This is a genomic window from Longimicrobium sp., from assembly GCF_036399255.1.
Classification (GTDB): Bacteria; Gemmatimonadota; Gemmatimonadetes; order Longimicrobiales; family Longimicrobiaceae; genus Longimicrobium.
On sequence record NZ_DASWNM010000093.1, the window covers coordinates 1 to 57,671 of the forward strand.

At 67.8% G+C, this 57,671-nt stretch carries 46 protein-coding genes, 2 pseudogenes and 1 riboswitch (1 of these 49 running past the window's edge); of the genes and pseudogenes, 27 read left to right on the top strand and 21 right to left on the bottom strand.

Annotated features, from left to right (window positions below; translation table 11 throughout):
- The 3 genes from VGC13_RS33465 to VGC13_RS16695 all read right to left on the bottom strand — a co-directional run.
- Positions 1 to 250, bottom strand: a 250-nt coding sequence (locus VGC13_RS33465) for a helix-turn-helix domain-containing protein (protein ID WP_349264230.1), incomplete at its 3' end; no start/stop codon positions are given.
- A 555-nt stretch (positions 251 to 805) separates the two neighbouring features.
- Complete coding sequence (locus tag VGC13_RS16690) at positions 806 to 1,465, bottom strand: response regulator transcription factor (RefSeq protein WP_331126412.1); 660 nt, start codon at positions 1,463 to 1,465, stop codon at positions 806 to 808.
- 93 nt (positions 1,466 to 1,558) lie between these two features.
- A complete protein-coding gene (locus tag VGC13_RS16695) occupies positions 1,559 to 2,299 on the bottom strand; it encodes a cytochrome c biogenesis CcdA family protein (protein WP_331126413.1) in 741 nt (246 codons plus the stop codon).
- A gap of 339 nt (positions 2,300 to 2,638) precedes the next feature.
- Here VGC13_RS16695 and VGC13_RS16700 point away from each other — a divergent pair, with 339 nt between their 5' ends.
- The 3 genes from VGC13_RS16700 to lpdA all read left to right on the top strand — a co-directional run bounded on the left by VGC13_RS16700 (position 2,639) and on the right by lpdA (position 6,196).
- Positions 2,639 to 3,568, top strand: coding sequence for a helix-turn-helix domain-containing GNAT family N-acetyltransferase (locus VGC13_RS16700; protein ID WP_331126414.1), 930 nt, complete (start codon positions 2,639 to 2,641; stop codon positions 3,566 to 3,568).
- Between the two features lie 527 nt (positions 3,569 to 4,095).
- Positions 4,096 to 4,689 (top strand): TetR/AcrR family transcriptional regulator, encoded by a 594-nt coding sequence (locus VGC13_RS16705; RefSeq protein ID WP_331126415.1) that lies wholly within the window; start codon positions 4,096 to 4,098, stop codon positions 4,687 to 4,689.
- A gap of 70 nt (positions 4,690 to 4,759) precedes the next feature.
- Complete coding sequence (gene lpdA, locus VGC13_RS16710; RefSeq protein WP_331126416.1) at positions 4,760 to 6,196, top strand: dihydrolipoyl dehydrogenase; 1,437 nt, start codon at positions 4,760 to 4,762, stop codon at positions 6,194 to 6,196.
- 528 nt (positions 6,197 to 6,724) lie between these two features.
- On the opposite strand, the gene VGC13_RS16715 is transcribed toward lpdA, so the two are convergent.
- Positions 6,725 to 8,233 (bottom strand): nitronate monooxygenase, encoded by a 1,509-nt coding sequence (locus VGC13_RS16715; RefSeq protein ID WP_331126417.1) that lies wholly within the window; start codon positions 8,231 to 8,233, stop codon positions 6,725 to 6,727.
- 825 nt (positions 8,234 to 9,058) lie between these two features.
- On the opposite strand from VGC13_RS16715, the gene hemQ reads away from it, so the two are divergent.
- From hemQ to VGC13_RS16750, 7 genes are all read left to right on the top strand, one after another.
- Positions 9,059 to 9,886 (top strand): hydrogen peroxide-dependent heme synthase, encoded by an 828-nt coding sequence (gene hemQ, locus VGC13_RS16720; protein WP_331126418.1) that lies wholly within the window; start codon positions 9,059 to 9,061, stop codon positions 9,884 to 9,886.
- Positions 9,887 to 10,034: 148 nt separating this feature from the next.
- On the top strand, positions 10,035 to 10,817 hold the full coding sequence (locus VGC13_RS16725; RefSeq protein WP_331126419.1) for an ABC transporter permease: 783 nt from the start codon (positions 10,035 to 10,037) through the stop codon (positions 10,815 to 10,817).
- Positions 10,814 to 11,680 (top strand): ABC transporter ATP-binding protein, encoded by an 867-nt coding sequence (locus VGC13_RS16730; RefSeq protein WP_331126420.1) that lies wholly within the window; start codon positions 10,814 to 10,816, stop codon positions 11,678 to 11,680. Before VGC13_RS16725 ends, VGC13_RS16730 begins: the two co-directional genes overlap by 4 nt.
- Positions 11,677 to 12,774, top strand: a complete 1,098-nt coding sequence (locus tag VGC13_RS16735; RefSeq protein ID WP_331126421.1) for an MlaD family protein — start codon at positions 11,677 to 11,679, stop codon at positions 12,772 to 12,774. The genes VGC13_RS16730 and VGC13_RS16735 overlap by 4 nt, the downstream gene beginning before the upstream one ends.
- A gap of 729 nt (positions 12,775 to 13,503) precedes the next feature.
- Positions 13,504 to 14,796 (top strand): aspartate kinase, encoded by a 1,293-nt coding sequence (locus VGC13_RS16740; RefSeq protein ID WP_331126422.1) that lies wholly within the window; start codon positions 13,504 to 13,506, stop codon positions 14,794 to 14,796.
- A gap of 14 nt (positions 14,797 to 14,810) precedes the next feature.
- Complete coding sequence (locus VGC13_RS16745; protein ID WP_331126423.1) at positions 14,811 to 15,791, top strand: aspartate-semialdehyde dehydrogenase; 981 nt, start codon at positions 14,811 to 14,813, stop codon at positions 15,789 to 15,791.
- Positions 15,784 to 16,302 (top strand): NUDIX hydrolase, encoded by a 519-nt coding sequence (locus VGC13_RS16750; protein ID WP_331126424.1) that lies wholly within the window; start codon positions 15,784 to 15,786, stop codon positions 16,300 to 16,302. Before VGC13_RS16745 ends, VGC13_RS16750 begins: the two co-directional genes overlap by 8 nt.
- Positions 16,303 to 16,747: 445 nt before the next feature.
- On the opposite strand, the gene VGC13_RS16755 is transcribed toward VGC13_RS16750, so the two are convergent.
- The 5 genes from VGC13_RS16755 to VGC13_RS16775 form a co-directional block, all read right to left on the bottom strand.
- Positions 16,748 to 18,901, bottom strand: a complete 2,154-nt coding sequence (locus tag VGC13_RS16755; RefSeq protein ID WP_331126425.1) for a S9 family peptidase — start codon at positions 18,899 to 18,901, stop codon at positions 16,748 to 16,750.
- Between the two features lie 195 nt (positions 18,902 to 19,096).
- Positions 19,097 to 19,582, bottom strand: a complete 486-nt coding sequence (locus VGC13_RS16760; RefSeq protein ID WP_331126426.1) for a hypothetical protein — start codon at positions 19,580 to 19,582, stop codon at positions 19,097 to 19,099.
- An 807-nt stretch (positions 19,583 to 20,389) separates the two neighbouring features.
- Positions 20,390 to 21,061 (bottom strand): thymidine kinase, encoded by a 672-nt coding sequence (locus tag VGC13_RS16765; RefSeq protein ID WP_414683000.1) that lies wholly within the window; start codon positions 21,059 to 21,061, stop codon positions 20,390 to 20,392.
- A gap of 844 nt (positions 21,062 to 21,905) precedes the next feature.
- Entirely contained in the window at positions 21,906 to 22,430 is a 525-nt protein-coding gene (locus VGC13_RS16770) for a GNAT family N-acetyltransferase (protein ID WP_331126428.1), read from the bottom strand.
- A gap of 37 nt (positions 22,431 to 22,467) precedes the next feature.
- The gene (locus VGC13_RS16775) at positions 22,468 to 22,974 is read right to left on the bottom strand and encodes an NYN domain-containing protein (protein ID WP_331126429.1); all 507 of its coding nucleotides are present in this window, start codon (positions 22,972 to 22,974) and stop codon (positions 22,468 to 22,470) included.
- A gap of 327 nt (positions 22,975 to 23,301) precedes the next feature.
- Here VGC13_RS16775 and VGC13_RS16780 point away from each other — a divergent pair, with 327 nt between their 5' ends.
- The 4 genes from VGC13_RS16780 (at position 23,302) to polA (ending at position 29,509) form a co-directional block, all read left to right on the top strand.
- Positions 23,302 to 24,180 carry a serine hydrolase gene (locus tag VGC13_RS16780; protein ID WP_331126430.1) on the top strand — a complete coding sequence of 293 codons (879 nt, stop codon included), beginning with the start codon at positions 23,302 to 23,304 and terminating at the stop codon, positions 24,178 to 24,180.
- Positions 24,180 to 24,848 (top strand): hypothetical protein, encoded by a 669-nt coding sequence (locus VGC13_RS16785; protein ID WP_331126431.1) that lies wholly within the window; start codon positions 24,180 to 24,182, stop codon positions 24,846 to 24,848. Before VGC13_RS16780 ends, VGC13_RS16785 begins: the two co-directional genes overlap by 1 nt.
- Positions 24,848 to 26,080 carry a hypothetical protein gene (locus VGC13_RS16790; protein WP_331126432.1) on the top strand — a complete coding sequence of 411 codons (1,233 nt, stop codon included), beginning with the start codon at positions 24,848 to 24,850 and terminating at the stop codon, positions 26,078 to 26,080. The genes VGC13_RS16785 and VGC13_RS16790 overlap by 1 nt, the downstream gene beginning before the upstream one ends.
- Positions 26,081 to 26,680: 600 nt before the next feature.
- The gene (polA, locus tag VGC13_RS16795) at positions 26,681 to 29,509 is read left to right on the top strand and encodes a DNA polymerase I (RefSeq protein ID WP_331126433.1); all 2,829 of its coding nucleotides are present in this window, start codon (positions 26,681 to 26,683) and stop codon (positions 29,507 to 29,509) included.
- A gap of 168 nt (positions 29,510 to 29,677) precedes the next feature.
- On the opposite strand, the gene VGC13_RS16800 is transcribed toward polA, so the two are convergent.
- Positions 29,678 to 30,259 (bottom strand): hypothetical protein, encoded by a 582-nt coding sequence (locus VGC13_RS16800; RefSeq protein ID WP_331126434.1) that lies wholly within the window; start codon positions 30,257 to 30,259, stop codon positions 29,678 to 29,680.
- Between the two features lie 95 nt (positions 30,260 to 30,354).
- Entirely contained in the window at positions 30,355 to 30,975 is a 621-nt protein-coding gene (locus VGC13_RS16805) for a hypothetical protein (RefSeq protein WP_331126435.1), read from the bottom strand.
- Between the two features lie 703 nt (positions 30,976 to 31,678).
- Here VGC13_RS16805 and VGC13_RS16810 point away from each other — a divergent pair.
- The 3 genes from VGC13_RS16810 to VGC13_RS16820 all read left to right on the top strand — a co-directional run bounded on the left by VGC13_RS16810 (position 31,679) and on the right by VGC13_RS16820 (position 33,053).
- Positions 31,679 to 32,128, top strand: a complete 450-nt coding sequence (locus tag VGC13_RS16810; protein WP_331126436.1) for a hypothetical protein — start codon at positions 31,679 to 31,681, stop codon at positions 32,126 to 32,128.
- Positions 32,129 to 32,310: 182 nt separating this feature from the next.
- Entirely contained in the window at positions 32,311 to 32,490 is a 180-nt protein-coding gene (locus VGC13_RS16815) for a hypothetical protein (protein WP_331126437.1), read from the top strand.
- A gap of 227 nt (positions 32,491 to 32,717) precedes the next feature.
- Positions 32,718 to 33,053 (top strand): hypothetical protein, encoded by a 336-nt coding sequence (locus VGC13_RS16820; RefSeq protein ID WP_331126438.1) that lies wholly within the window; start codon positions 32,718 to 32,720, stop codon positions 33,051 to 33,053.
- Positions 33,054 to 33,248: 195 nt separating this feature from the next.
- On the opposite strand, the gene VGC13_RS16825 is transcribed toward VGC13_RS16820, so the two are convergent.
- The 6 genes from VGC13_RS16825 to VGC13_RS16850 all read right to left on the bottom strand — a co-directional run bounded on the left by VGC13_RS16825 (position 33,249) and on the right by VGC13_RS16850 (position 39,457).
- A complete protein-coding gene (locus VGC13_RS16825; RefSeq protein ID WP_331126439.1) occupies positions 33,249 to 34,124 on the bottom strand; it encodes an HNH endonuclease in 876 nt (291 codons plus the stop codon).
- 322 nt (positions 34,125 to 34,446) lie between these two features.
- Entirely contained in the window at positions 34,447 to 34,938 is a 492-nt protein-coding gene (locus VGC13_RS16830; protein ID WP_331126440.1) for a DUF2335 domain-containing protein, read from the bottom strand.
- Positions 34,919 to 35,119: a hypothetical protein gene (locus VGC13_RS16835; RefSeq protein WP_331126441.1), complete on the bottom strand. Its 201-nt coding sequence runs from the start codon at positions 35,117 to 35,119 to the stop codon at positions 34,919 to 34,921. The genes VGC13_RS16830 and VGC13_RS16835 overlap by 20 nt, the downstream gene beginning before the upstream one ends.
- Before the next feature lie 225 nt (positions 35,120 to 35,344).
- Positions 35,345 to 36,958: a SpoIID/LytB domain-containing protein gene (locus VGC13_RS16840; protein ID WP_331126442.1), complete on the bottom strand. Its 1,614-nt coding sequence runs from the start codon at positions 36,956 to 36,958 to the stop codon at positions 35,345 to 35,347.
- 628 nt (positions 36,959 to 37,586) lie between these two features.
- On the bottom strand, positions 37,587 to 38,369 hold the full coding sequence (locus tag VGC13_RS16845; RefSeq protein ID WP_331126443.1) for a LytTR family DNA-binding domain-containing protein: 783 nt from the start codon (positions 38,367 to 38,369) through the stop codon (positions 37,587 to 37,589).
- Positions 38,366 to 39,457 (bottom strand): sensor histidine kinase, encoded by a 1,092-nt coding sequence (locus VGC13_RS16850; RefSeq protein ID WP_331126444.1) that lies wholly within the window; start codon positions 39,455 to 39,457, stop codon positions 38,366 to 38,368. The genes VGC13_RS16845 and VGC13_RS16850 overlap by 4 nt, the downstream gene beginning before the upstream one ends.
- A 339-nt stretch (positions 39,458 to 39,796) precedes the next feature.
- Here VGC13_RS16850 and VGC13_RS16855 point away from each other — a divergent pair, with 339 nt between their 5' ends.
- The 5 genes from VGC13_RS16855 to VGC13_RS16875 all read left to right on the top strand — a co-directional run bounded on the left by VGC13_RS16855 (position 39,797) and on the right by VGC13_RS16875 (position 47,512).
- Positions 39,797 to 41,125, top strand: a complete 1,329-nt coding sequence (locus tag VGC13_RS16855) for a hypothetical protein (protein ID WP_331126445.1) — start codon at positions 39,797 to 39,799, stop codon at positions 41,123 to 41,125.
- Between the two features lie 74 nt (positions 41,126 to 41,199).
- A riboswitch (TPP riboswitch) is annotated at positions 41,200 to 41,300 on the top strand.
- Positions 41,301 to 41,479: 179 nt separating this feature from the next.
- Positions 41,480 to 43,231 carry a phosphomethylpyrimidine synthase ThiC gene (thiC, locus tag VGC13_RS16860; RefSeq protein WP_331126446.1) on the top strand — a complete coding sequence of 584 codons (1,752 nt, stop codon included), beginning with the start codon at positions 41,480 to 41,482 and terminating at the stop codon, positions 43,229 to 43,231.
- Positions 43,232 to 43,984: 753 nt separating this feature from the next.
- A complete protein-coding gene (locus tag VGC13_RS16865) occupies positions 43,985 to 44,977 on the top strand; it encodes an ABC-three component system protein (protein ID WP_331126447.1) in 993 nt (330 codons plus the stop codon).
- Entirely contained in the window at positions 44,974 to 45,492 is a 519-nt protein-coding gene (locus tag VGC13_RS16870; protein WP_331126448.1) for an ABC-three component system middle component 2, read from the top strand. The genes VGC13_RS16865 and VGC13_RS16870 overlap by 4 nt, the downstream gene beginning before the upstream one ends.
- A gap of 10 nt (positions 45,493 to 45,502) precedes the next feature.
- A complete protein-coding gene (locus VGC13_RS16875; protein WP_331126449.1) occupies positions 45,503 to 47,512 on the top strand; it encodes a hypothetical protein in 2,010 nt (669 codons plus the stop codon).
- 43 nt (positions 47,513 to 47,555) lie between these two features.
- On the opposite strand, the gene VGC13_RS16880 is transcribed toward VGC13_RS16875, so the two are convergent.
- A complete protein-coding gene (locus tag VGC13_RS16880; protein WP_331126450.1) occupies positions 47,556 to 47,777 on the bottom strand; it encodes a hypothetical protein in 222 nt (73 codons plus the stop codon).
- 200 nt (positions 47,778 to 47,977) lie between these two features.
- Here VGC13_RS16880 and VGC13_RS16885 point away from each other — a divergent pair, with 200 nt between their 5' ends.
- Both VGC13_RS16885 and VGC13_RS16890 read left to right on the top strand, forming a co-directional pair.
- Positions 47,978 to 48,148: a hypothetical protein gene (locus tag VGC13_RS16885; RefSeq protein WP_331126451.1), complete on the top strand. Its 171-nt coding sequence runs from the start codon at positions 47,978 to 47,980 to the stop codon at positions 48,146 to 48,148.
- A 572-nt stretch (positions 48,149 to 48,720) separates the two neighbouring features.
- Positions 48,721 to 49,272 (top strand): annotated as a pseudogene (locus tag VGC13_RS16890) (phosphomethylpyrimidine synthase ThiC); the annotation flags it as partial.
- 345 nt (positions 49,273 to 49,617) lie between these two features.
- Here VGC13_RS16890 and VGC13_RS16895 read toward each other — a convergent pair.
- Positions 49,618 to 51,126 carry a tetratricopeptide repeat protein gene (locus tag VGC13_RS16895; protein WP_331126452.1) on the bottom strand — a complete coding sequence of 503 codons (1,509 nt, stop codon included), beginning with the start codon at positions 51,124 to 51,126 and terminating at the stop codon, positions 49,618 to 49,620.
- A 515-nt stretch (positions 51,127 to 51,641) separates the two neighbouring features.
- Between VGC13_RS16895 and VGC13_RS16900 the strand changes: the two are divergent.
- Positions 51,642 to 52,122: pseudogene (locus VGC13_RS16900) on the top strand (phosphomethylpyrimidine synthase ThiC); the annotation flags it as partial.
- Positions 52,123 to 52,238: 116 nt separating this feature from the next.
- Here VGC13_RS16900 and VGC13_RS16905 read toward each other — a convergent pair.
- On the bottom strand, positions 52,239 to 52,511 hold the full coding sequence (locus VGC13_RS16905; RefSeq protein WP_331126453.1) for a type II toxin-antitoxin system HicA family toxin: 273 nt from the start codon (positions 52,509 to 52,511) through the stop codon (positions 52,239 to 52,241).
- Complete coding sequence (locus tag VGC13_RS16910; protein WP_331126454.1) at positions 52,501 to 53,580, bottom strand: hypothetical protein; 1,080 nt, start codon at positions 53,578 to 53,580, stop codon at positions 52,501 to 52,503. Before VGC13_RS16910 ends, VGC13_RS16905 begins: the two co-directional genes overlap by 11 nt.
- Positions 53,581 to 53,977: 397 nt before the next feature.
- On the opposite strand from VGC13_RS16910, the gene hsdR reads away from it, so the two are divergent.
- Both hsdR and VGC13_RS16920 read left to right on the top strand, forming a co-directional pair.
- Positions 53,978 to 56,344: an EcoAI/FtnUII family type I restriction enzme subunit R gene (gene hsdR / locus VGC13_RS16915; protein ID WP_331126455.1), complete on the top strand. Its 2,367-nt coding sequence runs from the start codon at positions 53,978 to 53,980 to the stop codon at positions 56,342 to 56,344.
- A 35-nt stretch (positions 56,345 to 56,379) separates the two neighbouring features.
- Positions 56,380 to 57,671, top strand: the 5' portion of a protein-coding gene (locus VGC13_RS16920) for a class I SAM-dependent DNA methyltransferase (protein ID WP_331126456.1). 172 nt of this gene lie beyond the right edge of the window; only the first 1,292 of its 1,464 coding nucleotides appear in the window; its start codon is at positions 56,380 to 56,382; the stop codon falls past the right edge of the window.

Below are 57,671 nucleotides of genomic sequence, written 5' to 3' on the forward strand. Positions count from 1 at the left end.
GCGAAGACTCCCGGACCAGGCTCTCCAGACCACGCGTGTTGAAGGCGTGGATCACGTTGCGCACCATCTGCGGCGAGTAGCCCAGCGACCGCGCGATGCGCGACACGCGTTCCTTCCGCGCGCTCGCCAGCAGTATTTGGGAGCGGCGAACGGGGAACGCGTTAGTCGAGCGGAGTGCCGCTTCCAGATGGTCGCGCTCCTCGGAGGATAGCTCTCGCGCGTGCAACAGTACTCGTTTCTTGGGTTCCATCCACCCAAGTTAACACACTTTGTTTACTTTGAACACTTCCTCCTGTGGAGATGCACTAGGCTCGCCACCTCCCCCAAAACTGCTGGGGGAGGTTGGGGTTGCCGCAGGGGTGGAGGTCCGACGGCAGGCATCGAACTGGCGCCCGCGTGGTGCCCCTCCCCCGGCCCCTCCCCGTTCGTTCCTCACGGAGAGGGGAGAATTCGATCCCGCATCGGGTGGTTCGAACTGCGTCCGCTGCGCCCCCTCCGGCTCGCTTAGGCTCGCCACCTCCCCCAAAACTGCTGGGGGAGGTTGGGGTTGCCGCAGGGGTGGAGATTCGACGAACGGGATCGAACTGACGCCCGCGTGGTGCCCCTCCCCCGGCCCTTCCCCGTTCGTTCCTCACAAAGAGGGGAGAAATCGATCCCGCTCCGAACGGTGCCGGGTAGCGAACTCATGCTACGTGGCAGGCACTTGCCCTTACCCACAGACGCCTGTCCGCGAAGGCGGCCTTCGTGTGGTTGTTGCAGCGAATTCATTCGCCCCTGCCTGCCCCTGCTGCCCTTGCCGTGAAGCTCAGCCCTCCGCCTTCAGCAGCCCGCGCAGCAGGGCGAAGCGCACCAGCTCGCTGCGGTGGTGCAGGTTCAGCTTTTCCATGATGCGGGCGCGGTAGGTGTCCACCGTCTTGGGGCTGATGAACAGCTTCTTGCCGATCTCGCTGCTGCTGAACCCCTGCACCGTGAACCCCAGCACCTCGCGCTCGCGCTCCGTCAGCTTTTCCAGCGGGTCGTCCTCGCCCGGCTCGGCCTTCTGCTTCAGGCCGCGCAGCAGCAGCTTGGCGCCGCTGGGGTACAGGAACACGTCGCCGGACGCTACGGTGCGGATGGCCTCGATCAGCTCCTCGTCGGCGCTGGTCTTGTTGACGTAGCCGCTGCCGCCCGCCTCGAGCACCGGCAGCAGGTGCTCCTCCTCGCCGTGCATCGTCAGCACCAGCACGCGTGCGGTGGTGCCCAGCGCGGCGATCTGGCGGACGGCCTCGAGCCCGCCCATCCCCGGCATCGACAGGTCCATCACCACCACGTCGGGGCGCAGCTGCGGCGTCTTCATCACCGCCTCCTCGCCCGTCCCCGCCTCGCCCACCACCAGGAACCCGGGCTCCGCCTCCAGCAGGGCCCGCAGGCCTGCGCGCAGCACGGCGTGGTCGTCCACCAGCAGGATGCGGATCTGTTGGGGCATGGTCCCAGGTGTGGCCGGTGATGGACAAAAAGGTGCCGCCGCGGGACCGAATCTGCCCCGCGGCGGCCAAATGTGCAAGCGTTTGCGCCCGCGTCAGATGCGGGACGACAGCCACTCCGGGGTCCATCCGGCCATCATCGCGGCCAGCCGGCTGAACTCGCCGGTCAGCATCAGCAGCCCCAGGATCACCAGCATGAGCCCGCTGATGCGGTTGATCCACGGCAGCCAGCGCCGCATGCGCCCGAACGCGTTCATGAAGCGGCCGATGAGCAGCGTGCTGAGCAGAAACGGAATCGCCAGCCCCGCCGAGTACATCGCCAGCAGCCCCATCCCCTCGCCCATCGTCCCGCGCGCCGCCGCCAGCGTCAGGATGCCGCCCAGCACCGGCCCGATGCACGGCGTCCACCCCGCGCCAAAGGTGACACCGACGAGCACCGTGCCCAGGTAGCCCACGGGCTTCTGCGCCAGGTGCATCCGCCATTCGCGCCCGGCGCCCGGAAGCCGCAGCAGCCCCAGCAGGTACAGGCCGAACAGGATCAGCAGCACGCCGCCCACGCGCTCCACCCAGCGGCTGGCGTAGTGCATCAGCCCGCCCAGGAACGTGGCAGACGCGCCCAGCATCATGAACACCGCCGTGAACCCGGCCACGAACAGAAGCCCGTGCACCATCACGGCGCGGCGGGCGCGGCGCTCTTCCGTCTGCTGCAGCTCGTCCAGGCTCATCCCGGTGATGAACGTGGCGTAGCTGGGCACCAGCGGCAGCACGCAGGGCGACAGAAAGCTGAGCAGCCCCGCCGAAAAGGCGACGAACAGGCCGAGCGACTGGGATTCCATGCGGATCGGTGTGAGTGCGGATCTGCGGAACGCACGCAAGCATAACAAGATGCCGCAATCCCCCGCATCCGGCAATCTGCCCAACCCGCGTAGGGCGATTCCGTACGTCTTCCTCAAGGGCAGAATCGGTTGACCCGAGGCTGTCATTCCGAAGGAGGCGCCGCTCGAAACCTTCTCATACCGAATACCGTGGCGCCGACTGAGGAATCTACTCTCCCGACCTCGTGACCAGGCCCGTCATCGTGATCGTGCGGGCTGGATACTTGACTCGGTCAAACATCTGCTGTTGATTGCACCGAACACGCGTGGAGCACGCCCCCTCAGACGCGGAGAACGGCAATGAGCAACGGCGGGATGGATGATCGGGTGGATGCGGTGCGGCGCTTCAATCGCTTCTACACGCGGCGGATCGGCGCGCTGGGCGAGGGGCACCTGGATACGCCGTTCTCGCTGACGGAAGCGCGCGTGACGTACGAGCTGGCGCAGCGCGGCACGGCCACCGCCACGGAGCTGGGCCAGGAGCTGGGGCTGGATGCGGGCTACCTGAGCCGCATCCTGCGCGGATTTCAGGAGCGTGGCCTCATCGACCGCCGCCCCTCCGAGGCCGACGCGCGCCAGACGCACCTTTCGCTGACTGACGTCGGCCGCTCCGCCTTTGCGCAGCTGGATTCCGCCGCCCGCCGCGACGTCGGCGCCATGATTGGCGCGCTTCCCTCCGCCGAGCAGGACCGATTGGTCGCGGCCATGGCCACCATCCAGCGCGTGCTGGGTGCCGCACCCGAGCCGGCCGAGCCGTACGTTCTGCGCCCGCCGTGGCCCGGCGACCTGGGCTGGGTGGTGCAGAGCCACGGCGAACTGTACGCCCGCGAGTACGGCTGGGACGTGCGCTTCGAGGGGCTGGTCGCGGGCGTCATCGGCGAGTTGGTCCGCAACTTTGACCCGGCGTGCGAGCGCTGCTGGATCGCGGAGCGGCACGGCGAGAACGTGGGCAGCATTTTCCTGGTGCGCGGGACGGACGAGGTGGCCAAGCTGCGCCTGCTGCTGGTGCACCCCAGCGCCCGCGGGTTGGGCATCGGCGGGCGGCTGGTGCGTGAGTGCGTGGAGTTCGCGCGGCAGGTGGGCTATCGCAAGATCAGCCTGTGGACGCAGGAGGAGCTGGTCGCCGCCCGCCGCATCTACGCCGCCGAGGGCTTTCGCCTGGTGCACAGCGAAACGCACAACAGCTTCGGCGTGCCTCTGACGGCGGAGACGTGGGAAATGGATCTGTGACGGGCCCTCACCGGCTCGTCGCACTCGTGTAGGCGCGTCGGCGAGGCTCGGCGGCGAGGGCTGCAATGGCGAATAAATTCGCTGCAACAACTACACGAAGTCCGCCTTCGCGGACAGGCGGAGGGGGGTAGGGCAAGTGCCTGCCACGCGGCGGGTTGGAGAGCAAGTCAGTGGGCGCGAGTGGCTGTCGAAGCGGGATCGAATTCTCCCCTTTCTCCCGCTCCGCGGGGGAGAGGGGCCGGGGGAGAGGGGGCCGCGTCGGGCGCAGTCTGATGCCTGTCGTCGAGCCTCCGCCCTGTCCTGACGCCAACCTCCCCCAGCAGTTTGGGGGAGGTGGCGAGCCTAGGCGAGCCGGAGGGGGCGCCCCGCCGACGCAGCGTGATCTATCCGCCACGCGACGCAGTTCGCCACAAAACCCTTGACGTCGCCCCTCCCCGCGCACATCTTGGGACCGTTCGGTCTCTGTGGATTCAGCGGGCGAGCGGCTGGCTGTCCCCTGTAACCTGTCCCCTGTCCCCTGTCCGTTCATGCGAAGCGGCGAGCAGACGCGCGAAAACATCATCCGGCAGGCGGCGGCGCTGTTCAACCAGCAGGGGTTCGCCGGCGCGTCGATGTCGGACATCATGCAGGCCACCGGGCTGCAGAAGGGCGGCATCTACCGCCACTTCGAAAGCAAGGAGGCGCTGGCGCTGGAGGCGTTCGACTACGCGGTGCAGCAGATGGCGGGCCGGTTCTCCGCCGCGCTGGCGGATCGCGAGCACGCGGTGGACCGGCTGCACGGCGTGGTCGACGTGTTCGCGCGGCTGCACGACGACCCGCCGGTGCCGGGCGGCTGCCCCATGCTGAACACCGCCGTGGAGTCGGACGACGGCAACCCGGCCCTGCGCGCCCGCGCCCGCACCGCCATGGACGGCCTGCGTACGCTCGTCCGCCAGACGGTGCGCAAGGGCATCCCGCGCGGTGAGGTGCGCGCGGACGTGGACGGCGATGAGCTGGCGTCGCTGCTTATTGCCACCATGGAGGGCGGCGTGGCGCTGTCGCGGCTGTACGGCGAGGGCGTGCACCTGCGGCGCGCCGCGGACGCCATGCGAACGTACCTGGACGAGCGGGTGCGCGCCTGAACCGGCGCCGCCCTCTCTCTTTTTTTGACCACTGTGCGACCGATCGGTCGCAGATGACGTGGAGGCGATGATGAGCGCGAACGAATACGACGCGATCGTGATCGGCGGGGGGCCGGCGGGATACACGGCGGCCATTCGCCTGGGGCAGCTGGGCGTGCGGACGCTGGTGGTGGAGAAGGAGAACGTGGGCGGCGTGTGCCTGAACTGGGGATGCATCCCGTCCAAGGCGCTCATCTCCGCGGCGGGGATGATGGAGAAGATGCGCCACGTGGACGTGATGGGCATCCGCGCCGCCGCGCCGGAGATCGACTTCGCCGCCACGCAGCAGTGGAAGGCCGGCATCGTCCAGCGCCTTACCGGCAGCGTCGCCACGCTCATCCGCGCCAACGGTGGCGAGATCGCGAACGGCAGCGCGCGACTGACTGGTCCCAGCGCGGTCGAGATCACCGCGCCAGACGGATCGATCCAGCGCGTCACGGCGAGGAAGTCGGTGGTGATCGCCACCGGTGCACGCGTCGCCATGCTCCCGGGCTTCGAGCCGGACGGCGAGCGCATCCTCACCGCGCGCGAGGCGGTGGACCTGACGGAGGTGCCGCGCTCGCTCGCCATCATCGGCGGCGGCGTGATCGGGATGGAGCTGGGGATGATGTACCAGCGCCTCGGCACGCGCGTCACGGTCATCGAAGTGGTGGAACAGCTGCTCCCCGGCACCGATCCGGACCTGGTGCGCGTGGTGGAGCGGCGCTTCAAGGCACGCGGCGGCGAGGTGCTCACCGGCGCCCGCGCGCTTGGCTGGGAGCCGCGCGGCGACCGCGTGACGGTTTCCGTCCAGCACGCTGGCGTGGAGAAAACGGTGGAGGCGGAGAAGGTGCTCGTCTCCGTCGGCTTCAAGCCGAACACGGCGGGGCTCGGGCTGGATGAAGTCGGCGTGCGGCTGGACGAGCGCGGGCACGTGGCGGTCGATCGGCAGTACCGCGCCTCCGTGCCTGGCGTCTACGCCGTCGGCGACGTGACGGGCGGGCCGTACCTGGCGCACAAGGCGTTCAAGGAGGCCGAGATCGCCGCCGAGGTGATCGCCGGCAAGCGGGTGAGCCGCGACTGGTACGCGCTTCCCGCCGCCATCTTTACCGATCCCGAGATCGCCGTGGTGGGGATGACGGAGGCCGAGGCGCGCGCCGCCGGGCACGGGGTGAAGGTGGGCCGCTTTCCGTTCACCGCCAGCGGCCGCGCGCTGGCCCTGGGCGAGACGGACGGCCTGGTGAAGGTGGTGGCGGATGACGAGCGGCTGCTGGGCGTGGGCATCGTGGGCGCCGAGGCCAGCGAGCTGATCGGCGAGGCGGCGCTGGCGCTGGAGATGGTGGCCGCGGCGGAGGACGTGGCGCTCACCATCCACCCCCATCCCACGCTGTCCGAGGGTGTGATGGAGGCGTTCAAGCATGCCATGGGCGAGGCCATCCACATCGCCAACCGCAAACCGAAGACGCGGCCGGTGGCACTCGCGGCGTGAGGTCCGCCACCGGCAGCCGCCACGGGCTAAAGCCCGCGGCTAGAAATGCCATAAGCCCCGCCCCGGCCGCTGGCGCGTCCGTGCGGGGCTTCACCTGCTCGTGGCCCGCGAGGCCGGCGCGCAGGAGCCGGATCTGATGGTTGAGGACGGCCCTTGCAAGGCCAGCCACGTCCTCCGGACCCGGCTCTGCCGCCACAGCCGCCATTCCGCGAAGGCGGAATTCGTGTGGTTGTTGCAGCGAATTCATTCGCCCTTGGTGAGGCTTGCCGAGTGCCCATGCCCAGCCCTTGCTGAGGCTTGCCGAGAGCCTCTGCCGAGCTTTGCCTGAGCCGAGCCGAGCCGAGCCGAGCCGAGCCGAGCCCAGCCCAGCCCAGCCCAGCCCAGCCCGGCCCAGCCCGGCCCGGCCCGGCCAGCCCGGCCCGGCCCAGCCCCGGCTGAGCCTGAGCCGAGCCTGGGCACCTGAAACAAGAACGGGCCTCGCGGAAGATCCGCGAGGCCCGTTCTGCATCCTTCTGTGTGCGACCTGGATTACCGGGTCGGCACGTTCTGCGTGCGCGGGCTGGAGGACGACATGCTGGGCATGCCCCGCGAGATGGTGCGCTTGAGGCCGCTCAGCAGGTAGTCGATCACCTCGCCGGCCGTGTAGCCCGCGCGGTCGCTGCCGATGAACCGGCGGATGTTCTTGAGCGCGTCGCCGCTGGTGATGAGCGGCGCCTCTTCGGGGAGCCCGCTCTTGCGCACCTGCGGCTGCCCGATGGTGGCGAACAGCGCGTTGCACAGGCACTTGCGCCCGGCCGTGTCCTCCACGACGCCGCCCTTCTTGACGTACGTGTCAACCGGCTCGGCCGCGCAGCGGTAGTCGATGCGCCCGTCCGGCCGCTTGTACGCCTCGCGCAGGTAGCCCAGGTCGCACACCCGCTCGCGCTTGCCGTACATCGCCGGATCCGACATCGTCCCGCCGATCTGCACCACCTTGAACGGAAAGCCCGTGGGCGACGCGCGGCCGTCGGTCAGCACGTCGACGCGGTCTTCCTGCGCCTGGCGAATGACGTCCTTCTTGAGCTCGGCGGTGATCCCGGACTCTTCGGCGTAGGCGAACAGGGTGCCCACCTGGATCCCCGTCGCGCCGGCGTCCAGCGCCTCGGCCAGCGCTTCCGGGCTTCCGGCGCTGCCGGCCAGCCAGAAGGGAAGCCCGTGGTCCTTCATCTTTTCCAGGTCCACCACGTCGCGCGCGCCGTACTGCGGCTCGCCGCGCTCGTTCAGGATGATCTCGCCGCGCGGGGGGGCGTTGTGGCCGCCGGCCGTGGGCGCCTCGATGATGAAGCCGTCCACGCGGCCCGTGGCCTTGCGCGTCAGCATGGTCGCCAGCGAGTTGCTGGCGATGATGGGCAGGAAGTACGGCCGCTTGACGGCCACCGGCGCCGTGGCCGAGTGCACGCGCGGGTCGAAGCTCAGGTACGCCGTGTCGGCGCCCATGCCCTCCACCTCGAACTTGATCTGCACCGGCTCGTGCGCGGCAAAGCGGTCCAGCACGCCGGGGATCTCCTTGGGGATGCCGGCGCCCATCAGCACGTAGTCCACCCCGGCCAGCATGGCGCCGTAGAGGGTGGCCAGGTTGGGCATCTGCACCTTGGTGAGCAGGTTGATGCCCACCACGCCGTCGTGCCCCTCCTTGGCCAGCCACACCTCGACGAACGAGGCCAGCACGGTGAGCTGCTCGCGCACCCGCGTGACCACCTGGCGGTACATGGGAATTTCCTTGTACGGCTCGCCCGGCGCGCGTCCCTCGGGGCGAAAGTACTTCATCAGCACGTCGCCCGAGACGTCCGGCAGGGGGAACGCGGCCATGGCGCGGCGCACGTGCCCGCCCAGGTCGCCGTCCTGCAGCCGGCGCACCAGCAGGGAGTCAACGCAGGTGCCAGACACCACGCCCATCTGCCCGCGCAGCGACACGGCCTTGGCGAGGACCCAGTTGCTGACCCCGACTCCCATGCCGCCCTGGATGATGAGCGGGTGCGTGACGGTTCCTGCGATCATGTGGCTTCGGGAGCATGGGTTGCGTATGGCCGCCCTCGGCGGCCCGGTGCACGGACGTGGTCCGGCACCGTCAACTGTTTACGGAACAACAAGTTAGCGCATGAGGGACCAGTAAAGATGAGCCCAACTCATCTCGCGCGCAACCCCCGCAGGAGTCGGGCCAACGTTGAACGGGCGTTCGAAGGGTACCCCGCGGGTGCCGGTTTTGTGCGTTTCCTCACGCTATCGCGCGGGTGCGAAAAGCGAAAGTGCACGCACCAGGACTCGCTGCGGGAGCACGGGAGTTTGCTCCCGCAACTGCACGAAGTGGCCTTCGAGGACCCGGTGATCGGGCCCTCAACGGGTTCTCTCGGGTCTGGCGTCCACGGTTGAGGACAGGCACCAAGGGCAGCAAGGGCGAATGAATTCGCTGCAACAACCACACGAAGGCCGCCTTCGCGGGACTGGCGGATGCAGCGCGGGGCAAGTGCCTGCCACGTGGCATGATCGAGGTTCAACCTCCCCCAGGGGTTTTGGGGGAGGTGGGCGAGTAATGCGAGCCCGGAGGGGGCGCTGCTCTTCGCGATAACTCGTCCGAAGCGCAATCGAATTCTCCCCTTTCTCCCGCGCAGCGGGGGAGAGGGAGCCCGTCTGGCGCCAGCGTGATCCCGTCCGCCGCGCGCCGGAGCCCATCCCGAACGCCCCCATCGGCTTGCGTGAGGCGCGGGCATGCACGAGCCGGGGCGGCCTGCCCCTCGCGCCGCACCCTGCCGCCCGGTATCTTCGATTGTCTGGTAGCCTGCCAGACGACTGAAGCCAACCCGTTCGACTCCAAGCTTTCACGGAATGTCCCAGATCGCCCCCGCCACCCTCGAAGGGTGGTACGCGCTGCACCAGGTGTTCAGCACCGATTGGTCGTCCCTGCGCGCGCTCATGCGGCAGCACCGCGCCGAGATCGGCGAGGAGGCGCGCAAGCTGTGGAGCACGCTGGCGGCCGGCGGCGAGGGCGAAAAGGGCGGCTGGAGCGCGGCGTTCCGCCTGGTGGGCGGCGGCGGCGACTGGATGTTCGTGCACTTTCGCCAGACGCTGGAGGAGCTGGCCGACGTGCAGCTGCGGCTGCGCGACAGCGCCCTGGGCGAGCTGCTGCGGCTTGAGTACGACTACCTGTCGGTCACCGAAGCCGGCCTGTACCACGCCACCGCCGAGGCCGCCCGCGAGCTGACCCCCGGCACCCCCGATTTTCGCGCCCGCATCGACGAGTCGCGCGCGGCGGAGCTGGCGTCGGCGCACATCCAGACGCGGCTGTTTCCCCAGGTGCCCGAGGGGATGCGCTTCGTCTCGTTCTACCCCATGACCAAGCGGCGCACCGCCGGCGCCAACTGGTACACGCTTCCCGTGGACGAGCGCAGCCGCCTGATGCGCGAGCACGGGATGACGGGGCGCACCTTTGCCGGCCGCGTCTTCCAGGTGATCACCGGCTCGGTGGGGCTGGACGACTGGGAGTGGGGGGTAACCCTGTTTGCCCGCGACCCGCTGGAGTTCAAGCGAATCGTCACGGAGATGCGCTACGACGAGGCCAGCGCGGTGTACGGCGAGTTCGGCCGCTTCTTTACCGGCATCCGTTTTGCGCCCGACGAGTGGCCGGCGCTGCTCGGCGCGCGCGGAGGCGCCTGAGCGCACTGCTTCCGGACGCCCCGGCGGGCCCGGGCCCGGCACGTGGCCCGGGCCTTTCTGCGGTTTTGCGGCGGGTTGAACAAAGGATCGATCGTCCGGCGCGCGGCCGTTCTGGCCGAACCCCGCTGCATTCCCCTACATTTCCTTCATGAACTGGACGCTGCCCTTAACCGTCGTAGGCGCGGCCGTGCTGGGGCTGCTGGCCGCCTTCGGGCGGTTCAGCCGCTTCGTGGCCGAGTGCGTGCGCTCGCTGATGGACCTGCGCACCTGGCCGGGCCTCACGATCATGCAGATGCGCAAGCTGGGGGTGAACTCGCTTCCCATCGCGCTCTTCCTGTCCGCCTTCACGGGCATCGTGCTGGCGCTGCAGGCGTCGTACACCTTTACCGGCGCCATCCCCATGTACTTCGTGGGCGCGCTGGTGGGCAAGACGATGATCCTGGAGCTGGGCCCCGTGCTCACCGGCCTGGCGCTCAGCGGCCGCATCGGCGCCAACATCGCGGCGGAGTTGGGGACCATGCGCGTGTCGGAGCAGATCGACGCGCTGGAGACCATGGCGTACAACCCGATCTCGTACCTGGTCGTCCCGCGCGTGCTGGCGGGAACGCTGATGGTGCCGGTCATCGTGATCTTCGCCAACGTCATCGGCATTACCTGCGGGTGGTACACGGCGCTGCAGATGCTGGAGATGAGCACGTCGCAGTTCATCCGCGGCCTGCGCCTGTTCTACGACCCGTTCGACATCACCTACTCGGTGCTCAAGTCGTGCTCGTTCGGCCTGGTGATCACCATCGTGGGGTGCTACCAGGGCTTCAACACGCAGGGCGGCGCCGAGGGCGTGGGCGTGGCCACCACCCGCGCCGTGGTCATCGCCAGCGTGCTGATCCTGGTGCTGGACGCCTTCTGGGCCGCCACCCTGCTGCAGCAGTGAGCATTCAGCTTACGGGCATCCACAAGGGCTTCGGGCCCAAGCAGATCCTGCGCGGGCTGGACCTGCGGGTGGACGATGGCGAGACGGTGTCGCTCGTCGGCTTTTCGGGCGCGGGCAAGTCCGTGACGCTGAAGCACATCGCGGGGCTGCTGATGCCCGACCGGGGCACCGTGGTGGTGGACGGCAAGGAAGTGCCCAACCTGAGCCGCAAGGAGCTGTACAAGATGCGGCTGGACATGGGCTACGTCTTCCAGTTCGCCGCCCTGTTCGACAGCATGACCATCGGCGACAACGTGGCCATGGGGCTGCGGCAGAAGGGCGGGATGTCGGAGAAGGAGATCCGCGACCGCATCGCCGAGTCGCTGGACCGGGTGGGGCTGGACGGCTTCGAGAAGCGGCTGCCGGCGGAGCTTTCGGGCGGCCAGCGCAAGCGCGCGGGGCTGGCGCGGGCCATCGCCTATCGTCCCAAGTACCTGCTGTACGACGAGCCGACCAGCGGGCTGGACCCGGTCACCACCGAGGTGATCGACCGGCTGATCATCCGCATGAAGGAAGACTTGGGGGTCACCAGCCTGGTGATCACCCACGACATGAAGAGCGCGTACGCCATCAGCGACCGCATCGCCATGCTGTTCGAGGGGCGGGTGGTCGAGGTGGGCACGCCGGACGAGATCAAGCGCACGGAGAACCGCATCGTGCGCGGCTTCGTGGAGGGCCGGCCGGAGATGATCGAGGAGGCCGAGGCCGACGCGGCCCGCCGGGCGGCCGAAGACGCGCCCCGTCCGCCACCGGCGCCGGGACGCACGCACACGGACGGGGACGGACACCACGCGGGGCAGGCCCCGCACCGGAGGGACGCATGAGGCTGAAGAACGAGGCACTGGTGGGGCTGGTCGTCATCATGGGCATCATCACGGCGCTGCTGGGCGCGGTGTGGCTCAGCGGCCGCTCGTGGGGCGACGAGTTCAAGGACGTGCAGGCCAGCTTTACGGCCGTGGGGCAGCTGACGGAGGGCAACCCCGTCACCTACCGCGGCGTGAACGTGGGGCGGGTGAGCAAGATCGAGCTGTCGCCCCGCGGCACCGGCGTGTACGTGACCATGTCCATCCGCCCCGACGTGGAGGTGGGCGGCGACGTGGGCGTGCTGCTGGGGAGCGCGTCGCTCTTTGGCGACTGGCAGGCGCAGATCGTGTCGCAGGCCGAGTTCCCGGACCTGACCTTTACCACGGCGCCGCGGCGCAACGTGCTGCCGGGGGCCACCCTTCCCGACATCTCGGAGCTCACGGCGGTGGCGGCGCGCATCGCCGCCGACATCGAGACGCTGTCGGCGCGCATCCAGATCGCGTTCACCCCCGAGACGGCGCTGGAGATCCGCAGCACCATCGAGAACGTGGGCGAGGTGAGCGACCAGCTCAGCGGCTTCATCGACGCGCAGACGCGCACCTACGGGCAGGTGGGGCGCAACGTGCTGGCGTCCACCGAGAACATTCGCCTGGCGACGGCCAGCGCGCAGGCGACCATGAACGAGGTGCGGGGCAGCCTGCAGGGCGGCGACGTGCAGGCGATCATCGCCAACGCGCGCCAGGCCACGCAGAACCTGAACGCGCTCACCGAAGAGCTGCGCGGCGCCGCCAGCGGCGTCCCGGGCCTGGTCGCCCGCGCCGACAGCACGATGGGCGCCTTTGGCCGCACGGCCGAGACGCTGAACACCACCATCGCCGGCGTGCAGCCGGGGCTGGCGGAGCTGGGCCCGACCATCGTGCAGGCGCGGGCGGCGATGAACAACTTCAACACCCTGCTCACCCAGCTCTCCAGCCAGGAGGGCACCATCGGCCGGCTGATGAGCGACCCGGCGCTGTACGAGGAGTTCCAGCGCCTGGTGACGACGATGCAGCGGCTGATGGCCGACATCCAGGCGAACCCGGGGAAGTACATCGGCGAGCTGCAGGTGCTGTAGGACGAAGTGCGTTAGTGCGTTAGTGCGTTAGTGCGAGAGTTGCGAGAGTGCGAGAGTGCGAGAGTGCGAGAGTGGGCGGTGATCTGACTTCGAGCTGCGTCGGCGGGGGCCCTCACGCGCTCGCTCAGGGCTCGCACCCTCTCCCGGAAGCGGGATAGACTGCACGGGCCCGAGGTGGTTCGGACAGCGTGGTGGCGGGATGGTGGGCCGCCCCCCTCCCCGGCCCTCCCCGCAAACTGCGCGGGGGAGGGTGACGCGACCCACAGGCTGTCCGCCGCACGATTGAATTCTCCCCTCTCCGTGAGGAACGAACGGGGAGGGGCCGGGGGCGGGGCACCCGGCGGACGCAGTTCGAACCTGGTCGCCGAGCCCAATCCCAGCGGCATCCCAACCTCCCCCAGCAGTTTTGGGGGAGGTGGCGAGCCTAGGCGAGCCGGAGGGGGCGCCCGCGGACACAGCCCGAACAGTCCGGAGCGCGATCGAATTCTCCCCTCTCCGTGAGGAACGAACGGGGAGGGGCCGGGGGAGGGGCACCCCCGCCAAGCGCAGTTCGAAGTCCTGCATCGTCCCCATTCGTGCGATCCCATGAACCTCCCCCGGCAGTCCGGGGGAGGTCCGAGCATCCGGGAGCGGAGGCGCGCCGTTCGCGAGCACGAACCCTGCTATACGCACGGCGTCCGTTGCAGTTGATGGCTATTCCCTATTCCCTGTTCCCTATTCCCTGCAGTCATGGCTCTGCTGGTCCAGAAGTACGGCGGCACCTCGGTCGGCTCGCCCGAGCGCATCCAGGCGGTGGCCGCGCGCGTGGCGCGCGCCCGCCGCCGCGGCGACGACGTGGTGGTGGTGGTCAGCGCCATGGGGCACACCACGGACGAGCTGATCGACCTTGCCCGCAACGTGGCCGGCCACGACGACTGCGTGCACGAGCACCCGCGCGAGATGGACATGCTGCTGAGCGCCGGCGAGCGCATCAGCATGGCCCTGCTGGCCATGGCCATCCGCGAGGCCGGCGCCGACGCGCGCTCGCTTACCGGCAGCCAGGCCGCCATCATCACCGACGCGTGGCACACCTCGGCGCGCATCGTGGAGGTGCGGGCCGACCGGGTGCGCGAGACGGTGGAAGGCGGATGCGTGGCCATCGTGGCCGGCTTCCAGGGCGTCAGCACCACGCGCGAGATCACCACGCTGGGGCGCGGCGGTTCGGATACCACGGCGGTGGCGCTGGCGCGCGCGCTGGGGGCGGACCGCTGCGAGATCTACACCGACGTGGACGGCATCTTTACCTGCGACCCGCGCCGCGTTCCCGACGCCCGCATCATCCCCCGCATCTCGCACGACGAGATGGTGGAGCTGGCCCAGTCCGGCGCGCAGGTGATGCACGCGCGGGCGGTGGACCTGGGCGCGCGCACGCCCGCGCTCGACATCCGCGTGCTGTCGTCGTTCGTCACCGGGCCGGACGAAGACGATCCCACGCGCGGCACCCTGATCACTGACGATCCGATGGTACGGGAAGACCAGGTGGTAACCGGCCTCGCCTCGGCGCGCGGCTACGCCAAGCTCCTCCTTCACGCCCTGCCGGCGGGGATGCGCACGCCCACCGAGATGCTGGGCGCGCTGGCCGACGCGGGGGTCAGCGTGGACATGGTGACCGAGTCGCCGCAGGCAGACGGCCGCGTGCTGCTGCAGCTTACGGTGCGCGGGGACGACCTGGCCCGCGCGCGGGAGATCGCGGCGCAGGTGGCGGCGCGGCTGGGCGGCGGCGGCGCCATGGACGAGCGCACGGGGCTGTCCCGCATCGCGCTGGTGGGGCGGGGGATGAGCGGGCGCCCCGGCGTCTACGCGCAGGCCTTTCGCGCGCTGATGGACGCGGGGGTGAAGGTGGAGGCGGTGTCGACGTCCTCCATCTCCATCACCCTGCTGGTGCCCAGCGACCAGGAGGACGAGGCGCTGCGGGCGCTCCACGACGGGTTCACGCTGGCGGCGCAGGCGGAGGCTCCGGCCGCCGCCGCCGTCGCGGGCTGAGGGGGAGGACGACGATGCACGTAGCACTGCTGGGCGCCACCGGCGCGGTAGGGCGGACCATGCTGCAGGTGCTGGCGGAGCGCCGCCTTTCCGTGGACCGGCTGACGCTGCTGGCCTCTCCTCGCTCGCAAGGGCGGTCCATTCGCTGGGGCGGGCGCGAGTGGGCCTGCACCGTGGCCGAGCCGGGCGCCTTTCGCGGGGTGGACTTCGCCCTGTTCTCCGCCGGCGCGGACCGGTCCAGGGAGTGGGGGCCGCGCGCCGCGGACGAGGGGGCGATCGTGGTCGACAACTCGTCCGCGTGGCGGATGGATCCCCAGGTGCCGCTCGTCGTCCCCGAGGTGAACGGGGACGCGGCGCGGGAGCGGCCCCGGGGGATCATCGCCAACCCCAACTGCTCCACCATCCAGATGGTGGTGGCGCTCGAGGCGGTGCGCCGGGCCGCGGGGCTCACCCGCGTGGTGGCGACCACCTACCAGTCCGTCAGCGGGGCGGGCGAGACGGGGCGCGCCGCCCTGCGCGACGAGCTGCTGGGCAACCGCCCCGAGGAGTCTCCGTTCGCGCGGCAGATCAGCGGCAACGTCATCCCGCAGATCGGCGACTTCGACGCGGAGGGCTGGACGGGCGAGGAGCGCAAGATGATCAACGAGACGCGCAAGATCCTCTCGCTTCCCGACCTGCCCGTGGCGGCGACCTGCGTGCGGGTGCCGGTGGAGGTGGGGCACTCGGTGCAGGTGATGGTCGAGACGGAGCGCGAGCTTTCGGTGGACGAGGCCCGCGCGGCGCTGGCGGCGTTCCCCGGCGTGGTGCTGGAGGACGATGCGGGACGCTACCCCACGCCGCTGGAGACGGCGGGGCGGGACGAGGTGTTCGTGGGCCGTGTTCGCCGCGACCCGTTCCTGCCGCGCACGCTGCACCTGTGGGTGGTGTCGGACAACCTGCGCAAGGGCGCGGCGACCAACGCCGTGCAGATCGTGGAGGAGCTTTCGGGTGCCTAGACGGCGGCGCGGCGGCGGCGCCCGTACGCGGGCGGTGGTGGAGACCAGCGCTGGCGGGGTGATCTACCGCTGGCGGGAGGGCCGCGCGCACGTGCTGCTGATCCGCGACGCGTACCAGCACTGGGGCTTTCCCAAGGGCCACGTGGAGCAGACCGAGACCGCGGCCGACGCGGCGCTCCGGGAGGTGGAGGAAGAGACGGGGCTCAACTGCCTGCGGCTGGGGCCGCGGCTGCAGACCATCGACTGGTTCTTCCGCTTTCGCGGCAAGCTGATCCACAAGTTCTGCCATTTCTACCTGATCGAATCTCCCGAGGGCGACACCTGCCCGCAGCGGGAGGAGGGGATCACGGAGTGCATCTGGCTGCCGCTGGACGAGGCCATCTCGTCCATCAGCTACGACAACGCCCGCGAGGTGCTGATGCTGGCCGCCCAGCAGCTCAGCGACGCCATCCGCCGCGAAGAAGAGCGCGACGAGGCCCTCCGCCGCGCCGCGCGCCGCCCGGGCGAATGAATTCGCGGCTGGGACACGCGATGTCGGCCTACGCCGACGGGTGTGTGCCGAGCGGCATGCGGCGGTGTGCTGTTGAAGCCTCGCGCAGCTTGCGAGGCTTTCCGCGGTCGTTGCGGCGAGTTTACTCGCTCCCGGGACAGTGCCGGTGGCGACACCCTCGTCCGACCCGCCGCCCGGGCGAATGAATTCGCGGCTGGGACGACGCGATGTCGGCCTTCGCCGACGGGTGTGCGCCGAGCGGCATGCGGCGGTGTGCCGTTGAAGCCTCGCGCAGTTTGCGAGGCTTTCCGCGGTCGTTGCGGCGAGTTTACTCGCTCCCGGGACGATGCCGGCCGGCGACACCCCTCTGCGGACCCGGCGGAGACGCATCGGCCGATTTCCAACGAAACAGAGGCCCCGCGGCACGCGCCGCGGGGCCTCTCGTCATCCATCCACCCGCACCGCGTCAGTGCGTGATGTGGCGCTCGAAGAACTCCAGGATGCGCAGCATGTGGTCGATGCGGTGGCCGGGCTCGCCGCTGCGCGTGAGCTCGTGGCCCTCGCGCGGGTAGCGCACGAACTCCACCGGGCGTCCCAGCACCGTCAGTGCCCGGTACAGCGCCTCGGCGCTGGCGATGGTGGCGCGGAAGTCGGTGTCGGCGTGCAGCAGCAGCAGCGGGGTGCGGATGTCGGCCGCGTACGTCAGCGGCGACTGCGCGCGCGTGATCTCGGGATCCTCCCACGGCCGCGCGCCGAACTCGCCCTCGAACAGCCGCCAGGTGTTGGACGAGCCGTACCAGATGGCCAGGTCGTACACGCCGCGCTGCGCCACGGCGGCCTTGAAGCGCTGCTGCGCCTCGCGCGCGATGATCCACGCCGTCAGGTAGCCGGCGTAGCTGCCGCCGGTGATCACCTGCCGCTGCGGGTCCGCCAGCCCGCGCGCGATCACGCTGTCGGCGCCGATCAGCACGTCCTGCGCGGGGGGCGTGCCCCAGTTGCGGCGAATGGCGCGCAGCCCCTCGTTGCCGTATCCCGCCGACCCGCGCGGGTTGGAAAAGAACACGGTGTACCCCGCGCCGGCCAGCATCTGGTACTCCAGCCACATGCTGGCTTCGCCCGGGCCCCACATGGCGTGCGGCCCGCCGTGCATCTCTACCGCCAGCGGCGCCCGCGTCCCCGGGCGGTGGTTGATGGGCAGCAGGTACCAGCCGTGCGCGCGGCGGCCGTCGAACGAGGGGTACCGGATCTCGTGGTAGTCGCTGACGTACACCTGCGCCAGCAGCGAGTCGTTCAGCGTGGTCAGCCGCCGCTCGCCGCCGCCCGTGGCGTCGGCCGTGTACACGTCGCTGGGGCGGCGCGGGTTCATCTCGGACCAGGCGATGCGCCCCCCCGCCGCGTCGAACGAGAGCACGCCGCGCGGCCCCTGCACCACCGGCCGCGGGTCGATGCGGTCCAGCCGCGTGCGGTACAGCGGCTGCGCGCCTTCGGACGCCACGGTAAAGTACAGCCAGCCGTCCGGGGTGATGGTGTAGTTGTTGGGGCTGCGGTCCATGGGGCCCGTGATGCTGCGCCGGTCCGTGCCGTCGCGCCGCATCACCACCAGCTCGGCGTCCGTGGCGGTGGTGTACTCCGTGTCCACCAGGAAGCGGACGTAGGCGATGTAGCGCCCGTCCGGCGAAAAGGTGCCCCCGTCCTCGCCGTAGCGCGGCTCGGAGATGGTGCGCCCCGGCCCGCGCCCGTCCGCGGGGGCGACGACCAGGTCGCTTTCCAGCTCGTAGTCGGGGTGCAGCCCCGGCTGCCGCGGCGGGCCGGCGCTGTAGATGAGCGAGTCGCCCGCGGGGGTCCACTCCGGCGCGCCGATGCCGTACGCGGCGCGCGTAAGCTGCACCGGCGTGGCGCCCTGCCGCACGTCGACCACGTAGATCTGCCCGTACTCCTCGTCCTCGATGCTGGTTTCGCCCAGGTAGCCCAGGCGGGTGACCACGCGCGGGTCCTGCTCGCGGGCGTTGGCGGCCAGCTTGGCGCGGATGGCGGCCAGCGCGGCGGCGCGGTCTTCGTCGATGTTGCGGATGGCGGCCGCGTCGATCTTCGGCTCGTCTCCCGCACGCGCGGTGTCGGCTGCGGCGGAGTCGGCCTTCGCCAGCTGCTCGGGGGTAAGCGACGACATGAAGGCGATGCGCCGCGAGTCCGGCGACCACACCGGCGCGCCGGCGCCCGTCTCCAGGCGGGTGAGCGGCCACGCCTCCCCCCCCTCGGCCAGCGGAAGGATCCACACCTGCCCGGGCCCGTCCTCCCGCGCCTGGGTAAAGGCGATCATCCGCCCGTCCGGCGAAAAGCGCGGCGCGCCGATCCCCCGCGCGTTGGTCCAGGTAAGCCGGCGCAGCCCGCCGCCGTCGGTGTTGGCGATCCACAGGTCGCGCCGGTAGCGGTTCTCGGCGCTGTCCACCTCGGTCACCACGAACACCGCCCGCCGCCCGTCGGGCGACAGGTTCACGGCGCCGGCGTTCTTGATGTGGTAAAAGTCCAGCGCCGTGAGCGGGCGCCGGTCCTGCGCGTGCCCCGGCGCGGCGGACAGCGCCAGTGCGGCCAGGGCGGTCAGGTGGGGGATGCGGATGCGCATGGTGTACGCGGGGTGCGGGATGCGGTGCGCCGGGAGCCGGATGGCGCCGTCAGGATGTGCTGAAAAACTTGCACCCTTGGCGGCGCCGTCCGCAAGGGAGACGTTTCGAGGGGATGGAACGAGCGGGCGCAAGACGTTTCGTCCCGCGCCCGCACCGTCGTATTCGCTGCTTCCCCTGAGATGGGGGGCGAGATTCTACTTACATGCGTTTGGCGTGCGGCAGCGGCACTCGCTCTCGGCGTGACACGCGTGGTCCTTGCACCGCGCGGCTTCGGACGCAGCGGACGGGTACGCTCCAAAATGCTGTTCGTAGATCCGCTGCGTCTCGGCGAACGCGTCGGTGAGCGCCTGACGATCGGTGGCGTCGTGAATGCCGAAGTACGGATAGTGATGCAGGTAATGACCGAACACTGCGGCGCAATCGGCGTGATAGCTCTTCGTATCGAGGATGTGTGCGTGCCAGAACTCGTCGACGAGCTTGTTCGGCACCAGGTCGACGCCGGGGTACAGACGCTTCAAGGTGAGGAAACGGCGGTACTCCTGCTCCGCCAGGTCACCATCCGCCGGGGAGAGCTTGGGAGGATCTCCGGCCTCCGTGAGCTTCCACTTCAGCTTGGTGAAATCAAGGGCTGCTACCGCCGGATCAATCCCCGTCTCGTTCGCTTCGAGCATCATTGACATCGTGCACCTCGGGAGCGGAATGATGATGAACACTGGATGCTGGCAATCTGAACACATCCGGTGGAGAAAACAAGAAAATGTTCTTCGGTGCCGGATGGCATCCGTTTGGATGCTTTCGGAACGGGCAACGTACGTCAAATCCGACGTACGTGGATCCTGACGTATGCGCGGAATCGCGGGCTTCACCCCCAGCGCGCGAGGCTATTTCGCGAGAGGACTATGGAGGGCTGCCGAGGAGGTGTGCGTCCGTGCCCCAGATCCAGCGTTGCCGGGCGAACGCGGTTAGGGGGTGCCCGGGCGGCCAGGGGGTGCAGCGGTCGATATCCTCGATGCTCCCGCTCCACGCCCCGCGGTGTCTCCGGTTGCCGGCGTTGAACGTGCCCACGATGCTCGCGTACCCGCCCGCGCACGCGGCGCCCGGGCTTCCGTTGGCGAACTCCACCCACAAGCCGTTGCGGTTGATGTGGGCGATCTGGGCATCGTGGTGCAGGTAGATGCCGGTGCCCTCGAACTCCAGGCGCAGCCACCAGTCACCTGCACCCGCTCGCCATCGTAGATCCGGGGATCGGCGATCAGCTCCACGATCGAGACGGAGTAGCCGCCGCAGGCGCCGCCCTCCTCCACCAGCACGTAATGGGATTCAGGCGGGTACCTGCGATCCTGTACCGGCCCGCTGGAGGTGGAAGCAAGGAGCAGGACGGCGGCGGGAACGATCTACAGACGCATGGGGTGCCGTTCGACAGGGGGACCGGCAGGGCTCCGGTGCGCGCGGGGCGGAGCCCGGGAGACTGGTGCGCGGCGCCGGAGCTACGCCCTGCGCGTTAGGCTTTCGCGGGTGAGCACCACCGGGTCGGCGGGGGTGCTGCCCAGCAGGTCCAGCAGCGACGTCTGGTAGCGCTGGTCGCTGGGCACCTCGTGGCAGCGTCGGCAGCGCGCCTCGTACGCCTCGCTGCCGCCCACCTGGATCTGCGGGCCTTCGTACGGCGCGGGCAGGCCGTCCACCAGCCGCTGGTTGCGGGTGGCCGGGTTGCCGCACACCACGCAGATGGCGTGCAGCTTGTCCACTGTTTCCGCCACCGTCAGCACGCGCGGCATGGGGCCAAAGGGCTCGCCGCGAAAGTCCATGTCGATGCCCGCCACCAGCACCCGCACCCCGTTGTCGGCCAGCAGGCTGATGACGTCGACGATTCCTTCGTCCAGGAACTGGATCTCGTCGATGGCCACGACCTGCGTGTACGGGTGCACGTGCTCGGCCACCTCGGTGCTGGAGCGCACGGGGACGGCCTCCACGCCGCTGCCGTCGTGCGAGCTGATGGTGCGCACGCCGGCGTAGCGGTCGTCCAGGGCGCTCTTGAACACCTGCACGCGGCGCTGGGCGATGAGCGCCCGGCGCACCCGCCGGATCAGCTCTTCGCTCTTGCCGCTGAACATCACCCCGGTGATGACCTCGATCCAGCCGCGGCCGTCGCCGTGGTACAGCGCGATGTCTCTCAAGTTGATTGCTGCGTTGGAACTAGCGGATGGACGGGAGGACGGGCGGGAGGGGTTCCGCCGGGAAGGGAAGTTACCCCGCCGGCCGGGGGCTGACAAGCGGTGATGCCAACTCCTGAGAGGGTGTTGCCAAACCTCCTGGCGTGATTGACTTCCTGAGGGAGGCGCCGCTCCGTAACTCGTTTTTACACTGCACCTTGGCGCCGACCGAAGGACCTCGCCAGCAGAACGACGGGGCTGGTCGCGTGCCCTGATCTGGCCCCTGCGCCACCGGGACGAGGTCCTTCGGTCGCGCGCAACCTGTAGTGTGACTTCTGGTTACATGTGATGCGCTCCCTCGGGAAGTCACCGCTTCGTTATGGATTTGAGGTTTAGCAACACCCTCTGAGAGGACCACTTGAGGCGTGCTGATGCGTTGCTTCTCCGGCGGTCGGCCGAAAAGAAAATTCCCCAAGGGGCATGCCCCTTGGGGAGATGGATCGTCCCAAGACCGTGCTTTCGCAGAGGACCTCGGGCCCCTGACGACAAAGATGCTGATTCAGACGAATCTGCGGAACGGTTCCGCGTGCAATCTCGCAGGGAGATTTTGAAGATGTTCTCGCGCGGTGGACGCGGGAGGAAAACCAGGACGCGGAGAAGGCCCTCATCCGCGTCCTCCGCGTGATGCTTTTCCCGTCAGCCTGAAAGAAGTCGATTCGTACCGAATCCGGGAAACAACATTTTATGGATACAGAGGAACAGAGTCACGGAAGCAAGATGATATTCAGCTCGCTTCCTCTGTCTGACTCTGTTCCTCTGTACGATTATTCTTTTTCAGGATCAGGTATCACAATCACACCGGGCCGGCGAAGTGGAAGGCGGTGACGGTGAGGCCTTCGCGGAAGTAGAAGCGGTGCGCCCGCGCGCGCTGCACGCCCGAGTCCAGGTGAAACTGCTCGCACCCCTGCGCCCGCGCCTGCGCGTACAGCCAGTCCAGCAGCTGCTTGCCAAAGCCGCGCGACCGCGTGGCGTCGTCCGTCACCAGGTCGTCCACGTACAGAATGCGGCCGCAGTACAGCATCTCCATGTACCGGTATCCCGCCACCGCCCGAACCACCCCGTCCTCCATGGCCGCGGCCAGCCGGTAGCCGTCCGTCCCCATCATCCGGCGGACGCGCTGCAGGTAGTCGTCCGCGGAAAGGTGCGGGCGCAGCTGGCGCATCACCTCGTGCGTGGACAGGATCTGCTCGTCGGTCTCGGGCTGCAGGATCATGGGATCGCGGGCGTCTGGCGTGGAGGGGAGGGCGAGCGGCGGAAAGTAGCCGGACGTCCCGCGGATCGACAGCGGAACGCGAAAGGGGAGGACGGCCGCGGCCATCCTCCCCTTCGCTTCATCATCCGTGGATCGAGGTCGATCAGCGCTTCTTGTTGCGGCGCTCCAGGACCACCTCTTCGGCGACGATCATGTAGCGGATCATCCGTTCGCGCGCTTCGGGAAAGGCGTCGGCGCGGTCGCGGAACAGGTCGTTGGACACGATGACGGCGTCCAACTCGCGCGCGAACGCCAGCAGGAAGTAGTCGGCGTCGGTGCCCGCGGGGGCCTGCCGGATCTTTCCTTCCGCGATGCGCCGCTCGTACCCCTCCTTGTCGTCGATCTGGTGCCGCAGCGCCGCGTCCGACACCACGATGGGCGTGTACCCCTCCGAGATCAGCTTGCGCACCACCAGCTTGATGTTGTGCAGCCGCGCCTCGTCGCCCTCGCTGCTGTGCGCCACGTTGCTGCCGTCCACCAGCGCGATGGGCATGGCGTCGAGCACCGCCTGTGTGTCCTCCGCGTCCTGGCGGGCCTGGTCCGCGCGAATGGAACGGTCATCCTGAACGGCCTGAACCGCCGGACCGGCCGGCTCTTCTCTATCCACCATGTGTGTCCCGTCGCCCGTCGTTTCGGCCCCGTCCCCTCAGGAGGGGCGCCTGCTATCAGCACAGGCGGTGCCATCGGTCCCTTTCCCCCCGCTGCCTTTCCGCTCATCGCTCCGCCGCACGGGCGCCGGAAGAACCGCCGCCCTCTCCCGGACCGGGCTCCCTGAAGCGCGAAAACCGGCGACGGAGATCCCGCGGATTGTCACGGGATCGCACCGAAAACCGAGCCGGGGCGCCCTGCCCCTCGCGCTGGCGCCGATCCTGCAAGGTGTGCGGCCTCTGTCCCGGCTGATCTGCGCGCCGGGCGACCGCTGACGCACGACGGCCGGATGTCATCCAGCAAACAGAACGAGCGCAGGGACGACGAAGATCCGCTGCGCGCCAAGGTGCGCGCCATCGCCGACAGGGGCGGGGCGCGCAGCGTGGCCGTGGCCTATCACGACTACGAAACCGAAACCGGGTGGAGCTACCGCGGCGACGAGTGGTTCCACGCCGCCAGCACCATCAAGGTGCCGGTGCTGCTGGGCGTGTTTCGCGCCGTGGAGGACAAGCGGCTCACCCTGCTGGCCCGCGTGCACGTGCGCAACCTGTTCCGCAGCGCCGTGGACGACGGCAGCACCTTTCGCGTTGCCGCCAACCGCGACGCGAACAGCGTGGTGCCCAGGAACATCGGCAAGACCATGCGGGTGCAGGAGCTGGCGCACCACATGATCACCACCAGCAGCAACCTGGCCACCAACCTGCTCATCGACGCCGTGGGCGTGGACGCCATCACGGACACGCTGCGCAAGCTGAAGCTGGACAAGGGGGTGGAGTTCCGGCGCGGCGTGGAGGACGACGCGGCGCACGCGGCGGACATCAACAACCGCTGCACCGCCGACGGAATGCTGGAGGTGCTGCGGACGATCGAGGAGCGCAAGGCGTTCAGCGAGGAGTCGTCCGCGCAGATGCTGGACATCCTGCACCAGCAGGAGTTTCGCAGCGGCATTCCGGGGCGCCTGCCGGACGGGGTAAAGGTCGCCAACAAGACGGGGGAGATCAGCACGGTGGCCCACGACGCGGGGATCGTGTACGTGCCGGAGCGCGAGCCGTATGCGCTGGTGGTGCTCACGGAATGGGAGGCGGGGGGAAGGACCGGCGGGCGCAGCGACACCATCGCCCGGATCTCCCGCGCCGTCTACGACCACCTGACCGGGGGCAACGGCTGATGCCCGCGCTGAGCGACCTGAAGGTGGTGGACGGGCTGAAGCTTTCCGAGACGGCGCGGCGGGTGCTGCGCCCGGGCGAGCTGGTGCGGGGCCGCGACGGGTTCACCCGCCGCCTGCCGCGGTGGTTCTACCAAGTGCCGTCGTGGGAAGACGCGCTGGAGATCAGCCTTACTCCGCACTTCAAGCTGTGGGAGTTCATCGACATCGACTTTCGCGAGCACAAGATGCTGCGCGCCGAAAAGCAGCGGTACGTGCCGCTGGCGGTGACGCTGCTGGCGGCGGCGATGGAGGCGTTTCGCGTCGAGGTGAACACCTACGTGCACATCTCGGCCAACGGCGGCTACCGCTCGCCCGCGCACGAGCTGAGCCGGTACGCCTCGGTGCACTGCTGGGGCACCGCGGTGCACCTGTACCGCGTGGGCGACGACTGGCTGGACAGCGACGCCAGCATCACCCGCTACGCCGAGGCGGCGCGCGCGGTGTTTCCCGCCTTCCGGGCCCTGCCGTACGGCACCGGCCCCGGAAAGACCGAAGACCATCTGCACCTTGACCTGGGATACGTTACGGTGGTGCCGCACGGAAAAGGTGATGAAGAGCCGGATGACGATGCCCAGCCGCTCCCCGGCGGAGTCGCGAAGCCGAAGCAGAGCGGGAAGAAGGGGGAATGATGCCTGATCCCAAGAAGGGCGGGGGCGAGCGCGCCCCCGGCGGCGGCGGACGCCTGGCGCTGGCCGCCATGGGAATGGAGGCGGAGTTCTCCGTTACGCTGGACGGCCAGCCGGTGCGCCCCGAAGACGTGTTCGGGTCGCCGCGCGCCTTTGTGCGCGGCAACCTGATGCACCGGCAGGGCACCAGCTACCACCTCCCCACGGGCGGGGCGGTGTACTTCGACACGGGCGTCATCGAGGTGGCCACGCCGGTCATCGAGATCGAGCGGGGCGCCGCGGCGCGCACGGGGCGCTCGCTGTGGGAGAGCATCCTGTACATCCGCGAGCAGCTGGACGACTGGGAGTCGCGCACCGGGCGCGAGATCCGGCTCACCGGCTTCAGCACGCACTACAACGTGAGCTTCGAGCTGCCGGTCGAGGCGCAGGGGCGCAGCCGCACGGTCAAGAAGCTGGCGCTGCTGCTGTCGTACATCCTCCCCGCGCCGGTGATGCTGCTGGCCACCAACCGCCGCTCCACGGGCGTGGGGGTGCGGCCGCGCGGCGACCGCATCGAGATCACCGCCGACTTTACCCCCAGCGCGTCGCTGATGATCGCCACGGCCACGCTGATCGTGGGGATCGTGCGCGAGGTGATGACCTGGCCGAGCTTCGAGCTGGAGATGCTGGACCGGATGGGCATTCCGGTGATCGAGGGCTACCGGCCCATGAAGCACACCTCGCGCAAGGGGTGGCTGGCCAAGGACGTGTGCTATCCGCGCAGCCCCTTCCAGGCCGACGTGGACGAGCAGGGGTGGCGGACGACGGACGGGCGCGAGCTGAGCCTGCGCAGCGTGGCGGGGCTCATCGTAAAGCACTTCTGGCACCCCATCCGCCGGGTGAGCGACCCGTGGACCTTTCGCCTCATCGGCTCGGTGATGCGGGGGCGCGCGCCCAGCCTGCTGGACCTGGACGACCGGCCGCCGGAGTACGAGGACGTGGGGCGGCTGTGCACCTGGGACAACCTGTTCCCCGAGAGCGAGCTCAGCCGGTCGCGCTACGAGCGGGTGCTGATCCGCGCCATCAGCGGCCAGAAGCTGTGGATGCACGGCCGGCGCTACACGCCCACGGGGATGAAGGGCTGGTCCGCCGTCGTCTTTCGCGCGGACGACGACCACTCGCGCCACGTGTTCTCCATCGACTACCTGCTGGGCCACCTGCGCGACTGGGAGCGGCCACGGTCTCGCGGCGGGTGATCGAGCGCCGAAGGCATCACGCGGAGGCGCGGAGAGAGGGTTCTCCGCGCCTCCGCGTTTGTGCATTCGTCCGTCCGCGGCCCTTAGCCCGCGCGCGCATCCGCCGTGTCACCGATCCACGGGCCTCGCGCAGCGCGGGCCCCGTCTGGCGTTTCGCGCGCGCACCTCGAGCGGGGAGTGGGCGCAGGGTCTTCAGGATCGCGCATCAGGTGGTGCGGACGGCTTGCTCCCGCGCATGCCGAGATCATCCGGCGCTCCGCATCCTTCCTCAATAAACGTGAATGGCTCCCTGCCGCATTCCATCTCTCTCTCGCGTTCCCGACCGCCCACGCCGGCTCGTGCCTTGCCGGCCGGCGCGCCATGCCTGCGCTCACAACCACCCGATCCCGCACCGTGAGAGCAGGGGAAAGGGCACGAGAAGACTCTGCTGACTCTGTGTGAGGCCATTCTTTTTGCGGATTCAGCCGATCGCGCCGATCTGCCCCGCAGGTCAGCGCCCGCGGACCGTGCCGCCGCTCCGTCTGTCGGAGGAACGGCGCGCCGGGTAGATTGGCGCGCGCCGCTTTCGCATTGCGACCCACGTACATCCGCCGGTTCAGCATGCCCGTAGAGAAGCCCGAAAAGACCCGCGACCGCCTGTACCTGATCGACGGGTACGCGCTCATCTACCGCGCGTTCTTCGCGCTGATCTCGCGGCCGCTGGTCTCGTCGCGCGGCGAGAACACCTCGGCCGCGTGGGGGGTCGCGCGGTTCCTGATCAAGGTGTTCGAAAAGCACCACCCCGACTACCTGGGGATGGTGTTCGACGCGGGCGACAGCGAGCGGGTGGAGATGTACCCCGAGTACAAGGCCACGCGCGAAAAGATGCCCGACGAGCTGGCGCTCTCGCTCCCGCGCATCCGCGAGCTGGTGGAGGCGTTCAACATCCCCGTGCTGGAGCTGCAGGGCTACGAGGCCGACGACGTGATCGGCACGCTGGCCCGCAGGGCCGAGGCGGAGGGGCTGGAGACGGTCATCATCAGCGGCGACAAGGACTTCTACCAGCTCATCCGCCCCCACGTCGCCCTGCTGAACCCCGGCCGCGGCGGGCCCACGGCGGTGGAGGAGGAGTGGGTGGACACGCGCAACGCCCATGAGCGCCTGGGCGTGGCGCCGCAGCACGTGGTGGACTACCTGGGCCTCATCGGCGACAGCAGCGACAACGTGCCGGGGGTCAAGGGGATCGGGCCCAAGACGGCGATCCAGCTGATCGAGGAGTACGGGGCCATCGAGAACCTCCTCGCCCACACGGCGGACATCAAGAGCAAGCGCGCCCGCGAGGCGCTGGAGGCGTTCGCCGACGCGGCGCTGCTGAGCAAGCGGCTGGTCACCATCCGCGAAGACCTGCCGGTCGATCTCGATCTCGAGGCGCTGCGCTGCCGCGAGCCCAACCGGTCCAGGCTGAAGGATATCTTCCTTGACCTGGAGTTCCACTCGCTGGTCCGCGACTTTGCCGCCGCGGGTCCGCTGGGCGCCGCGCCCGAGGACGAGGCGCGCCCGGTGAACCGGCTGGCGGCGGAGTACGTCCTGCTCTCCACCGTGGACCAGGTGAACGACGTCGTCCGCCGCGCGCGCGCGGCCGGGCGGTTCGCGGTGGACACGGAGACCAGCGACACCGACCCCATGCGCGCCACGCTGTGCGGCATCTCCCTCGGCGTGGAGGTAGGGACGGCGTACTACCTTCCCTTCCGCCATCGCACCCGCGGGCCGGACCAGGGCGACATGCTGGGCGACCTGATGCCGCCCGTGGTCAAGGACGGGCCGGACTGCGAGGTCCCCGCCAACCTGCCGGACCTGCACGGCGAAGAGATGCGCCCCCTGCGCGAGCTGCTGGAGGACGCGTCGGTGCGCAAGGTGGGGCAGAACCTGAAGTACGACTTCCTGGTCTTTCGCCGGGAGGGGATCAGCCTGCGGGGGATCGACTTCGACACCATGATCGCCAGCTACGTGCTGGAGCCGGGGCGGCGCGAGCACGGGATGGATTCGCTCGCCCTTCAGCACCTGGACCACAAGACCATCGCCTACGACGAGGTGACGGGGAAGGGCAAGGCGCAGATCCCCTTTGCCGAGGTGGGGCTGGACGTGGCCTGCACCTATGCGGCGGAGGATGCGGACATCGCGCTGCGGCTGGCGGAGAAGTTCGCGCCGGAGATGGAGAGCCTGCACCTGGACCCGCTGTTCCGCGACATCGAGATGCCGCTGGTGCACGTGCTGGCGGAGATGGAATGGAACGGCATCCGCATCGACGAGCCCTTCTTCGCGCGGATGGGCGAGGAGCTGCGGACGGCGCAGAAGTCCCTGGAAGGTCAGATCTACATCGAGGCGGGCGAGGAGTTCAACATCGGCAGCACGCCGCAGCTGCGCGAGATCCTGTTCGGCAAGCTGGGGCTGCCCGTCATCAAGAAGACCAAGACGGGCGCGTCGACGGACGTGGACGTGCTGCAGGCGCTGGCCGCCAAGGGGCACGCCCTTCCCACGCTGCTGATGCAGTACCGCCAGATCGACAAGCTGCGCGGCACCTACGTCGACACGCTTCCCAACGCGGTGAACCCCGAGACGGGGCGCATCCACACCTCGTTCAGCCAGACCATCGCGGCCACGGGACGGCTCTCCTCGTCCGACCCCAACCTGCAGAACATCCCCATCCGCACCGAGATGGGGGCGGAGATCCGCCGCGGCTTCATCCCGGCCGAGGGGCACCGCTTCGTCAGCGCCGACTACTCGCAGATCGAGCTGCGCATCCTGGCGCACTACTCGCGCGACGAGGCATTCGTCGAGGCGTTCCGCGCGGGGCTCGACATCCACCGGCAGACGGCCAGCATCGTCTTCAGCGTGCCGCTGGACTCGGTCACCAGGGAGATGCGCGACCGGGCCAAGACGGTGAACTTCGGCATCATCTACGGGCAGGGGCCGTTCTCGCTGGGCAACCAGCTGGGGATCAGCAACGCCGAGGCAAAGGAGTTCATCGAGGAGTACTTTCGCCGCTTTCCCGGCGTGCGGCGCTACCTGGACGAGCAGGTGGAGCTGGCCAAGTCGCGCGGCTACGTCGAGACGCTCACCGGCCGGCGGCGGTACCTGCCGGAGCTCAAGTCGCGCAACTGGAACATCCGCGCGTTCGGCGAGCGCGCGGCCACCAACGCGCCCATCCAGGGCACCGCGGCGGACCTCATCAAGATCGCCATGATCCGCATCCAGGACGACCTGCACGCCGGCGTGGTCCCCGCGAAGATGCTGCTGCAGGTGCACGACGAACTGCTCTTCGAGACGCCGGTGGGAACGGAGCCGGCCGTGCAGGAGTTCGTCCGCGAGCGGATGGAGGGCGCCGCGCAGCTGGAGGTGCCGCTGAAGGTGGAGGGTGGGGTGGGCGACAACTGGCTGGAGACCAAGTAGCGCCAGCCTCTCCAAAAACAAAAAGGTTGGGGTACAGAGGAGCAGAGAAAGCACAGAGGAGCAGAGGACCGGGACGGTTTCCTCTGCTCCTCTCTTTTCCCCTCTGTTCCTCTGTACCCCAACCTCTTTTGCGGAATCCGGCTGAGCGCGGAAGCCGGGGGATCGGGATCAGAAGGTGCCGCTGTCGGCCGGCGGCGGCGTGGAGGCGGGCGGCGAAGCGCCGCCGGCGTCCATCAGCAGCGTGTCGCCTGCGACGCGCTTGGTGCGGCCGGCGGTGCAGTACTGCTGCGCCACCTGGGCCACGTTGCGGCAGGCGGCGTCGCCTCCGCAACGCTCCAGCTGCCACTCGGCGCTGCGCCGGATGGCGGTGACGGGCGGCACGTTGTCGCAAAAGCCCTGGGTGGGGCGGCTGTACTCCATGCACGCGCGCGCAAACGAGCCCACGGCAAAGTTCTCGGCCACGGTGGTGCCCGACGCCGCGCGCCGCTTTGCCTCGTCGAAGCACGCGGCCTCGTCGCGCACCAGCCCGAACCGCGCCCCCTCGCGCGCCGCCGCGCCCGCCGAGGCGGTGAACTCGTCGCTGTTGCGGTTCCACCAGATGGCCATCGCGACGAAGCCCACGACGACGAGCAGCGCCAGCACGCCGCACCCGATGAGCCCCACCCGCAGGCATCCGCGCCGCGAGCCCGGCGGGGGCGGCGGCGGAGGCGGGATGTTTCCGTACGCGGGAGGCGAAGTCTGGTCGGTCATCGGGATCGGCCGGTGTGGCGTGGCGGGCGGCGTGGGGCGTCAAAGATGGGCGTGCGCCGCACCCGTTGTCCAGCGGGGTGGATGCGGACGGCGATTCAGTCTTCTTCGAGCTCCTGGAGCATCCGCGCCCGCTCGCGCCGGGCGATGTCCTCCAGTGCGGTGCGCCAGTCGGTGCGGTCGGTCATGGCGGCGGCCTGCGCCTCGATCCAGATCTCGCGCAGCACCACGTCCATCAGCCCCACCGCCTGCCCTTCGCGCGTGCGGCGCAGTTCCGCGGTGCGCCGGGCCAGCGGCAGCAGCTCTTCGGGGATGTCCGCCTCGGGGCGCAGCCAGGCGCGGCCGGCGGTTTCGTCGGTGCGGCCCTCGCCCGGGTCCTGCGGCTTGGGGCCGGCCGGACGGGTGCGGTGGGGATCGGCGGAGATGCGCAGGGCCAGGCTGCCCTCGGCGAACGGGTGCCACCAGTCGATCAGGTTGCCGTTCAGCTCGTCCAGCAGCTTTTCGACCGCCGCGCGAATGGGACCCTTGCGGGCGCCGTCGCGCCGGGCGCGCTCCACGATGAGCAGCAGGTTGGCGCCCGGCTGCTCGTGCGCGAACGACTGGATCCAGCGCAGCGCCCGCTGCCGCGCCGTCTCGGGCCCCTCGCCCTGCAGGTCCAGCCGCCGGGTGATGGGGTAGTGCCGCGCCTCGTATTCGCGCGAAAGCTCGTTCAGCCGCATGGGCGGGAAGTGCGTGAGTGCGTCAGTGCGTGAGTGCGGAAGTACACGCACCGATTCTCTTATCGCAGGGACGGGGCCGCGCGCTCCGCAGGTTCGCCGCACCACCCGCAATCGATCGGAAGTGCAGTCGTACCCGTAAGTTGCGGCGAGGTGCGCCGGCGGGGTTCGGCGCGAGGGGGCGCGCCCCCTCCGGGCTCGCATTACTCGCCCACCTCCCCCAAAAACGGCTGGGGAGGTTGAGGGAGGGCTGGGATCGCGGAGGAGCGAAACGCATCGAGTTGGCGCCCGGCAGGGCCCGCTCTCCCCCGGCCCCTCTCCTCCGCTGCGGGAGAAAAGGGAGAATTCAATCCCGCTTCGAAAGGCTGTGGCCGCGTCCTTCCTCCCGGCGCGCCCCGGAGATTCTGCGCGCGTCACCTCTCTCCCGCGTAGTTTGCGGGGGAGAGGCCGGGAGAGGGGGCCACTCTCCGACGCAGTTCGGACTTTCCGTGGTACCTCCATCCTGTCCGGCATCCAACCTCCCCCGGCAGTTTCGGGGGAGGTGCGAGCCTGAGCGAGCGGAGGGGGCGCTGGCGGACGCAGACCGCACTCTCACGACGCGATCGACCTTCCCCGGCAGTTTGCGCGGAGGGGGCCCGCTGCCGTAGCGGAACGTCGATTGCACTCCCTGCGCGGCCTGCACCGGACGCACAGCCAAGGAGGAGCGATGCAATACGACCGGGGATACGGACGCGACTACCCGATGGCCCGCGCCAGCGGACCGCCACGAGGATACGACTACGGCCTGCGCGGCTACCGCGAGACGGCACCCCAGCGGCGGCCCGTGCCCATGCGCATGTACGGGCAGGGCGGATACGACCGCGGCTACTTTGGACAGCCGGCCCTGCCCAACCGGGTGACGCAGCGGTACAACCGCGAGTACGTGCACCCCGAGCCCAACCGGCTGGAGACCAACTACGCTCCCTTCGGCGGCGACATGGAAGACCGCATCGTGGACGCCACGGGGTACTGGGGATCGTACAACACCACTGGCGGCTCGCGCACCTGGCGCGGCGGCGGCCAGCCGATGGGGTGGGAACGCGAGGCGCGCTACGGCGGCCGCTACGACCGCGACTTCCGCGGCTACGGCCGCGACTACTACGGGCCGATGCGGTAAGGGTTTGCGTGGAGGACGCGGAGGAAAACGAGAGGACGCGGAGAACTTCGATTCAGTTCTCCGCGTCCTCTCCGTTTCCCGTGATCGCATCGAAAGTCGTAGACGTATCGCTCTATTCGCGCTATTGTAATTCATCGCGTGCCGTTCCGGCGGCACTGCTGGCCCTCATCCGGAGATCCTCCATGCACAAGCTGAAGCTGGAGCTGCTGACGGTGGAGTCGTTCGAGGCGATCACCGACAGCGCCACCAAGCGCGGAACGGTGCGGGCACATTCCCACATGTGCGGGCCCACGGTGATTGACGACACGTGCTTCGACACCTGCCCCACGCAACCGGTTTCCTGCGTGTACGTCTGCCCCTGACGCGCGGAAGACGCCCCGCACGCGGTCGGCAAGAAGAAGGGCGGTGCACCGGGTGCGCCGCCCCTCGTCGTTCCCAGCATGTCATGCGCGGATCAGCACGGACCGCACAGTCACTCCTGTAAAATTCGTCGTAGGAAGTATGGTCGGCCGGGCATAGATTGCGTCTGCGGGTTCGGCCATTGGGGGCCGACTGCGTCTGTGAACAACCATTCAGCCGGGAGTTCTCCATGAAGAAGCTGAAGCTCGACCTTGATCAGCTCGCCGTCGATTCGTTCGATCCCAATCCTTCCGAGGATTCACGGCGCGGCACCGTGCAGGGGTTCGGTCCAACCCCCCTCCGCACATGCGATCCCACCTGCGTTAGCTTCTGCCTCAGTTGCGAGCCCGGCTGCGACAACAGCGTTGGCGGGACCTGCGACGCCAGTTGCGGCGGCACCTGCGACTGGAGTTGCAACTGCACCGGCAACTCGTGCTACGGCACCTGCAACGCCACCTGCAACGTCACGTGCGACACCTGCCAGACGAACTGCCAGCAGGAGTCCTGCGTGTACGTCTGCCCCTGACGGCTGGCAGACAGGCCGCTTACGTTCCAGGCGACGCCATTCGGCAGCAGAACCGAACGAGAAGGGGCGGCGCACCGGGATGCGCCGCCCCTGGTTTTAGTACCCGGTGCCCAGTGCCCAGTGCAAAAGGCTGGGTATTCGTCTCCCGTACCCGGCCCTTGGTACTGGGCACTCGGCACTTGATCCTGCAGTTCCCTACGCCGCCCGGTTCGGCCTCCCCCGCGGGTGGCCGCGGCCGCCGCGGTTGTCCACCCGCATGCGGCGGCGCCGGCCTCCGCCGCGCCGCTGCTTCCAGCCGTCCAGCGACACCACCCTCTGCACCACCTCTTCCTCCTCGTCGTCCCCCGCATCGCCCAGGTACGGCTGGTCGTGCGCGTCGGGGTGGCGTCCCGCCGCGGCGCGGTGGGCGCGGCTGCGCTCGCGCTCCAGCTCGGCGAACACCTGCTCGGCCGGCGCCTCCCACACCAGCGCCATGGTGCCGATGAGCGTCGCCAGGCCGCGCGCGATGGTGTCGGCGTGGCGGCCCTCCTCCATGGGCAGCGTGCCGGGAAGCGGACAGCTGGGCCCGGTGAGCACCGAGGCCCGGTCGCGCGCCCGCTCGATGCGCACCCCCGCCGCCGTCATGATGCGCCGCGCCGCGTAGCGCCTGCGGTGCAGCCGCCGGCCTGCGCACAGCCGCTGCAGCTGCGCGCGCCACGTGGCCCCGCTCGCCGAGCTTTCGGCCAGCAGCCACACGGCGGCGTACAGCTCCGCGAACACGCGGACGTCGATCTGGCGAACGGTTTCGGCGGGAAGGGCGGACAGATAATCCAGAAAAGCCAGAATGCGCCGTGGACGGGCGAGAAGAAAGAGGACCACTTCCTGGCAGCCGCGCTGCTGGTTGCACTGCGCGCAGGCCGGAACGATGATGCGGGCGTCTTTTCTGCGGCCCCCGCGGGCGCGGGGGATGACGTGCTCTCGGGTGAGGGGCCGGTCCGGGGCCGCTGAGGCCCGGCAGTACACACACTTTCCGGTCTTGATGCGGTGCTCCAGCTCGCGCTGCAGCGTTCCGCCCTGTCCGTTTCCTCGCACGTGGGCTCCCGGTGCGAAAGGCGGCGGATCTGGCTCCGCCGTGTGCGCCCACGCACAGCCGCCTCGCGGACTGCTGCGCGCGGGAAGTTGGCCTGCCTGGTAAAGAACGTTTGGAAACTTTGATGCCAGACAGGACACCCGTGCGTAACAGCTGCGCCGCGTACCTGTCTCTATCTTCTACTGCGCCTCCGGCTCAGGTGTTTCACGGACGGGATGTGGGGGACAGGGGCGAGGGATTGTGTCCGGACGGCAAATCCGGCCTCTGCTCCACAATATGTAGTGCAGCGGCTTTGCACAACAGAATTATTTTTCGATGAGGCGTTCAGGATGCGGACGGTTTTGCGGCCGGGTCGTCGAACCCGTCCGGCATCCCGCGGATCCGTCCGGCCAGAAAGACGATCACCAGCCCCGCGAGTGCGCCCACGATGCCCACCACGCCCGCGACGCTGCGCCCGTACCACGCCAGGACCATCCCGCCCAGGATGGTCGCGAGCGCCAGCACGAAAGCCACCCACAGGCCGCCCCACGAAAGCTGGACCAGCGATCGTTCCACGGTGCGCCGGTGATCCGCTTCGTTTTCCGTCCACGCCACGATGCGCTCCGCCAGGCCGGGGAGCACGTGGTCGTATTCGCGCAGGACTTCCGGCTGGGGAATGGGGCCCAGGAACGCCTCCACCTCCCGGTGAATGGCGGTAGGGAACCCCAGCTCCTCCAGCTCCCGCTCCTCCGCACCGGGAAAGGCCCTGGGAGCCGCCGCGCCCCGGGCGACCGCGGCCACCGCATAGGCGTCGCGCTTACGCGTGCGCTCGTCCATCGCGCCGCACGGCGTTGGCGGCGCGCAGCCAGTCCTGCCGCAGCGCCTCGGCGTCGGCCCGGGGCCCGCCGGCAAACCGCCCGCGGCTGTGCGCCAGGGTGCCCCCCAGGTCAAAGGCGTGCGCCATCCCGTACAGCAGGGCCGAGAGGGCGCGCTTACGTGGCTGCGTGTTCCGGTTCATGGATCCTCCTTGCGCGGCGAACGGGTGTCGGTACATCGGTGCGTCCAGATTAAACGAAGAACTGAACGAAGTCAACGCCCCTGCGTCCATCGTGCCAACACGGCCAACAGCGGCACGATGCTCCCCTCGCGGTTGGCAATCCGCCGCAAAGAAGAACCGCCCGCGGGGAGCGTTCCCCGCGGGCGGTTCTTCATCCACCGAAGCTGCTGGTGCCGATCGCGCGGATCAGTACCAGGTGGTCAGGTCGATGCCCTGGTAGTAGTGGTGCAGGATCTCCTGGTACGTGGAGCCCTTCTCGGCCATCCCCACGGCGCCGGTCTGGCTGAGGCCCACGCCGTGGCCCCACCCGCCGCCGAACGCCTGGAAGCCCTCGATTGCGCCCGTGCGGCGGTCCACGATGGGCTCGATGACGAACAGCGTGCTCAGCAGGCTGCTGAAGGTGCCGCTGGCGTTCACGTACTTCAGCGAGGTGCGTACGTGGTCCTTGGTGTCCACGAACACGCCCGCCTCGGTGACGTACTCGATGCGCTTCACCCGGCCGCTGTTGCTGCGCTCGGCCACGTGGATGTCGAGCACGCGGCCCACGTCCTGGCCGGCGTACAGCGAGATCACGTCGCTGATCTCGTCCGCCGTCCACTCGAAGCTCCAGCGGTGGTAGCGGCTCCAGTCCGCCTCGAAGTCGCCGTTCTTCTTGCCGCGCAGGCTGGGCCCCTTGTGCGCCTTGAGTGAATCCAGCACGTGCTCGCTGTTGCCGTGCTGGTGGTCGCGCACGCCGCGCAGGTACGGAACCGGGTCGGAGTTGAACACGTCTTCGCTGTTGGCGGTGTAGCCGCCGCTGGTGCTGCTGAACAGCGCCTGGATCAGCTTGCCCTCGTACACGGCCACCACGCCCGCCGTGGCATCCACCGCGGCGTTGCTCACCGGGTGCTCGGCCGAGTATCCGCCGTACACCTGGTCGCTCGTGGTCGGCAGCAGGTCGTAGCCGTCGGCCGCGCGCTTGCCCAGCCCGCTGAGCGCGTAGGTGCGCGCCGCCACGGCCTGCGCCTTCTGCGCCTCGATCTCGCCGTACGGCACGGGCGGCAGCTCGCGCGGCACCACGCCGTACAGGTACTGCTCGATGGGAAGCTCGTTGATGCCGGCCAGCGTGCCGCTGCTGTTGCGGCCCACCTCGGCGATGCCGCGGTACGGCAGCGTGCCGATGGTCACCAGGCCGTCGGACGAGGTCAGCACCACGGGTCCGCTGCTGACGGCCTGCGCCGAGCCGGTGTTCACGCGGTACTGCGTGACGCCGGTGGTGGTGGTGACCAGCTTCCAGAACGAGTCCGCGCCCGCCAGCCCCTGCGAGATGATGGTGTTGCGGTACGTGTTGCGCACGCCGAACGCGGCGTTGGAGGCAAAGTCGCCGATGTACAGCCGCGTGCAGGCGGGGATCACCTCGGTCATGGTGGGGTGGCCCAGCGCCTCGGCCTGCGCCTTGACGGCGTTGACGGCCGCCGTGCTGCCGCACATCACCTGCAGGCGGTAGCGGGTGGTGCTCACCGAGCCGGCTTCCAGCGTGACGGTGGCGCTCACGCCGCCGGTGCCGCTGAGCAGGGTGAGGCCCGTGGTCTTGTTGGTGAACGTCCAGCCCGCCGCGCTGCCCAGCGTGACGCTGGTGGCCGTGGGAATGACGCCGATGCGGATGTTGCCGTTCCAGGCGGCGGCGCCCACTTCCTCGTTCAGCGAGGCGGCGCCGGGGCGGGCGTTGGGGCCGGTGGGGTCGCCATCCACGCAGGCGCCCAGCGTGAGCAGCAGGGCGGCGGCGGGCATGGCCAGCCGGTTTCGCAGGAGGGTCGTCAAGGCGAGTCCGGGGGACGCAGGGGATGGTTTCCAGGCGCGCGAGCGGGCCGGGGGCGAACCCTTACTTACGTACGAAATTCGGGATTTGTCAACCTCGAGAGCAAAACCGGCCGGGGTGCACGCCGGGAGGAGGAATCCGGGAATCCGCCCGCCGTTGCGGATCCCGGACGTCTCCCGGGACGCATCTCGGACATCGCGCCTGGCCGCGTGTCGCTCACCTCGGCCGTGGACGTGGGCGGTGGTTCTCAAGATCGCGCATCAGGTGGTGCAGGCCCCCTGTTGCCGTGCGCTTCCGGAGATCATCCGGCGATGCGCATGCTCCGCCCCCAAAAAATTCTCATGGCCCCCTGCCGCATTCCATCCCTCTCCCGTTCCCGACGTCCCACGCCGGCTCGTGCCTCGTCGACCGGCGCGCCATGCCTCCGCTCACCACGGGTCAGCGTTTCGTACGATGAGAGCAGCGGAACCGGCACGAGCGAACTCTGCTGACTCTGTGTGAGGCCATTCGTTCTTCCCCATCGGGAGCCCAGCGGAACCGGCACGAGCGAACTCTGTTGACTCTGCTGACTCTGTGTGAGGCCCATTCTTGTGCGGATTCGGCTGCGTCCTCGCCCGGCGGCGGGGAAGGCTACGCGCCGCGGCCCAGCAGGGTGCGCAGCCGGTCGCGGTAGCCGGCGCTGGTGGTGAGCTGCTTGCCGCCGGCCATCACCAGCACGTAGTCGCCCTTGAACCAGGGCTGGATTTCCTGGATCTGGTCGATGCGGGCGATGGCGGAGCGGTGCACGCGCACGAACTGCTCGGGATCCAGCTGCGCCTCGACCGCGCCGATGCCGCCCGTGGCCAGGTGGCTTTCCCCCGCCAGGTGCACGCGCGCCTGCTTGCCCTCGGCCTCGATCCACACGATGCGGTCCACGGGGATCAGCCGCGTGCGCACCCCGTCGCGGACGACGAGGCGGGCCGCGTACCGGCGCCGCTCGTCCACCAGCCGCAGCAGCGACGCCACCTGCCGCGCCACCTCGGCCGCCGGCGCGTGCAGCCGCTGCCGCACGCGGGCCAGCGTGCGCGCCAGCCGCTCCTCGTCGAACGGCTTGAGCAGGTAGTCCAGCGCGTTGGCGTCGAAGGCGCGCAGGGCGTACTGGTCGTACGCGGTGACGAAGATGGTGGCCGGCATGCGGTCCGCCCCCACCGCCTGCACCACGCCAAAGCCGTCCAGCCCCGGCATCTGCACGTCCAGAAAGACGAGGTCGGGGGGATCGGCCACGATGCGCTCCACGGCCGCCGTGCCGTCGCCGCACTCGCCCACCACCTCCACGTCCGGCTCGCCGTCCAGCATCCCTGCCAGCAGTTCGCGCGCAAGGGGCTCGTCGTCCACCACCAGCGCCCGCAGCGGCGCGCTCACGTCGCCCGTCATCCCGCATCTCCCGCGCGAAAGGGGAGCGCCACCTCCACCGCCGTGCCGCCGGACGCGGACGGGCGCACCTCCAGCGTCCCTGCATCCCCGTACAGCCCCGCCAGCCGCGCGCGCGTGTTGCCCAGGCCAATGCGCTCGCGCACCGCCGCGCCCCCCGCGCCGGGGCCGTCGTCCTCCACCACCAGCCGCAGCCGCCCGTCGGCGCGCGCCGCGGCGATGCGCACGCGGGTGCGCTCTTCGTGCGGGTCCAGCGCGTGCTCGATGGCGTTCTCCACCAGCGGCTGCAGCAGCAGGCGGGGGACGCGGGCCTCCAGCGCGTCCGGCCCCACCTCCCACGACACCTGCAGCCGGTCGCGAAAGCGGATCTCCTGGATGGCGATGTAGTGCCCCACGAACTCCATCTCCTCGCGCAGGGTGCACTCCTGGTCCGCGCCCGTTTCCAGCGCCAGGCGCAGCAGGTCGCTCAGCCGGGTGAGCATCTGCCGCGCGCCGGGGACGTCGCGGGCCATCAGCGCGCTCACCGAGTGCAGGGTGTTGAACAGGAAGTGCGGGTTCAGCTGGGCCCGCAGCGCGGTGAGCCGGGCCTGCGCCAGCTGCGTCTCCAGCCGCGACTGCGCCACCTCGCGCTCGCGCAGGGCCCGCTGGTAGCGCAGCCCGTGCAGCAGCAGCGCGAGCCCGGCGTACGTCTGCACCCCCAGCAGAAACGAGCCGCGCAGCTGCATCCCCACCGCCTGCCCAAAGGTCAGCTCCGGCGGCAGCGTGCGCACGGCGGCGGTGACGGCAATGTAGATCACCGACTGCGCCACCGCGGCCAGGGCCGCCAGGGCAAGCTGAATGCACAGGTTGCGGACGCGGCGCGGCGCCTCCACGGGAAAGCGCCGCACCAGCGCCACCACGGCCGGCGACATGGCTCCCCACGCGCCAAACAGGATGACGTACTTGGGAAACGCGGCCATCAGCCGCGCCCGGTCGCCCATGACGGTGCGGAACTGCACGTAGTCGCTGATCCAGGTGACCAGGGCCAGGACCGTCCATCCGGCGGTCCAGGCCGCGATGACGCGCAGGCGCTTGCGCAGGTCGGGGTTCATGGGGCGGGATCGGGAAGGGTTCGCGAGGGAACGGTACATGGTATCCCCTTCGCGCCCGGCGGTCCACTCCCCCCACGCGGCCGGGCGGACCGCGAATCCCACCGTCATCCCGCCCGCGAGAAATTCCGTTCCCGCCCGCGCCCGGTTCGTTCCGTCCGCCGCCCATCCCGCTCCCCGTCCGTTCGAATCCGCGCACCGTTGCGGCACCTTTGCATCCGGCGCCGCGCCATCCGCCGGTCCCGGATCTTCGCGATCCTGGGGATGGAGGAGGGCGAGGCTGCCGGTACCCCCGGCCCGCGCGGCCGGGACCACGCATACGCAACACACCAGGAGTACAGGATGAAACACCAGAGGTCGGTTCTTCGCGCCGGGACGCTTGCGGCGCTGCTCACGGCGGCCGGATGCACGGACGGGAGCGATCCCGTGCGCCCGGACGCACAGCCCGGGGCGGGCCGGGCGCAGGGCCAGGCCGCCGGCCGCGCCGCGGTGCAGGCACGCACGCTGGACGACGATTTCGTGGAGCTGGCGCGCGAGGTGCCGGGCTTTGGCGGCCTGTACGTGGGCGCCGACGGCGTGCTGAACGTGGTGCTCACCGATCCGGCCGGCGCGCCCGGCGCCCGCGGCGCGCTGGCCTCGCACCTGGCGCGGCACGGGCGCGGCGGGGCCGAGGCGGCGTCGCTGCTGGCCGGCATGCGGGCGGTGCGCGGCAGGCACGACTTTGCCCAGCTTCGCGGCTGGTACCGCCAGCTCACCCGCGAGCCGCTGCGCGGCGCTACGCTGGGCGACGTGGACGAGGCGCGGAACCGGGTGGTGATCGGCGTGCGCGACGCGGGCGCGGCGCAGGCGGTGCGCGACCGCGCGGCAGCGCTGGGGGTGCCGTCCGACGCGATCAGCGTGGAGGTGGTGGCGGAGACCCGGATGGAGGCGCGGCTGATCGACGTGGTGCGGCCCATCGTGGGCGGCACGCAGATCTCGTCGGTCGGGGGCATCTGCACGCTGGGGTGGAACGCCCGGCAGTACGACGCGCTGGGCTACTGGACGGGCCGCCGCTTCATCATCACCAACGCGCACTGCACGGACGCGTTCGGCGTGGTGACGGGGCACTCGGTGGGGCAGCCGGATATGAACAGCCCCATCGCCTCGGAGGTGCTGGACCCGGCGCCTTCCGCGCTGGCGGGGTGCCCCGCGGGCCGGCTGTGCCGCTACAGCGACGCGGCGCTGTTCGAGGTGTTCGGCAGCCAGTCGGTAAACTTTCCGCAGATCGCCAACGTGGGCTCGGGAACCTCGGGGACGGCCGGCATCATCGGCACCTGGGCCATGGACGAGGAGCGCATCGCCTACGTGGGCGACGAGGTGGGCAAGGTGGGCCGCACCACCGGCTACTCCAAGAGCCTGGTGGACCGCACCTGCGTCGACATCCCGCAGTACGACCCCTACGGCTACGACACGGGCCGCACCCTGCTGTGCCAGGCCCAGGCGGGGTACACCTCCGGCGGCGGCGACAGCGGATCGCCCGTGTACCTGCGCGTGAACAGCACCACGCGCTACGCGGTGGGAATTCACTGGGGCAGCGGCGGAACCTTCAGCCAGATCTACCACGTGCTGCGCGAGTTCCGCGACACCGACGGCTGGAACTACTCCGTGGCCGACCAGGGCTTCTTCCACTAGGGCCCACGGCGGTGCACCGGCCCGGCGCCTTTGCCGGGCTGGTGCGGGGGGAAGACGGCGGTTACTTTCCGCGTGCAAGCCGCCAGGGGTACTCCGGCATCTCGCCGGAGTTGAGACAGTCCCTTGGAACCTGATCCGGTTCACACCGGCGTAGGGAGCGCGGCGTGTCGCATTCGATGGATGGTCATCCGCCGCGCCGGGATCCGCGGCTGGAGGATGCGCATCCGTCCAGGCGCCACACCGGACTTCCCGGCGTGGCGCCTTTTTCGTGCGCCCGTCGGGATCCGCGTCCGCATCCATCCGTCCGCCCGTGCCGGATCATCCCTCTCCCGCAGCAGCCACGGAGACGCGCAGATGATCGACCGAGCCCGCCCCGAGCCGTCCACCCCCGCCGCCGACTATGGCGACGCGTTCCCCAACAGCCGCAAGGTGTACGTCGAGGGGCGCCACGGCATTCGCGTGCCCATGCGCGAGATCGTGCTGTCCGGCGGCGAGCCGCCGCTGCGCGTGTACGACACCAGCGGCCCGCTGGGCACCGACGTGCGCCACGGCCTTCCCGCCCTGCGCGCGGAGTGGATCGCGGCGCGCGGCGACGTGGCGCGGACGGAGCGGACCTATCGCCCCATGCCCGGCACGCAGGCGGTGGAGATGCCCGAGTCGCTGCATCGCCCCACCCTGCGCGGCACCGGCGCCGTGACGCAGATGCACTACGCCCGGCGCGGCGAGATCACGCCGGAGATGGAGTACGTGGCGCTGCGCGAGGGGATGGACGCGGAGTTCGTGCGGTCCGAAGTGGCGCGCGGGCGGGCCATCATCCCCGCCAACATCAACCACCCGGAGCTGGAGCCGATGATCATCGGCCGCGGCTTCAAGGTGAAGATCAACGCCAACATCGGGAACAGCGCCGTCCGCTCGTCCATCGAGGACGAGGTGGAGAAGCTGCGCTGGGCCACCCTGTGGGGCGCCGACACGGTGATGGACCTGTCGACGGGGAAGAACATCCACGAGACGCGGGAGTGGATCATCCGCAACTCGGCCGTCCCCATCGGCACGGTGCCCATCTACCAGGCGCTGGAAAAGGTGGGCGGCGTGCCCGAGGAGCTGACGTGGGAGCTGTACCGCGACACGCTGATCGAGCAGGCGGAGCAGGGCGTCGATTACTTCACTGTCCACGCCGGCGTGCTGCTGCGCTACGTGCCCATGACGGCCAACCGACTGACGGGGATCGTCTCGCGCGGCGGATCCATCATCGCCAAGTGGTGCCTGTCGCATCACAAGGAGTCGTTCCTCTACACCCACTTCCGCGAGATCTGCGAGATCATGCGGGCGTACGACGTGGCGTTCTCGCTGGGCGACGGGCTGCGGCCGGGAAGCATCTACGACGCCAACGACGAGGCGCAGTTCGCGGAGCTGCGCACCCAGGGCGAGCTGAACCGCATTGCCTGGGAGTTCGACGTGCAGACGATGAACGAGGGTCCCGGCCACGTGCCCATGCACCTGATCAAGGAGAACATGGACAAGCAGCTGGAATGGTGCGACGAGGCGCCGTTCTACACGCTGGGGCCGCTGACGACGGACATCGCGCCGGGGTACGACCACATCACGTCGGCGATCGGCGCGGCGCAGATCGGGTGGCACGGCACCGCCATGCTGTGCTACGTGACGCCCAAGGAGCACCTGGGCCTCCCCAACCGCGACGACGTGAAGGCGGGGGTGATCACCTACAAGATCGCCGCGCACGCCGCGGACCTGGCCAAGCGCCACCCGCGCGCGCAGGAGTGGGACAACGCGCTTAGCAAGGCGCGCTTCGAGTTCCGCTGGCGCGACCAGTTCAACCTGTCGCTGGACCCGGTGACCGCGCTGGCGTACCACGACGAGACGCTGCCGGCGGAGGGCGCCAAGATCGCGCACTTCTGCAGCATGTGCGGCCCCAAGTTCTGCAGCATGAAGATCACGCAGGACGTCCGCGACTACGCCGCCGCGCAGGCCGCCGCCGAAGCCGGCATGCAGCAAAAGTCCGCCGAGTTCCGCGAGCGCGGCGGCGAGGTGTACCTGCCGGTGGATGGCGTCGTCGCGGAGGTGGAGGAGACGGTCGCGGTGGACTGAGCGTCTCACACTCACCGCGTTCCCAGACGCGCGTTGGCCACAGTTCCGTTGGCGATCGATCGCATGTTGGTCAGATAACGATGCGGGGAACACCGGCCGGTGCTCCCCGCATCTTGTTATGTCCAGTCACTTCACCCTTTGTCGCGGGTCGCCTTCGGAACGCACTTCGTTCCGGCTAGGGGTGGCCCAGCAGATGAGGCGTGCTGGTGATTGTGCGGCTGCGGCGCGGGCGCATCATCGCGCCGGCTATCCTGTCCCGACGCGTCGGCCGGCTGTGCCGGTGCATCCGCCGCCCCCCAGCCTGCCCCGCCACCAATGTCGGCCGCGCGCAACGCTGGCGGCACGCACACCCCTGCTACCCGGCAGAGGAGCGCACACAGCGACACGAGCGCGCGGGCGGTGCGGTTCACAGGAGACCCGGTTGGGACACGTAAATTATAACTCAAGTCAATACAGAAGACAGCACGCCAGTCCTCAAGGGTAGGGGGATTGCTCCCAACTAGATCTCGTATCCCGCCGGTTGCGCTGAAACCTAAGACTAAAGATATTCTCGTAGCACTTGACCAAGAGCGTTTACTGGCGCGCCCTCTACTCGCTGTACACTTGAGCCCTCCCAGCCCGACATCCCGAGCATCTGAACCGGACTCCACTCTCGGTCCAGACCAGTTGAGCCCTATTATCCTGCCACCTTCAACACGAGGACTTCTCAGTCCTCGTGATATTCTTCTTGGGCCTCGGCTCGATCCCAAGGTAGTGATTGCCTCCTATTCCGATGACGAATACGAAAACTTCGTTAAAGAATGGGCTCTGGAAGGACTTGGCCGGCGGTACGCCGTTGTGAGGCGTGCCTCGGGGGCCGGCGATATGGGACGCGATGTCTTGGGATTCGTCGCCCCCGACTTGGATACCAGTCCTTATGACAATTACCAGTGCAAGCACTACCGCGGGGCTCTCGCTCCCGGTGACATTTGGGTAGAGATCGGGAAGCTCTGCTGGTACACTTACAAGCAAGAGTATCGTGTACCTCGGGCGTACTACTTCGTAGCTCCGGAGGGGATTGGCCCCACTCTTCAGCGCCTGCTCGAGAACCCTGAAAAGCTTAGAACCGGGTTTCTGGCGCAGTGGGATAAACATTGCGCCACCGGGATCGCTTCAGGGGTACGTATTCCGTTGGATGCCGATCTGCAACATTATATCAACGCCTTTGATTTCCGGATCTTCAAATCGGTTGATCCAGACGAACTAATTGAGCAGCATGCCGCTACCAGACGGCACGCGGCACGGTTTGGTGGCGGGTTGCGAGCACGCCCCCCCGCAGAGCCGCCACCTCCAGATGTCAAGTCAAACGAGATGAGATACGTGCGTCAGTTGCTGGACGCATACGGTGATCACCTAAACACCACCATAGAGGACCCCAACTCTATTGGTGATGCTTTGCTGGCCAGGCACTTTTCCCGCCAGCGCCAACGGTACTACCGCGCAGATTCTCTTCGTCGGTTTGAGAGAGACGCTTTAGCCAACACTGAGAATTTTGCCTCGCTGATGAACGAAATATATGAGGGAGTGGTCGAAATCAGCGAGGATGACCACGAGAGCGGGTATGCATGCGTTCGTGCGGTGACAGATGCAGCTAGTCAAATTCATCCAAGCAGTTATGCTTTAGTGGATCACCTGCAAACGGCTGATAAACAAGGCATCTGTCATCATCTAGCCAACGAGGATCGCTTGCACTGGTGTGGCGAATGAATGCGCATACAGCCACTTCCAACCCGCATGGTCATCGTGCGACTGACCTATTTAGCACACCTCTGGAGCTGGGGTTGAGAGCACTTTTTCTGCTCGCCTTACTTCCCAAACCAGTGGATCTCCAAAGGCTCGTGATATTTGATTATTTGCTCGTCCATTCCGCTGACGCTGGCGGGCCGGAGAGTCTGCATCCTGCGACCCCGCACAGAAGCGGCGAAATACTTGTAAAACGAGATCTCTTACGGCTAGGTCTGCGGCTCATGACGAGTCGTGACTTAGTTGCCGCGGACTTTAGCCCTGAGGGTATCCGGTACGGTGCAACAGATCTCACCCAGATTTTCGTGGGCTATTTTGAGGGAGGATACACCAACCAACTGCTGGATCGTGCGCGCTGGGTTGTAGAAAAGTTTGGTGCCATGAGCGATCAAGCGCTTAGTCAGTACGTTTCTGTCCACCTGCGCGAATGGGGCGGCGAGTTCCTCACCGAGGCTGCGGTGCGCGATGTCATTCTCTGAGGATCAGCAGGTGCTGGACGCGACTACGGGGGTGTCGGCAGCCTCACGTCCGTTCTTGCCTGCGGAACGAGTAGATGAGAACATCGTGTTGCCGTCAGGATTCCAACTCCGACGCTTGCTTCTCCGTGGGGCGAACGTATCTACCGCAGAACTGCGATTCACATCAGGGCTGAACGTCGTCTCCGGTCCGTCAAATACAGGTAAGTCCTTTGCTCTGTATTGCATTGACTTCATGCTTGGCGCCAAGCAACTTGGGAAGCGTGTTCAAGAAGCTGAGGCGTACGACGAGGGTGTTCTTGAGGTTGAGTCTGCGGATGGGGAGACGTTTACCCTTAGACGCGCACTCACCGGAGGCCAATTTCGCTGGTATAATGTTCCGTTCGAAGAGATCGGGTTGGAAACGCCGTTTCGATCTCTTCAGGAGAGACACACTGGGGGACGAGCTGACAGCGTCTCGGCACAGTTGCTCGCACTCTCAGGGTTGGCGAACAAGATACTCCTAAAGAGCAAATCGAAGAAGACTACCCAGGCGCTCAGTTTCCGGAACTTAGCGAAGCTACTCGTAGTTGAAGAGCAGCAGATCATTCATCCTGGATCCCCGGTCACGGGGGCAAACCCCATTCAAGCCACGGCGGAAATCTCGCTTTTTGAACTTCTGCTGACCGGGATTGATGCTAGTGGAATCGTGTCTTCAACCGACCGTTCTGAAAGTAGGCGGCGGTTACAAGCCCAAGCTGACCTACTAGACGAGTTGTTGGATGCGCTGAATCCATCCAGTGACGTCGAAACAGAAGATAAACAAGATCTCGGGGTTCGCAGGTCTACGCTTGATGCACGGGTTGAAGAGTTGACAGCCTCGCTGGAAACGTCGTCACGATCCATCGACGATGCATTACGTGAGAGCGAAAGCGAACAGAATTGGATCTTAGAGGCGAAGTCGCGGCTAATCACAGTTGATGAACTCCTGTCACGCTTTCGATTGCTTGATCAAAGCTATGCTATGGACTTGTCCCGACTTTCATTGATTGAAACCGGCAGTGATCTGCTCGCACAACTTCCGGCTGTAATATGTCCTACTTGCGGTCGGCCCATGGACGGTGCGCATACAGATCATGCGGCCGAAGATGAACTCCCGACCGGTGAGGTACTGAGTTGGGAGGTGAGAGAAGCATGTGCCGCTGAGGCTACGAAGATTATGGCTCACCGCGCTGATCTCAACTCAACCGTAGAACAACTGTTGCAGGAACGCTCTGCCCTCGCTGAGCAAGTTCATGCCGGAAATCGTCGGATAGCTGAACTCGGAGCGCGAGTACAATTGGAACTAAAACCACGGGTGCAAGAGTTGACGCGGAGCCTTCGCGAAGTCATTTCCGCGCGGCAAGAGGTGCTCCGGCTAGAGAATGTTCAGCAGCAGCGCGATATCCTGCTCCAGCGCCGTTACAATATAGATCGCGAGCTACGGGCACTCCGCGCAGGGAGCACAGAAACTGCAGATCCCCACGAGATTGCCACAGGGGAGTTTGTCGCATCTGTTCGTCGCGTCCTGCGGTCTTGGCAATTTCCGAGACTGACTAGCGTCGCGTTTGATCGAAAGGCGATGGACCTCGTCATTTCGGGCAGGCCACGCAGAGACCAAGGTAAGGGTATACGCGCGATCCTGTATTCTGCGTTTGTAGTTGCTCTGATGCGTATGTGTGAGGAAGAGGGGCGACCGCACCCCGGCTTCGTCATACTTGATTCGCCGCTTACTACCTATAAAGGGCCTGCGCAGCTCGGAGAACACGATTTGGAAATTCCCGCGAGTGTCGAAGCGGCTTTCTTCCGTGATCTTGCTGAACCGGGCGGTGAAGGCAGAACACGAGAGCAGACCATCATCTTCGAAAATAAAGTCCCGCCGGCGGAAGTTCGTGAACTCATCAACTACATTGAGTTCACCGGGCGAGACGATTTTGGTAGAATGGGCTTCATTCCAGTCACCGAATCGGAGGACGTTGATCATGATGAACTCGCCATTCCGTAGCCGAGGCTCACAGAACGATACTTCGCGCCTAGTGATTTCCGAATCATCGCTCAATTCGCTTAGCGAATGCCTCTAGTTCGCGGATCCGCTCACGAGCCAATTGTGCAAGCACTGATTGCCAGTTTTCCGGTGGCGAGCGGTATGCGGAGCTAGACGGTTCCAGCCGCGCCCGAGCGATAGAACTAATCGACACGCCGGCCGCTTCGGCGATCTCGTCGGCGGTAATGCGACGGGTCAGGATGTCGGTGGCTTCCTTGAAATCCATCGTCCGAGTTGGATAGAGCGCTCTTGACAAACCGCCTGTTTGGACATATTATTCTATCCAACAGGGCGAAAAGCAAGGCTGGCCGAATCTCCCGCGAAGAAGTGCCGACCAGCCTCACACGCGAAACGACCCGAACGCCGCCCGCTCGCCAAAGCTAGCCCTGCCGGGCGCCGGGGGTCAAGCCAGACAGGAGGTGCACGATGGTCAACGCACAGACGAGCGCCACCGGCGGCGCGGACCCCGCCGGCTACACCATCCGCAAGCGGAAGAACTCGCGCTGGTGGGAGGTGCTGGACCCCAGGGGAGAGCTGGTCTGCCTCACGGTGTACCGGCGCGGCGCGAGGGAAGTAGTGCGGCGCCTGACGGCCTGACGTGCAGCGGCGCAATCGGCCCCGGCGGAACCTCCACCGGGGCCGATATCGATGAATTGCTACGGTCGGTTCATCTTCTACCGCTTCGCCCGCCGTGCCGCCTCTTCCCGCCGTAGCCGCTCTTGGCGCTCCCGCTCCTTTCGCTCGTTCTGCTCTCGCGACGTGCACGTGTGGCACACGCCGCCGCCACCGTGGGGGGCACCACATCTCGTACACCTGGAAATTGGACTACGCCCCGCCATGATCCCTCCATAATCTTAAGGTGACCAAGCACCCCCTCCGTTCTTATGATACGCGCAAGCCGCAAGGCGCACCACCCCCTTATCCGACAATCCACCAAGATTACGTCCCCAATAGCTTCTCCCATATACTAACTCAGACGCAGCGCCGTCCGGGCCGGCTACACCATCCGCAAGCGGGAGAACACGCCTTGGTGGGAGGTGCTGGACCCCACGGGAGAGCTGGTGTGCCTCACGGTGTACCGGCGCGGCGCGAAGGAGGTGGTGCGGCGCCTGACAGCCTGACCCCGCGGGTACGGAATCGGCGAGCGCTCGCCGGGGCCGACCGCACCGCTGAAATGGTGCGACGAGGCGCCGTTCTACACGCTTGGACCCCTGACGACGGACATCGCGCCGGGATACGACCACATCACCTCGGCCATCGCGCCGCGCAGATCGGGTGGCACGGCACGGCCATGCTGTGCTACGTGACGCCCAAGGAGCACCTGGGCCTCCCCAACCGCGACGACGTGAAGGCGGGGGTGATCATCTACAAGATCGCTGAGCAAGGCGCGCTTCGAGTTCCGCTGGCGCGACCAGTTCAACCTGGCGCTGGATCCGCAGACCGCCCTCGCGTACCACGACGAGACGCTACCGGCCGAGGGTGCCAAGATCGCGCACTTCTGCAGCATGTGCGGCCCCAAGTTCTGCAGCATGAAGATCACGCAGGACGTGCGCGACTACGCCGCCATGCTGGGGATGGAGTCCACCTGCGCCATCGAAGCCGGCATGCAGCAGAAGTCCGCCGAGTTCCGCCTGCGCGGCGGCGAGGTGTACCTGCGCACCGATGCCGTCGCCGTGGCGGAGGCAGAAGCCGAAGCGGAGGAGACGGTCGCGGCAGATTGATCCTCGTTATCCCACTCGCCGCGTTCCCAGCACGCACGTTGGCAACGGTTTCGTTGGCAATCGCGTGTCGGGCAGATGACGACGCGGGGAGCACCGGCCGGTGCTCCCCGCGATTTTTCATCCTGTATCGGACCCTCATCACGTCCGTTGCGCCGCCAGCCACCGTGCCGCTCCCTTCTGCGAATGGTGGGTTGCCACAGAAAGGGGCGATGCGGTCATTCGACGGGAGCTTCTGGATGGAGGCCATTGGAGCGGGCCGGGGATCTCCTCGGCCCGTTCGGTTTTCGCCATCCGCTCCTCAGCTCATCCGTTGGCTGCCCGAACCTGCTGACTTGCGCGGAAGCATTATTGACCCGACCCCCTGCGTTGCGCGAGGGTGCGCTCGACCCTTCGAAGGTAGTGCTCCGCGCTCTGAACGGAGCGGTTCTGTCCAGATTCTCGGAACACGGATAGTGCCTCGCGGAAGGCGGCGACTGCCTCTTCCAGGCGAGCGGTCCCACTCTCTCGCTCCCCCAGGAGGCTGAATGCCAGACCCAGGTTGAATTGCGTCGCGGCCCATTCCAGCGGCACCCGCTCGCGCGTTCGCTCCTGGAGCGCGGCTCTGTAGGCGACGACCGCCTCCTCCAGACGAATGGTCCCACCTTCTCGCTCGCCCAGGCTCAAGAGCGCAGTTCCCAGGTTGTTCTTCGTCACGGCCCAGTCCAGCGGATGCCGCTCGCGCGTCAACTCCTGGAGCGCCGCTCTGTAGGCGGTGACGGCCTCTTCCAGGTGAGTGGTCCCACTCTCTCGCTCCCCGAGGAGCTGGAGCGTTCTCGCCAGGTTGAATTGCGCCGCGGCCCAGTCCAGCGGCGCCCGCTCGCGCGTTTGCTCCTGGAGCGCGGCTCTGTAGGCGGTGACGGCCTCGTATAAGCGAGCGGTCCCGCTCGCTCGCTCACCCAGGCGCCTCAGCGCCTCACCCAGGTTGAATTGCGCCGCGGTCCAGTCCCGCGGCACCCGCCCGCGCGTCAATTCCTGGAGCGCTGCTCTGTAGGCGGCGACGGCCTCCTCCAGACGAGTGGTCCCGCCCTCTCGCTCGCCCAGGTCTGCGAGCACGAGTCCCAAGCTGGATTGCGTCCTGCCCCATTCCAGAGGCACCCGCTCGCGCGTTCGCTCCTGGAGCGCAGCTCTGAAGGCGGTGACGGCCTCCTCCAGGCGAGCTGTCCCGCTCTCTCTCTCACCCAACATCCTCAGAGCGAGACCCAGGTTGTATTGCGTCGTGGCCCATTCCAGCGGCACCCGCTCGCGCGTCACCTCCTGGAGCGCGGCTCGGAAGGTGACGAGCGCCTCCTCCAGGCGAGCGGTCCCGCTCTCTCTCCGACCCAGGATCGAAAGTGCAATTCCCAGGTCGGCCTGCGTCCTGCCCCAATCCAGCGGCACCCGCTCGCGCGTTCGCTCCTGGAGCGCGGCTCTGTAGGCCGTGATGGACTCCCTCAAGCGAGCTGTCCCGCTCTCTCGATCACCCAACATCCTCAGAGCGAAACCCAGGTTGTGTTGCGTCGCGGCCCATTCCAGCGGGACCCTCTCGCGCGTCACCTCCTGGAGCGCGGCTCGGAAGGCGACCACAGCCTCTTCCAGGCGAGCGGTCCCGCTCTCTCGCTCACCCAGGCTATGCAGCGCGACGCCCAGGTTGTTGTGCGTCGTGGCCCATTCCAGCGGGACCCTCTCGCGCGTCAACTCCTGGAGCGCGGCCCTGTAGGCAACGACGGCCTCTTCCAGCGCCGGGGTCCCGCTCTCTCGTTTGCCCAACCTCGTGAGCGCTGCCCCCAATTCGAGTTGCTTCCTTCCCCATTCCAGCGGATTCCGCCTGCGGTCCATCTGTTGGAGTGCGGCGCGATGAGCGGCAACCGCGCTTCGAAGCTCTGCGGTCCCGCGATCTCGCTCGTCCCTTCCCAGCGGTTCCACCTGAGCATGGAGAGGTGGCACATGCGGCGCGGAAGCGAGGATGAGCACCGAACACGCGGCGAGTCCGAGCGCGAGGCGAGTCGCGGCCGGGCGGGGAAACCTCATTGGGAAATCTCTCATCGTAGGGGCGCATCATCGTGTCTGAGTCTGGTGGTCAATTAGCGTACGGGTGCGGAAAAGATCAAGCCTTGTTGTACATCAGGGCGCGAAGGAATCGTGCAGCGGCCGTCCTCAGGCCGGATCCAGCCCCGCTCCTTCGTGAACGTGAGAGCGGCAGGTTTCAGCGGGCCAGCCCACTTCACAACGCCATCCTCACCCACCTTATGGGCAATGAGGTGGAGCGGCGCCGCGGTTCGTCGAGCAGAACGCGCGGTACGTGAAGAACCTGGAGGTGTGAGGCGGCCGGGACGGAGCAGGTGAGTACCCGAACGGCTGACATCGCGCCGGGGTACGACCACATTACGTCGGCCATCGGCGCGGCAGATCGGGTGGCACGGCACCGCCATGCTGTGCTACGTGACGCCCAAGGAGCACCTGGGCCTTCCCAACCGCGACGACGTGAAGGCGGGGGGCATCACCTACAAGATCGCCGCGCACGCGGCGGACCTGGCCAAGGGCCACCCGCGCGCGCAGGAGTGGGACAACGCGCTGAGCAAGGCGCGCTTCGAGTTCCGCTGGCGCGACCAGTTCAACCTGGCGCTGGATCCGCAGACCGCGCTGGCGTACCACGGCGATACGCTGCCGGCGGAGGGTGCCAAGATCGCGCACTTCTGCAGCATGTGCGGCCCCAAGTTCTGCAGCATGAAGATCACGCAGGACGTCCGCGACTACGCCGCCGCGCAGGCCGCGGCCGAAGCGGGCATGCAGCAGAAGTCCGCCGAGTTCCGCGAGCGCGGCGGCGAGGTATAGTTAGCGGCGGATATCGTCGCCACAGCGGCTGATGCCGACGTGAAGGCAACGGTTGCGGGGGATTGATGAGTTTAGGACCGGTGCGGTTCAGGATTTGTGAGCCGCACCGGGACGGATCAGAGGCTCCCGGCCACCTTGGCCTCGTAGCCCTTCTGATCGAGCGGGCAGTCTACCAGGTCGAGAAAGTCCTTCCGGGACACGCCGCACTGCTTCGCCATCTGGGCGAGCAGCCAATCGTCCAGTTCCTTTCCGCCGTGGCTCGTCTTTGTGCGGATCTTGGACTTGAGCCCTGCTTCGGTGTGATGGATGAAGTAGCGGTGGTGCGTCTCCGTCTCGCGAAAGCCCTTTCGCACGAGCCCCGCCTCCACTTCGCTCTGCTTACGCGTCATCTTCCTGCACCATGAGCCGTTGACGGAGGCTCCTGCCGAGAGAAGCCGCACCGTCGGTCAGTCCTGCCTGTTCCGCTTCCGCGTACTCCAGCCACATCACCTCGATCTGTTCGATGAGGTCGCCGAGCAGTTCGGCACGGGTACGGGCGAACACGTGGATCTCCAGTTCCGGATCACGCACCACCAGCAACTGCCCGCCTTCATCCAGTTCGATGCGAAAGGAGGCTGCGCCCGCGCGAAAACGCAGCCGGCGCTGCCTGCCCACGACCGAGTCCAGCACGATCGGGGATACGTCGAGCTCCTGGATGTCGAATACGTCCGTCAGCCGGAGCGGAAGGTTGTGCTCGTCCAGTTCCACGAGTCCGGTGACCCGGATGAAGCCACGGCGGTTCTCCAGCAGCATTTCTTCGGCATCCGGACGGTACTCGCATTCCAGCCGGCGCTGCGTAGGGTGATGCCTGATGGTGAGCTTGTGCTCCGCGAAATCGATTCTCACCAGCTCGCCCGTAACGGTGACCGGCGAGGCGATCGCTTCCACCGGACTGCGCGACACACGTTGAAACTCTCGTAATACCCGAACCCGGCCGGGATCGAACCGCGCCATGCGATGCATTCCGTTCTGCAGGTCGACTACCCAGCCAGCATCCGGGTCAGGGAGCATCGCGACGAATTCGTCGACCACGCGGCCCCTGATCGCGGCATCGGGGACAAGTGCCCGCACCGAATTCCACTCGCCTTCGCTGAGCGCCGTTCCGATCTGCTGAAACCGGTCCAGCACGTGGGCCCCCAGCACGGCATCGACGAGGCCGTCAGCGGTCGTGAGCCGCACAGGCTGAACATAGCTTCCCGGCCCGGGAACGCCGCACTCCAGCACGAATTGCGCGGCAAGTTCGGCCGGAATGCGCGCGCGCTGGCGGATTTCGCGGCCGACGGCCGAGATGGCGAGCAGGTGCACCGCGCGTTGCGCGTGCACCAGGGCGTCCGCGAGCACCCTCGCGGGCACCCGCTCGACGTCCGGGGAGGCTTCTTCGAAAAAGCGGAACGACAGGCCAGCGGCAGGTTGATCCATTGGATCCCTGGGACGAGAAATTGTCCGGTCCGGCCTCACGATAGCGGATACTCCAACCCGGCGGAAGCCCCAGCATTTCCGCTCTCGATCGCGCCGAACTGTACCCGATCCGAACCCGCCATGGGTGGGCGTGGCGGCAAACGGGCAGCGGGCCACAGGCGGAGCAGAGAACGCGCGGCCTTCGCTGACCAGGTGGAACGGGCGTAGGAGTACCCAAGGGGTGCCAGGGAGCAAACTTCTGCGCCGAAACGCGCAGTTCGCGCCACAGGCGTGTTGCCGAGCTCATCGCTGGCCGCTACTGTTCGCTCCTGGCCCGACAGCTCTGGTCTGCGTGCGGATGAAGAACTGAAGCCCCAAACTCCCGCCAGCAGCCTTCCGCAGTTCCGCTCCAAAGTTCATGGACAAAAAAGCACTCAGCGAACGCGACATCTGCACCAAGTTCATCACGCCCGCAGTTGGGGATGCCGGGTGGGATTTGCACCTGCAGGTGCGTGAGGAGGTTACTTTTACCCGTGGACGGGTGATCGTGCGCGGCAAGGTGGTAAGCCGCGGTACCTCCAGCCGTGCGGACTACATCCTGTACCACAAGCCCAACCTCCCGCTCGCCGTCATCGAGGCCAAGGACAACCAACATTCCGTCGGCGCGGGGATGCAGCAGGCGCTCCGGTACGCGGAACAGATGGATCTCCCGTTCGCACTCAGCAGCAACGGAGACGGGTTCGTGTTTCACGACCGCACTTCCACCGGTGCTGAAGTCGAATTGGAACTGCCGCTCGACGCGTTCCCTTCGCCGCAGGAACTGTGGGAGCGCTACTGCGTGTGGAAGGGGATCGACGGCGGCGCCGCTGCGGCCGCCTCTCAGGACTACTACAGCGACGGTAGCGGCAAGGCGCCCCGTTACTACCAGATCACCGCGATCAACCGGACGGTCGAGGCAATCGCACGGGGGCAGAACCGTTTGCTGCTGGTGATGGCCACCGGGACGGGAAAGACGTACACCGCCTTTCAGGTCATCTGGCGCCTCTGGAAGGCAGGGGCCAAGAAGCGAATCTTGTTCCTTGCCGACCGCAACATCCTGGTCGACCAGACCAGGACGAACGACTTCAAGCCGTTCGGCCAGGCGATGACCAAGATCACCAATCGGTACGTCGACAAGAGCTACGAGATCTATCTTTCCCTCTATCAGGCGGTCACCGGCACCGAGGAAGAGCGCAACATCTACAAGCAGTTCTCCCGCGATTTCTTCGACCTGATCGTGGTCGACGAATGCCATCGCGGCAGCGCTGCCGACGACTCCGCATGGCGGGAGATCCTGGATTACTTCTCTAGCGCCACGCACGTCGGGCTGACCGCCACGCCCAAAGAAACCGAGGAAGTCTCGAACATCCACTACTTCGGAGAGCCGATCTACACCTACTCCCTGCGCCAGGGCATCGAGGACGGTTTCCTGGCGCCCTACAAGGTTGTGCGCCTCGATCTCGACAAGGATCTTACCGGCTGGCGCCCCGAACAGGGCCAACGGGACGAGCACGGCTTGGAGATTGAGGACCGCATCTACAATCAGCGGGACTTTGATCGCGGCCTCGTGCTCAAGGAGCGGACCCGGCTGGTAGCGCGCAAGATCACGGAGTTCCTGAAAGGCACCGACCGCTTCTCCAAGACCATCGTGTTCTGCGAGAACATCGATCACGCGGAACGGATGCGGCAGGCCCTGGTCAACGAGAACGGCGACCTCGCCGCGCAGGATCGCCGGTACGTCATGCGGATTACCGGCGACGAGCCCGAGGGGAAGATGCAGCTCGACAACTTCATCGACCCCGAAAGCCGGTACCCGGTCATCGTCACCACGTCGGAACTGCTCACGACCGGGGTGGATGCGCAGACGTGCAAGGCGATCGTGCTCGACCAGCGGATCCAGTCACCGACCAAGTTCAAGCAGATCATCGGCCGGGGTACGCGCATCAACGAAGATTTTGGCAAGTACTACTTCACGATCCTGGACTTCAAGAAGGCGACGGAGCTTTTCGCCGATCCGGGCTTCGATGGCGATCCGGTGCAGATCTACGAGCCGACGGGCGACGAATCGCCTGTTCCGCCGGACGAGGCCACAGATGGTGAGGGAACGGACGAGGGGCGTCCCGCCACACCCGGCACCTGGCCGGGCGCGGGCGATGAGAGCGAGGGCACGGACGGGCGACACCGGCGCTATGTGGTGGGCGGCGTTCCGGTGAGCGTGGCTTCGGAGCGTGTGCAGTACTACGGCCCCGGAGGCAAGCTGATTACCGAGTCGCTCCGGGACTACACGCGAAACAAGGTGGCGGAGGAGTTCGCCTCACTGGACGACTTTCTTCGCACCTGGAGCACGGCGGATAAGAAGGAGGCGCTGCTTCGGGAACTGGAGGAGCGGGGCGTGCTGCTGGACGCGCTGGCCGAGGAGGTGGGCCGGGACTACGACGCGTTCGACCTGGTCTGCCACGTTGCATTCGGCCAGCCGCCGCTGACGCGCCGCGAGCGCGCGGAGCAGGTGCGCAAGCGCGACTACTTTACCCGCTACGGACCCGAGGCGCGCGCCGTCATCGACGCACTGCTGGAGAAGTACGCGGACGAGGGAGTGGAGAGCCTAGAGCGCATGGACGTGCTGCGCGTGCAGCCGTTCACCGAAATGGGCACGCCCACGGAGATCATCCGCGGCTTCGGCGGCAGGGAGCGTTACCTGGCCGCCATCCAGGAACTGCAGCAGCATCTGTACGCGGCGGCCGCCTGAGCCGCCCGGATCTACGCAATCAGAACACAGAGCGAATGAGCCTCGGCACCACCATCAAGTCCATCCAGGACGTCATGCGCAAGGACGTGGGCGTGGACGGCGACGCCCAGCGTATCGGCCAGCTTGGCTGGCTGCTCTTCCTGAAGATCTTCGACGACCGTGAGCAGGAGCGCGAGTTGCTGGAAAACTACCGCTCGCCGATCCCCGCGCGCCTGCAATGGCGGAGCTGGGCCGCGGACGCGGAAGGGATCACCGGCGACGCGCTGCTGAACTTCGTCAACAACGACCTGTTTCCCACGCTCAAAGAGCTTCCGCTCACTGACCGTCCAAGCGATCCATCCGTGGTGGTTCGGGGTGTCTTTCAGGACGCCTACAACTACATGAAGAGCGGCACCCTGCTGCGGCAGGTGATCAACAAGATCAACGGCATCGACTTCAACCGCTCGCAGGACCGCCACCTCTTCAACGACATCTACGAGCAGATCCTGAGGGACCTGCAGAGCGCGGGCAATGCGGGCGAGTACTACACGCCGCGGGCGGTCACGCAGTTCATGGTCGAGATGACGGACCCGCGGCTGGGAGATGAGGTGCTGGACCCCGCCTGTGGTACCGGCGGCTTCCTGGTGAACGTCATCGAGCACATCCGCTCCGGGTACGTCAAGACGCCGGAGCAGGAGGCCGAACTGCAGCGCTCCATCCACGGGGTGGAGAAGAAGCCGCTCCCGCACCTGCTCTGCACGACCAACCTGCTGCTCCACGGGTTGGACGTTCCCACCCAGGTCCGCCGCGACAACACGCTCACTCGCCCGCTCCGCGATTACACCGCGAAGAACCGGGTGCATGTGATCGTCACCAATCCGCCCTTCGGGGGCGAGGAGGAGCAGGGGATAGAAACCAACTTTCCCGCACAGTACCAGACGCGGGAGACGGCGGACCTCTTCCTTGTGTTGATCATGCACCTGCTGAAGGATGGCGGACGCGCGGCGGTGGTGCTGCCGGACGGCTTTCTGTTCGGGGAGGGGATCAAGTCGCGCATCAAGGAGCGGCTGATGGAGGAGTGCGACCTGCACACCATTGTTCGGCTGCCGAAGGGCGTCTTTGCACCATACACCGGCATCAATACCAACCTGCTCTTCTTCACCAAGGGTCGCCCGACCAGGGACGTCTGGTACTACGAGCACCCGTATCCGCCGGGCCAGAAGAGCTACAGCAAGACTAGGCCGATCCGCATCGAAGAATTCGAGGCGGAGAAAGCGTGGTGGGGCAACCGTGAGGAGAGCCAGCACGCCTGGCGCGTGCCGGTCGACGCGATCCGCAAACGCGGATA

Excerpts from the sequence above, each read along its gene's own strand:
- VGC13_RS16770 (WP_331126428.1), bottom strand. The coding sequence starts at position 22,430 with ATGGCCGCGGCCGTCCTCCCCTTTCGCGTTCCGCTGTCGATCCGCGGG.
- VGC13_RS16820 (WP_331126438.1), top strand. The coding sequence starts at position 32,718 with ATGAAGAAGCTGAAGCTCGACCTTGATCAGCTCGCCGTCGATTCGTTC.
- VGC13_RS16895 (WP_331126452.1), bottom strand. The coding sequence starts at position 51,126 with ATGGACCGCAGGCGGAATCCGCTGGAATGGGGAAGGAAGCAACTCGAA.
- VGC13_RS16745 (WP_331126423.1), top strand. The coding sequence starts at position 14,811 with ATGCACGTAGCACTGCTGGGCGCCACCGGCGCGGTAGGGCGGACCATG.
- VGC13_RS16885 (WP_331126451.1), top strand. The coding sequence starts at position 47,978 with ATGGTCAACGCACAGACGAGCGCCACCGGCGGCGCGGACCCCGCCGGC.
- VGC13_RS16850 (WP_331126444.1), bottom strand. The coding sequence starts at position 39,457 with ATGAACCCCGACCTGCGCAAGCGCCTGCGCGTCATCGCGGCCTGGACC.
- VGC13_RS16910 (WP_331126454.1), bottom strand. The coding sequence starts at position 53,580 with ATGGATCAACCTGCCGCTGGCCTGTCGTTCCGCTTTTTCGAAGAAGCC.
- VGC13_RS16880 (WP_331126450.1), bottom strand. The coding sequence starts at position 47,777 with ATGGATTTCAAGGAAGCCACCGACATCCTGACCCGTCGCATTACCGCC.
- VGC13_RS16755 (WP_331126425.1), bottom strand. The coding sequence starts at position 18,901 with ATGCGCATCCGCATCCCCCACCTGACCGCCCTGGCCGCACTGGCGCTG.
- VGC13_RS16805 (WP_331126435.1), bottom strand. The coding sequence starts at position 30,975 with ATGCGGCTGAACGAGCTTTCGCGCGAATACGAGGCGCGGCACTACCCC.
- VGC13_RS16705 (WP_331126415.1), top strand. The coding sequence starts at position 4,096 with ATGCGAAGCGGCGAGCAGACGCGCGAAAACATCATCCGGCAGGCGGCG.
- lpdA (WP_331126416.1), top strand. The coding sequence starts at position 4,760 with ATGAGCGCGAACGAATACGACGCGATCGTGATCGGCGGGGGGCCGGCG.
- VGC13_RS16835 (WP_331126441.1), bottom strand. The coding sequence starts at position 35,119 with ATGAACCGGAACACGCAGCCACGTAAGCGCGCCCTCTCGGCCCTGCTG.
- VGC13_RS16725 (WP_331126419.1), top strand. The coding sequence starts at position 10,035 with ATGAACTGGACGCTGCCCTTAACCGTCGTAGGCGCGGCCGTGCTGGGG.
- hsdR (WP_331126455.1), top strand. The coding sequence starts at position 53,978 with ATGGACAAAAAAGCACTCAGCGAACGCGACATCTGCACCAAGTTCATC.
- polA (WP_331126433.1), top strand. The coding sequence starts at position 26,681 with ATGCCCGTAGAGAAGCCCGAAAAGACCCGCGACCGCCTGTACCTGATC.
- hemQ (WP_331126418.1), top strand. The coding sequence starts at position 9,059 with ATGTCCCAGATCGCCCCCGCCACCCTCGAAGGGTGGTACGCGCTGCAC.
- VGC13_RS16845 (WP_331126443.1), bottom strand. The coding sequence starts at position 38,369 with ATGACGGGCGACGTGAGCGCGCCGCTGCGGGCGCTGGTGGTGGACGAC.
- VGC13_RS16905 (WP_331126453.1), bottom strand. The coding sequence starts at position 52,511 with ATGACGCGTAAGCAGAGCGAAGTGGAGGCGGGGCTCGTGCGAAAGGGC.
- VGC13_RS16740 (WP_331126422.1), top strand. The coding sequence starts at position 13,504 with ATGGCTCTGCTGGTCCAGAAGTACGGCGGCACCTCGGTCGGCTCGCCC.
- VGC13_RS16695 (WP_331126413.1), bottom strand. The coding sequence starts at position 2,299 with ATGGAATCCCAGTCGCTCGGCCTGTTCGTCGCCTTTTCGGCGGGGCTG.
- VGC13_RS16815 (WP_331126437.1), top strand. The coding sequence starts at position 32,311 with ATGCACAAGCTGAAGCTGGAGCTGCTGACGGTGGAGTCGTTCGAGGCG.
- VGC13_RS16780 (WP_331126430.1), top strand. The coding sequence starts at position 23,302 with ATGTCATCCAGCAAACAGAACGAGCGCAGGGACGACGAAGATCCGCTG.
- VGC13_RS16690 (WP_331126412.1), bottom strand. The coding sequence starts at position 1,465 with ATGCCCCAACAGATCCGCATCCTGCTGGTGGACGACCACGCCGTGCTG.
- VGC13_RS16830 (WP_331126440.1), bottom strand. The coding sequence starts at position 34,938 with ATGGACGAGCGCACGCGTAAGCGCGACGCCTATGCGGTGGCCGCGGTC.
- VGC13_RS16760 (WP_331126426.1), bottom strand. The coding sequence starts at position 19,582 with ATGTCAATGATGCTCGAAGCGAACGAGACGGGGATTGATCCGGCGGTA.
- VGC13_RS16800 (WP_331126434.1), bottom strand. The coding sequence starts at position 30,259 with ATGACCGACCAGACTTCGCCTCCCGCGTACGGAAACATCCCGCCTCCG.
- VGC13_RS16855 (WP_331126445.1), top strand. The coding sequence starts at position 39,797 with ATGAAACACCAGAGGTCGGTTCTTCGCGCCGGGACGCTTGCGGCGCTG.
- thiC (WP_331126446.1), top strand. The coding sequence starts at position 41,480 with ATGATCGACCGAGCCCGCCCCGAGCCGTCCACCCCCGCCGCCGACTAT.
- VGC13_RS16810 (WP_331126436.1), top strand. The coding sequence starts at position 31,679 with ATGCAATACGACCGGGGATACGGACGCGACTACCCGATGGCCCGCGCC.
- VGC13_RS16785 (WP_331126431.1), top strand. The coding sequence starts at position 24,180 with ATGCCCGCGCTGAGCGACCTGAAGGTGGTGGACGGGCTGAAGCTTTCC.
- VGC13_RS16700 (WP_331126414.1), top strand. The coding sequence starts at position 2,639 with ATGAGCAACGGCGGGATGGATGATCGGGTGGATGCGGTGCGGCGCTTC.
- VGC13_RS16790 (WP_331126432.1), top strand. The coding sequence starts at position 24,848 with ATGCCTGATCCCAAGAAGGGCGGGGGCGAGCGCGCCCCCGGCGGCGGC.
- VGC13_RS16715 (WP_331126417.1), bottom strand. The coding sequence starts at position 8,233 with ATGATCGCAGGAACCGTCACGCACCCGCTCATCATCCAGGGCGGCATG.
- VGC13_RS16870 (WP_331126448.1), top strand. The coding sequence starts at position 44,974 with ATGAATGCGCATACAGCCACTTCCAACCCGCATGGTCATCGTGCGACT.
- VGC13_RS16735 (WP_331126421.1), top strand. The coding sequence starts at position 11,677 with ATGAGGCTGAAGAACGAGGCACTGGTGGGGCTGGTCGTCATCATGGGC.
- VGC13_RS16775 (WP_331126429.1), bottom strand. The coding sequence starts at position 22,974 with ATGGTGGATAGAGAAGAGCCGGCCGGTCCGGCGGTTCAGGCCGTTCAG.